The sequence below is a fragment of the Chondromyces apiculatus DSM 436 genome, from assembly GCF_000601485.1.
Classification (GTDB): Bacteria; Myxococcota_A; Polyangia; order Polyangiales; family Polyangiaceae; genus Chondromyces; species Chondromyces apiculatus.
In genome coordinates this window covers 1-57,671 of sequence record NZ_ASRX01000041.1, presented here as the reverse complement: position 1 = coordinate 57,671, position 57,671 = coordinate 1, and the positions used below count along the sequence as shown (strand labels likewise).

Here is a 57,671-nt window from a genome sequence, read left to right as displayed (position 1 = left end):
GGACCCACTTGGTGGCGCCGCCGCGGATGCGCAGCGAGGGGTGGATGCGCGCGGCGTGGCGCACGAGGCGCGGGTCGGCGAGGGGCACCCGCGACTCCAGGCCATGCGCCATGCTCATCCGGTCGTCCTGGTGGAACAGGCCCGGCAGGTAGGTGCGCACGTCCCAGTGCAGCACCTTGTCGAGCGGGTCACGGGCGGGGGAGCGGTCCACCTCCTCGAAGAACAGGGCGCGGCAGGCCTCGCGCGAGACGATCTCCCTGGCGCCCACGATGCCGCGCCAGACGCGCTCGGGGACCTTGGCGAAGGCCTCGAAGTAGAGGGAGCGCCAGTCGCCCGCGTGCACGGCGACCCTGGCCAGCCGCTGCAGGGTGCGGGCCTCGATGAGCTGCCGGAACAGGTTGCCACCCACGCGCGGTGAGGGCTCGTGCTCCGCCGACGGCTCGTGTCCGGCGTGTTCGCCGTGTCCGCCGTGTCCGCTGCGCCCCTCACCCCAGCCGAGCTTGCCTTCGGCCCAGAGGCGCATCACCCGCAGCGGGTCTGCCAGGGCATAGCGCGCGTAGCCACCGAACACCTCGTCGCCCGCCTGGCCGCCCAGGCACACCTTCACGTGGCGCGCGGCCAGGGCGTTGATGTGGAACATGGGGATCATCGCCGGGCCGATCACCGGCTGGTCCTGGTGGTAGAGGCAGCGCAGCAGGTCCTCGGGGAAGGTGTCGCCCGTCAGCGTGAGCAGGTGGAGGTCCACGCCGAGGGCGCGCGCGGCGGCCTCCTGGAAGGGGCGCTCGTCGATGACGCCCTGGCCCGAGAAGTGGACGCCGAAGCAGGGGGGGCGCACGCCGGCCTGGAGCGCGAAGGCGGTCACCGCGCTGGAGTCGATGCCGCCGCTGAAGAAGGCGCCCACCGGGACGTCGGCCATGAGCTGGTCCTTGACCACCTCGGCGAGCTTGTCGCGGAGGGTGGCCACCACCTCCTCGGCGGGGGTGCTGTCGTGCTCGAAGCGGTCGAGCCGGAAGCAGGTGCGCCGCGAGATGCCGCGCGCGCTGATCTCCAGGACCTCGCCGGGGCGGAGCTGCTGGATGCCCCGGAACATGGTGCGCTCGAAGAGGGGCGTGTGGAAGTGGAGGAACTGGTTCAGCCCCTCCTCGTCGAGGGCGCGGGGGACGTCGGCGCAGGCGAGCAGCGCCTTGATCTCGCTGGCGAAGACGATGCGGGTGCCGTCGTCGTGGTAGTAGACCTGCTTCACCCCGATGGCGTCGCGCGCGAGCGTGAGCACCCGGCGGCGCGCATCCCAGATGGCGAGCCCGAAGATGGCGGCGATGTCGCCGAAGCAGCCGGCGCCGCGCTCCTCGAAGAGGCGCAGCAGGGTCTCCGTGTCGCTCGATCCGCGGAAGGGGCGCCGGGCGGCGAGCGCCGCCCGGAAGCGGGCGTGGTCGTAGAACTCGCCGTTGTAGGTGATCCAGAGCGAGCCGTCGTCGCTCGCCATCGGCTGGGCGCCGGTGGGGGAGAGGTCGACGATGGCCAGGCGGCGGTGCCCCAGGCCGACCGGCCCGTCGAGGTGGATCCCCTCCCCGTCCGGGCCGCGGTGGGCGATCCGCCGCGTCATCCGTTCGAGGAGGAGACGATCGGCTGGACGGTCCTGCGCGCCGTAATGAAAGATGCCCGCGATCCCGCACATGCTGTCCTCACGGAGGCGCGACCGCGGGGATCTCCCCGGGCGCGCTACAGACCTCGGGGAACCCCTCGCGCAGGCTGCGCACCGCGAGCAAGGAGGCTTCCGTCACACCCAGCACATGCTCCCACGGGATGGGCGGCACGCCACCGCGGCAGGCGCGGAAGAAGGCCTCCAGCTCGTCTTTCTGTCCCTTGTCCTTGCCCGCGCGCTCGCGCTGGACCTCGCCGTTCGCCCAGATCTCGAGCGTGTCCCAGCCGTCGAGGATGGCCACCTTGCCGCCTCCGAAGATCTCGATCCGCTCCGGCGGGAGCGCCCGATCGCCGCCGCTCTGGTACGACACCGAGGACACGCTGCCGTCGTGGTGGCGGAGGGTGATGAAGACCCGGTCGTCGGTGGTGTCGAGTCCGCCCACCTTGCCCACGGACTCGGCGTAGACCCGGAGGGGCGGGCTGCCGGTGAGCGCGACGCAGGTGTCGATGGCGTGCGTGGCTTCTCCGACGATGCGGCCGCCCCCGACCTCTTCGTCCTGGACCCAGTGGTCCGGGGGGATGGGAGGGACGGAGAAGCGGTAGCTGATGCTGAGGGGCTTCACCGCCGCGAAGAGCTCGCGGAGGCGCGTGGTCGCGGGGGCGAAGCGGCGGTTGTAGCCGACCATGAGCACCGGGCAGCGCTCGCCCAGCGCGTCGACGCAGCGGGCGATGGCTTCGAGCTCCTCCATGCGAATGCACAGGGGCTTCTCGACGAACACGTGCTTGCCGGCCCGGAGCGCGGCGATGACCAGCTCGGCGTGCAGGTCGTGCCGGGTGGCGATGAGGACCGCGTGGGTGTCAGGGTCGTCCCAGATCTGCTGCACCTCGGTGGTCGCGTAGGCGTAACCCTTCACGCGTCCGCTGTGCTCGGCGCTCATCCCTTTGGCGGTGCACAGGCCGCGGAAGCGCACGCCGCGCTGCTGTTCGAGCATGGGCATGAGGATGAGGCGCGCGTAGTTGCCGGCGCCGATCAGGCTCAGGCCGACGTCTCCGTGGGCGAGCGGCGGCGCGCGTCGCAGCTCCACCCGCCGCGAGGGCCGGGGCGGCGCGGGCGGGTGCTCCAGGATGACGCCGAGGAAGGGCGCCTTGGTGGCGCCGGTGATGAGGTCGTAGGCCTCGGGGGCGCGGTCGATGGCGAAGCGGTGGCTGGTGAGCCGCTCGACGGGGAGCTTGCCCTGGGCGATGGTGTCGAGGACCGCCTCCATGTTGCGCTGCATGGTCCAGCGCACGTGGCCGACGGGGTAGTCGATGCCCTTGTCCGCGTAGGCCTGGTCGAAGCGGCCCGGGCCGAGCGAGGAGGAGACGGTGAAGGTCAGCTCCTTCTCGAAGAAGGGCTGGCGCGGGATCTCCAGGCCCACGACGCCGACGAGGACGATCTTGCCGCGCACCCGGGCGGCGGCCGCTGCCAGTTCGATGGGCGCGTTGCTCGCGGTGGCGGCGGTGATGATCACCGCGTCGACGCCGTGCCCACCCGCGAAGGCGCGCACGCGGTCCGGCGAGGGGTTGCCCGCCACGACCTCGTCGGCGCCGAGCGCCCTGGCCAGCTCCAGCTTGTCCGGGTCGAGGTCGGTGCCGAGGACCCGGCAGCCCTGGGCCTTGAGCAGGCAGACGGTGATCTGCCCGATGAGCCCGAGGCCGATCACCAGCACCCGCTCGCCGAGCCCGAGGCCCGCGAGGCGCACGCCCTCCAGCGCGATGGCGCCGACCGAGGTGTAGGCGGCCTGCTCGAAGGAGACCTCGTCGGGGATGCGGGCGCAGAGGTTGGTCCCCACGGCGACCACGCCCGCGTGGGGGCCGGCCACCGCCACCCGGTCGCCAGGCTTGAGGTGCGAGACGCCGCGGCCCAGCTCCAGCACCACGCCCGCGGCCGAGTAGCCGAGCGGCATGGGCTCGTCGAGCTTGGCCACGACCTGGTGGAAGGTGGTCACGAGCCCCTCTTGCCGGACCTTCTCCAGCACCCGGCGCACCTGGTCGGGGCGCTGGCGGGCCTTGCCGAGGAGGCTCTTGCGCGCAAGCTCCACCACGTACCGCTCGGTGCCTGCGCTGAGGAGGGAGGCCATGGTGCCGACGACGACCTGGCCCGGACCGGCGATGGGCGCCGGGATCTCGCGGACGGTGGTCCGACCGCTGCGGACCTCCTGAACGACCTGCTTCATGGGGCTCCTGCGCGGCGGGGCGACGTCGTCCGGCCGTGCGGAGACCGTTCTACTCCACCATGGCCCGCAGCGTGAGCCCTCCTGCAGGCGCGGGCCCAGGCGAGGCCCCCGCGAGCCGCGCGAGCGCCGCGGCATCGAGGGGCTTCACCACCCTCCCCTTCCTGCCCGTCACCGCCGTCGCCGCGCCGAGAGCGCGGCCGAGGGCCACCCGAGCACCCGAGGCGGCAGCGTCCAGCAGCGCACCCAGGCCCGCCTCGCCGAGGTGCTTGCCCGGGTAGAGCGACCGGAACGGCTTCTCCATGGAGCCCTCGATGGCCGAGGCCGTGGAGAACGCCAGGGCGCGCCGCGACTCCACCCCGGAGGGTGGCGCGGTGCCGTCGAGCCCACGCAGCGCGGCTTCGGCGAGCATGCAGAGCTGCGCCGGGAAGAGAGGGGCGTCGGTGGCCACCACCAGGACGCTCCCGGGCGCGGGCGAGCGCACCTCGGCGGCGTTCGCTCCCGGCGCGGCGGCGCTGGTTGCTCCCGGCGCGGCGCCGCCGTGTGCTCCCGGTGCCACGCCGCCGTTCGCCGCGCAGAGCACGCCCAGCTTGTACGCGGCGCCGCCCACCTGGAGCACGCGCGCGCCGTCCCCTACCCCGCCCTTGCCGCCCAGCGCGCACAGCCCCCGCCCGATGCCGACGCTCCCGCAGGCCACCGGGCCGGCCTGCGCCTGCTCCACGGTGCGCAGCACGTCGTCGTGGCCGATGGGGCGACGCCGCTGGTCGTTGAGGTAGCCGTCATCCAGGCCGAACACGAGGGGAGGCCAGGCGTCGTCCACGGGCAGCTCGGGGTCGCGGCGATGCCCGCGGGTGATCAGGGCGTCGTAGGCGATGCCCACGGTGGTGGCATTGCACAGCAGAATGGGCGAGGAGAGCGTGCCGAAATCCTCGGCGACCTGCACGCCGGTCTGACCGAGGCCTCCCCCGGCCGAGGCCATGCCGACGAAGAGCTTGCGGTGCCGCACCGACGAGGGATACGGCAGGATGGCCGTCAGCCCGGTCTGGACCTCGCCGTCGTCCACGGTCAGGTGACCGACGAGCACCCCGGTCACGTCGGTGATCGATCCCTCGCCCGCAGGTTCCGCCATGCCCTTTTCCTAGCGCGTCCGTGCGCGTCCGTGCGCGTCCATCCGCGGAAAGCTACCGCGACCGCTCCGGGGAGAGCGGGCGTCCGTGCTTGCGGAAGATCTCCGGGAGCCGTTCGAGGGGCAGCGCGTGGGCGGTGTTTCCGTCGATGCCCGTCATCGTCTCGGCCATGCACAGCGCATTGAGCACGGCCTCCTCCGTGGCCTCCACGGCAGCCTGGATGGGGAGGTCCATCTGCTCCTCGTTCCAGATCCGCGCGTCGACCACGGGCTGGCCACGCCTGGCGCGGGTGCCGCTGGAGAAGAAGAGCAGGAGGTCGCCGGAGCCATGCATGGACACCGCACCCGTGCGCGCCAGGCCGAGGGCCATGCGCTTGCAGAGCTGTCCGAGCTGGTGGGGCAGCATCGGCGCATCCGTGGCGCCCACGATGAGGATCGACTTCGTCTTGCGCCCCTCGTACGGCATGAGGTCCTTGATCTCGCTCCCCACGGGCACGCCGTCGATGCGGAGCTGCAGGCGTCGACCGTGGTTGGCCTGCACCAGGACGCCGAGGGTGTAGCCGCCGTGGCTCCCGGGGAGGCGCCGGGACGAGGTGCCGATGCCTCCCTTGAACCCGTAGGCGAGCATCGCGGTGCCGCCGCCCACCCCGCCCTCGACCACGGCGCCGCTCCTGGCTCCCCGGAGCGCCGCGAGGACGTGCGCGTCGTCGAGGTGCCGGCCCTCGGCGTCGTGCAGGAAGCCGGCCCAGGTCTCGCCCACGACCGGCATCGGGACGGGCGCGGTGTCGCCGATCTCGGGGTAGGCGTCGAGCAGCCAGGTGGTGGCACCGTTCATCACCCGGCCGATGTTCGAGGTGTCGGTGAGCAGGAGGGGGACGTCGAGCAGGCCGCTCCGGTCGACGTTGCCGAGTCCCGTCAGCTCGCCGTTGCCGTTGAGCGTGAAGCGCGCCGCAGCCACGGGCGCGCGGTAGACGTCGTCTGCGGGCACGATGGCGGTGACGCCGGTGCGGATCGGTCCCTTGCCGGGGACGAGCCGCCCTTCCCCCTCGATGCGCGTCGTGTGCCCGACCCGGACGCCAGGCACGTCGGTGATGGCGTTCCAGGGGCCTGGAGGCAGGGTGCCGATCACGATGCCGAGATCGCGCAGGCGTCGCCGCCCGGCAGGTCGCGCCGGAGCGAGCGCCGGAGCGAGCGCAGGGGGCGGAGCGCCGCAGCCTCCCGCGAGGGGCGCCACGAGGGCTGCCGACACGGCGCCCGCGAGCAGCTCGCGGCGCGAGAGCGCGCCCACGTCACCCGGGTCGAAGGAGCGTCCCTGGCTCATGAGGGCTCGTCACTCGTCCTGCTTCTGGTTCTGCCACTCCTGCCGGCGGGTATCCTGGGCGCGCTTGCGGGCGCGTGCATCCTCGATCTGGCGCGGGATCTCGTCGAGCCTCGTCCGGTGCAGCTTCTGGCTCAGCTCGTACATTCCGATGTCACGCTCGGGCAATTTGGCGCGGTACTCCGCGAGCGTCACGGTCGCGAATTCGAGGTAATCCTCCGAGAGCTGCTTGCGGTGATCATAATACTGCTGAATCTCTTCGTCGGAGGCGGTCCCCGATTGCACTTTCCCGAACATCTCGTTCCAGTGCTGCGTGTCTTCCGCGCGCTGCTGCAGGATGATGGGGTCCTGGGTGGGCGCGCCGAGCTGCCAGTAGAGGTTGTCGGGGATGCGCTTGCGAAGGGCCATCAGGTCGACCGGGTAGTCGCCATCCGGCACCCGCTCCGGAGGTGGGCCTCCCCCAGGTGCTGCCTCCACCTCCGGCGTGGCGGCGGGATCTGCGGGGGACGGGTCGCGTTCCGTGGCGGGCGTCGCGCGCTTCGTGGACGCTGGCTCCGCGGGCCGCGCAGCAGCTTCCTTGCCCTGGGGCGCGCCCTCCGGAGGTGCACCGGGCCGCAGGAACAGCGCGAGCGACACGACGACCGCCGCGGCGGCCACGAGCACCACGGCCCACTTCCAGCCGCCACGTTGCGCTTCCGGAGGCATCGTGCGCACCATACCGACCCCCCACGGGAATGACAACCAGCGCACCGGCGCGACAACGCGGCGCATCAAGCATGCGCGTCGTCCTGCGCAACGACCACGCGCGCCACCATTTTTCACTCCGCCGGCAGGCATCTCCCGACCCGCCGTTCGTGGACAGTTGCGCTCGCAACGCCATCAATGCCCAAGTTGGTCCATTCAACGCAGGTCGAGCGCAAAAAGGCGCCCATTACGGAGCGAAACGGTGCGACGCACCGCATTCGCGGCTGTACATGGGCCGCACGCGCGGGCTAGCATCCGCCCTCCTATAACAACGGCGGAGGATGGCTGATGCAGCGTAATCTCCTGATGGGTCTTGGTTTCGTGGCGGCGACGGCGCTGTCGAGCACGGCGAGCGCGTCGGCGCTCATCGAGGGTGCCCTCGACCTGCTGGTGGACGGCGGCAACAACTTCACCTGGCAGAAGGTGGAGCTGCCCGGGACGACGTGCGGCAACGGCTCCCAGTACAAGTTCTTCGTCAGGAACACCGGCTCGCAGAACGTCCTGTTCTTCATGGAGGGCGGCGGCGCCTGCTGGGACTACGACTCGTGCAGCGGTCGCCTCGGCATGCTGGGCGCTGCCAACCCGAACGGCCTCGGGGACGACTACATGACGACCTTCACGGCGAAGTACGTGTCGCCGCTCGTCAACGGCGCCGATCCCGGCCTCCCCGGGCGCAGCCGCACCGATCTGCCCACCAAGGACTGGAACATCGTCTACCTGCCCTACTGCACCGGCGACGTGCACGTCGGCGACAAGACCGTCACCTATACCGATCCCACCGGCGTGGAGCCGCCGCTGGTGTGGCACCACAATGGGTACGACAACACCATCGCCGCCGCCAACTACGCCAAGTCGCTGTTCCCCAACACCCAGAAGCTGCTCGTCACCGGATTCAGCGCAGGCGGGACGGCCACCGCGGCGGGGTACTACTTCATCCGGAAGATCATCGCCCCCAAGAACAAGGGCTATTACCTGAACGACTCGGGGCCCATCTACCTCGCCCCGAACGCGAACTCCAACTCCCGCCCGCTCCACAACAAGATCCGCCAGTCCTGGGCGCTCGACGGCGTGTTCGCCACCCTCCCGAGCACGTTCAATCCGAACAACATGGGGAGCATCAACGACATGGTGGCGAAGGCGTACCCGAACGATCAGCTCGCCTACACCGCCTACACGCGCGACTACAACTACTCCCGCTACTCCTACGAGCGGTTCTACACCCCGAACGACCAGGAGGCGGTGCTGGTGCGCTGGAAGCAGGACCAGGATGCCCTGGTCAACCAGCTCAAGACGAACACGAACTTCAGCTACTTCATCCCGCACCACCGCGAGATCAACGACAGCCACTGCAGCACGATCATCACCTTCATCGGCAGCCACGCCTGCAAGGACATGAAGAAGAAGACCGGGCTCGAGATCTTCGAGATGCCCTGGAACCAGGGCTACAAGTGTCCGAGCGAGATGGTCTCGATGACGACCTTCCTCCAGCGCTTCATCAACGAGAACAAGGTCGTCCGCATCTACGAGCCGGAGAACTGGTACAACAACGACGACGCCGGCATGTCCATCGTCGGGCCGCTCATCAACGGCGCCCTGGGCGGCTGAGCGGTTGAGCGGTTGAGCGGTTGAGCGGTTGAGCGGCTGAGCGGCTGAGCGACCCTCCACACCCCCTGCGGCGCGCGCCGTTCATCAATCGTGGTGACCGGCGACGCCGCGCTTCCAGTACCCCGACGTCCGCATCCAGTCCTTGCTCAGGCCCCGCTCCTCCCGGAGGTAATCGCGGATCCTGCGCACCGTCCCGCTCTCACCAGCCACCCACGCAAAGCCGTCGCCTCCAGGAAAGGAGGCGCCACGGACGGCGGCTTCGAGCAGATCGGTCGCGCCGGCCTCCGCGCCATTGCGGTGCAGGTACGTGAGCTGCACCTCGGCCTTCGTCTCGAACCGCTGCTCCTCGGCCGCGTCGGCGACCTCCACGAAGACCTGCGCCCGCGCCCCCGCGGGCAGCTCCTCCAGACGGCGGCCGATCGCCGGCAGCGCGCTCTCGTCGCCGACCAGCAGGTACCAATCGAAGTCCGCCGCCACGATCAGTGATCCGCGCGGCCCTCCGACGCCCAGCCGATGGCCGGGCTTCGCCGACGCCGCCCAGCGCGTCGCGGGGCCGTCGCCGTGAATCACGAAGTCGATGTCCAGCTCCCCGGCCGCCGGGTCGTGCCGGCGCGGCGTGTAATCGCGAAGCACGGGCCTGGGCTTGCCCTCGGGGAAGGTCAGGCCTCCCGGGCCCAGCGTGGGGACGGGGACCTCCACCTCGCCCTCCGCGGGGATGGCCACCTTCACGTGGTCGTCGGGGGCGTCGCTGTGGAAGCCCTCCAGGTCCGCGCCGCCGAGCGTCACCCGGGCCATGTGCGGGGTGATCTGCGTGACGCGGCGGACCTCCAGGATGCGGAATTTGACCGGAAAGGGGCCACGCCGAAACACACGTTCGGACTGCGACATGGACAGTGCTCCTCGCGATGAGGTGACATCGCAGCAGCGCGCCACCCCAACCCAGGGGCAATCGCAGCGCCGTGCGCCAGCTCTGTTGAAAACTATATTCAACAAGATGCCCCTGTCAAGGCACGCGGCAGCCCACCGCCACCCGCGGGCCCGCCCGGCCACCCCTCGGTCGCGGCATGGCGGCACACCGCCGTGCACGGGTCTGAACAGCCCTCCGCAGCGCGCCCCGGGGCTGCCTGGGCTACACGTTCCTCCGGGGCATGGACGTGGCGGCGCCCCGCTCGGCGCACGCGACGGTGCACGTGAACGGGGAGCTGTTCGGGCGCTATGCGACCGTCGAGTCGACCGACAACGACACGTTCCTGAATGCCTGGTTCGGGAGCGATGAGGGAAACCTGTACGAGGGCGCGTACGGCAGCGACATCTACGTGGGGTTGGAGGACACCTTCGAGCTGGACAAAGGAGACGACGTGAACTTCGCCGACATCACCGAGTTCGCGGAGGCACTCGACCAGATGACGGACCCGGACACCTTCCTCACCGACGTGGCGGAGGTCATCGACATCGAGGCCTACCTGCGCTTCGCGGCCACCGGGATCTACATGGGATACTGGGACAGCTACGTGTCGGAGTGGCAGAACAACTACTACATCTACCGGCGCCCCTCCGACAGCCGCTGGGTGTTCATCCCCTGGGGCATCGACCAGACGTTCTCCAGCACCATGAACCCGTTCTTGAGAGAAGGCAGGGTGCAGAAGATGTGCATGGACTCCCCGCCCTGCAAGCAGCGCCTGGCACAGACCTACGAGGAGGTGAGCGCGCGCGCGAGCTCGATCTGGTGGGACTGGCGACGGGGCTCGGGCCGTTCCTCTGGGACGCGGTGCTCGACGACCCCCGCAAAGAGGTGGACCCGGGCAAGGTCTCGTCGCGCATGGCCTCCAGCATCGATTACCTCACGAATCGTCCTGCGATACTGACGGATCAGATCGCGTGCGTGAACCTGTACGGGGAGGACCAGGATGGCGATGGCGTTCCGCGCTGCGACTGCGATTGCTCCTACTACGGCTGCAACTGCGATTGCAATGACCAGGGCGCGTCCGTGTACCCGGACGCGCCGGAGCAATGCAATCTGGCCGACGACAACTGCGATGAGGTCTGGGATGAAGACCCGTCGTGCCCTCAGTGCGTGATGGAGCCCGCGCCGGGCGGCGGCACACTGGCGTTCTGCTTCTCACCCTTCCTCTGGAGCAACGCCGAGGCGGACTGCGTGGCGCAGGGAGGGCACCTCGTCTCCATCCACGATCAGGCGACCCAGGACGCCATCGTCTCCACGGCGCAGTCGATCGCCAGCGGGTACTGGTGGATCGGCTTCAACGACCAGGACGAGGAGGGCGTGTTCACCTGGACCGACGGCTCCCCGGTCGACTACGCGTCCTGGGGCGTCGGCGAGCCGAACAACTCCTACGACCTGGAGCACTGCGTGTACCTGAGCGTGGGCGTGGGCGGCGGCGCCTGGGACGATCTCCCCTGCGACTACGAGACGCGCTACGTCTGTCTTCTGCCCTGATGCCGGCCGCGACCGGAGCTTCCGGGCCTCTCCGATCCAGAGGCGTCCGGAAGCTCCCGCCCTCACCGCGCCAGGACGCGAGGGGCGCGGAGGTCGCTCACGGCGACGTGAACAGCTCCATCCGATCGTCGTCGGAACTGCGACGCGGACAATGCCCTCGCGACGAGGTGACATTGCAGACCTCCGCGCCTCGAAAGCCGCGTACCCTACAGGTCACCCTATGCTGCTTCACCGCTTCGCCAACCTTGCCCTGCTCCTCTCCGCCACCCTCCTGACTGCCGCGTGCGGCAGCGACGACCCCGACGGGAGCGGCGGAAGCCCTCCCGGCACGGGCGGCGAAGGCGGCGACGTCACCTCCGGGGGAGGAGGCCCAGGCGGGGCCGGCGGCGCGGGTGGCGCGGGTGGTGAGGGAGGGTCCTCCACCAACGCCGTGGACCCGGCCGAAGCGCTCTTCGCGGGCACGAGCATCCCCCGCTTCGAGATCACCCTCACCCAGAACGCGATCGCTGCGCTCGACGCCGAGCCCTACGAATACGTGAAGGGCGACCTGCGCGTCGAGCTGAACGGCGAAGCCATCGACCTCGTGGACGTCGGCGTGCGCATCAAGGGGAAGGCCGGGTCGTTCCGCACGATCTACGAGAAGTGCGCCTTCCTGCTTAACTTCGACAAGTTCACCGACGACCAGACCCTGCTCGGCCTCGACAAGCTGGCCGTCAACAACATGGTCCAGGACCCGAGCATGATCCACGAGCGCGTGGGCTACACCCTCTTCCGCGGCATGGACGTCGCCGCGCCGCGCGCGGCGCACGCCACAGTGTACGTGAACGGGGAGATGTACGGGCTCTACACCGCCGTGGAGTCCACGGACAACGACACGTTCCTCAACACCTGGTTCGGCAGCGACGAAGGGAACCTGTACGAGGGCGCGTACGGCAGCGACATCTACGTGGGGTCGGAGGGCTCCTTCGAGCTGGACAAAGGAGACGACGTGAACTTCGCCGACATCACCGAACTCGCGGAGGCGCTCGACCAGATGACGGACCCGGACACCTTCCTCACCGACGTGGCGGAGGTCATCGACATCGAGGCCTACCTGCGCTTCGCGGCCACCGAGATCTACGTGGGGCACTGGGACGGCTACGCGTACTGGCAGAACAACTATTACATCTACCGGCGCCCCTCCGACAGCCGCTGGGTGTTCATCCCCTGGGGCATCGACCAGACGTTCTCCGATTACATGGACCCGTTCTCGACCTACGCCAGGGTGCAGAACATGTGCACGGCCTCCCTGCCCTGCCGGCAGCGCCTGGCGCAGACCTACGAGGAGGTGATCGCGCGCGCGAGCGACCTCGATCTGGTGGGACTGGCGACGGGGCTAGAGCCGTTCCTCTGGGACGCGGTGCTCGACGACCCGCGCAAGGAGCTGGACGCGGGCTCGGTCTCGTCGAGCATGGCCTCGACCATCGATTTTCTCACGAATCGCCCCGCTGACGTGATGGGGCGGCTCGGGTGCGTGGACCCGGAAGGGGTGGACCTGGATGGCGATGGAGCCTCGGGCTGCGGCTACGATTGCAACGACCAGGACGCGTCCGTGTACCCGGGCGCGCCGGAGCAATGCAACCTGGCGGACGATGATTGCGATGGAGTCTGGGACAACGACCCGTCGTGCCCGCAGTACCTGATGGAGCCCGCGCCGGGCGGCGGCACGCTGGCGTTCTCCTTCTCGCCGCGCACCTGGAGCGACGCCGAGGCGGACTGCGTGGGGCAGGGAGGGCACCTGGTCTCCATCCACGACCAGGCGACCCAGGATGCCGTCGTCTCCACGGCGCTGTCGATCGCCAACGGGGACTGGTGGATCGGCTTCAACGACCAGGACGAGGAGGGCGTGTTCACCTGGACCGACGGCTCCCCGGTCGACTACACGTCCTGGGGCGGCGGCGAGCCGAACAACTACAACGACGAGGAGCACTGCGGGCACCTGACCGGGGGCGGCGGCGCCTGGAACGACCTCACCTGCTACTACGGCGCGCGCTACGTCTGCCGCCTGCCCTGATGCGGGCCGCGACCGGAGCTTCCGGGCCTCTCCGATCCAGAGGCGTCCGGAGGCTCCCGCCCTCACCGCGCCGGGCCGCGAGGGGCGAGGAGGTCGCTCACAGCGTCTTGATCAGCGCCATCAGCTCGTCGTCGGAGGCGTAGACCTCGGCGATGTCGCGGCGGTCCATGAGCCAGCCCATCAGGCGGCGGGAGGAGACGCGCGCGGAGGCGAGCTGCTCGGCGGCCTCCTCGATCTCGAAGGTCGGCTCGACCTCGATCATCTCCTTGTCGAGGAGGAGCTGCAGGAAGCGCCGGGAGGTGACCACGGGGTCCTGCACCTGCGGCGCCGGCTCGGTGGCCGCCTCACTCGGATTCATGGTGAGGACCCGCTCCAGGTAGTCGGTGAAGGACACCTCGGGCTCCGGCGGTGCGCCCCGCTTGGCTCCGGAGGCGGCAGGGGTCGGCCCGCCCACCCAGGTGATGCGCCCCTCGCGGGTGAAGGCCGCGTAGCGCCCGGGCCGCTCCAGCGCGAACGCCACGAGGCCGCCAGGGACGCGCGGATGGTCGCGGCGCATCGCGCCCGTCAGCGAGGCGATGCCGGTCGCGTCCACGATCTTCACCGGCTTGGCGATCGATCCCACCGTGGTGGAGAACCACAGGTAGTCCGCCGGCAGCTCGACGCCGAGCTGCTCGCCGACGTGCTGGGCCTCCTCCAGCGAGGGTGCCTCGGTCCCCGAGGCATACGGGGCGAGCTGCTCGGCCAGCTTCTCGCGGCGCGCCTCCACCTCGGCCCAGAGCGCCTCGTCGACCTGCTCGTCGAGCCACTCGGAGAAGGGGGTCGGGAAGGGCGCGTCCTCCTCGATCTCGGGCTCCTCGTGGTCCCAGAAGGCGATCCCCATCTCCTGCGCCTTCTCGCCCCAGGGCTCGGGCTCGGTGCGGAGGTCGAAGCAGTGGTAGTTGCCGCCGCCGTCGTGGGCGAAGGGCACGTAGAACTCGGGCAGGGGGGAGTCGGCCTCGCGCGGCTGCGCGATGAAGATCTCCAGGGGCCAGGCCACGCGCCCGACCTCCTCCACGAAGGCGCGGTACGAGGGAGGGAGCGGGCGACCGAGTTGCTTCTCCATCGCCGCGATCTGCGCTGCAGTCGCGGGCTCGGGGGAGAAATCTCCGAGCATGGCCTGGTTCTTCTCGACGAGCAGAAGGTGGACGCGGCGCATCGGCCGGCACTCTAAAGTGCCATCACGAGAAAAACCAGTTTCGACGCGCGATTACGGCCCATCGCGCCTCACGTCCGCGCTGCCGGCGGAGTTCGCGGCGCCGGCGGCGTTTGCAGCGTCACCGGCATCACCGTGCCCAGCAGCGGCAGCGGCGTCCCCGGGCAGAGGTGGGTCCCCTGCCCGGCCGGCTTCGGTCGGCGCTTCAGGCCGGGACCGCCTCTGCGCCTGGCCGGTCCCAGTGCCGGTGCTGCGCGAGGGCCTGGATGAAGGCGCCCGCGAAGGCCACCAGATCCGGGGCTCCCTGGGAGGTCACCACGCCCTGGTCGACCACGGCCCCCTGCCCTCCCTTGGCGTCGGCGAGGGTCACCGCCGGGAACGGGACGGCGCGCAGCATGTCCACGCCTTCTCCCGTGGCCCCGACGGTCTTGTGGTGCTTGAAGGCTTCAAGGACGAAGTGGATGGCGGACCCGTCCTTGAGGAGCGCCTCCACGCTGGCCTTCCCGCCAGGGATGAAGACGGCGTCGAACATCACCGAGGCCGTGGTGGGCAGCGCCATGGTCACCGGCACGGCCCCGCCCTCGGCGCTCTTCAGCTTGCCGAGCCGCGGGCCGATCACCTCGACCGTGGCGCCCGCCGACTCCAGCGCGGTCTTCACGTCCTTCAGCTCCCCTTCGCTCACGCCGTCGGCGACGAGCGCGGCGACCTTGCGGGTCTTCACCGAGGTCTTGAGGGTGTTCTCCATGCTGAGCGAGGGAGAGGTGGAGCTGCCGGCGACCGCAGGCTTCCCCGGCCGCCGCCCCACGGTCTTCAGGGCGGTCTGCACGTCGACCCCGATGCCGTCGGCGACGAGCTTCGCGAGCTGGGCGTCGACCTCGGTCAGGTTCACGATCATGCGCTGCCGGATCTCCTCGCGCTCCACCTTGCCGAGCTCGAAGCGGAAGGCCTTGACGATGTGCTCCTTCTCGGGCGCCGACATGCTCACCCAGAAGAGCCGCGCCTGGCTGAAGTGGTCGGCGAACGTCTCGGCGCGCTTGCGGATCTTCTCTCCCTCGACGCGCTCGGGGTAGTGGACGTAGCCGCCGTTCGCGAGGTTGGCGAGGTGCGGGCAGCCGCCGCCGATGGAGTTCGGCGTGTAGTTCGCCTTGCGGGTGGGGATGCGGTGCTGGTGGAAGCCGTCCTGCTGGTGGTTGTCGACGGGCGCCACCGGCTTGTTGATGGGGATCTGGGCGAAGTTCGGGCCGCCGAGGCGGGTGATCTGGGTGTCGAGGTACGAGAACAGGCGCGCCTGCATCAGCGGGTCGTCGGTGACGTCGATGCCCGGCACCAGGTTGGAGACGCAGAAGGCCACCTGCTCCGTCTCGGCGAAGAAGTTGTCGGGGTTCCTGTTGAGCGTGAGCTTGCCGACCCGACGCACCGGCACCAGCTCCTCGGGGATGAGCTTCGTCGCGTCGAGCAGGTCGAAGTTGAGCTTCTCGGCGTCTTCTTCCTCCACGATCTGCAGTCCCAGCTCCCACTCGGGGAAGTTGCCCTTCTCGATCGCCTCCCAGAGGTCGCGGCGGTGGAAGTCCGAGTCCTTGCCGGCGAGCTTCTGGGCTTCGTCCCAGACCAGCGAGTGCACACCGAGCAGGGGCTTCCAGTGGAACTTCACGAACCGGGACCGCCCGTGCGCGTTCACCAGCCGGAAGGTGTGGACCCCGAAGCCCTCCATCATGCGGTAGCTCCGCGGGATGGCGCGATCGGACATGGCCCACATCAGCATGTGGGTCGTCTCCGTCTGCAGGGAGGCGAAGTCCCAGAACGAGTCGTGCGCCGTGCCTGCCTGGGGCATCTCGTGGTCAGGCTCGGGCTTGGCGGCGTGGATCACGTCGGGGAACTTGATCCCATCCTGGATGAAGAACACCGGGATGTTGTTCCCCACGAGGTCGAAGTTGCCCTCGTCCGTGTAGAACTTGACGGCGAACCCGCGCACGTCGCGGACCGTGTCCGCGGAGCCGCGGGAGCCGGCGACGGTGGAGAACCGCAAGAACACCGGGGTCTTGCGCGAAGGGTCCTGGAGGAACTTCGCCCGGGTGAGGTCGGCCAGGGACTCGTAGACCTGGAAGTAGCCATGCGCCGCCGAGCCTCTGGCGTGGACCACGCGCTCGGGAATGCGCTCGTGGTCGAAGCGGGTGATCTTCTCGCGGAAATGGAAGTCCTCGAGGAGCGTCGGCCCCCGCTCGCCCAGCTTGAGCGAGTTGTCCGTGTTGCTGACCCGGATGCCCTGATCCGTCGTCAGGTACGCTTCCCCTGCGTTCTCGCGGTGATGCGCGAGCTGCGCGTCCTTCTTATCCGTCTCCGCGCCCGTGGGCGCGCTGCCGTCCTGACTCATGCGATCTCTCCTCCGCCTCAGAGCCCACCCCGGGCATCCAGTCGGCACGGTTGGCTCTGATGATCGAGGTCGCGATCCTGCTCCGTGCATGGCGGCCTTCGCGAGTGTGAAAATTCTGGGGTACGTGGTGCGGATCCGCCTGACGGCGCTCCGCCGTACGCCGAAAGGAGAGAGTCTGTAACCTTCGTCGCGGCCCCTTCCCGGTGGGCTAACGATTTACGTCCCGAAAGACCGCGCTGTGCTCCGCTGCGCCACATGTTGCCGTCGCATCCCGCAGGCCCCCTGTCCCCACGACGGCTGGACACCCCCGCCGGGAGACGCGCCACCACCGCTGCCGCTGGTCGCCGAACCGCCTCCCGCTGCCCCCGGCTTCACCGTGGGCGAACCCGTGGGCGCCGGGGGCTTCTCTGTCGTCTTTGCTGCCACACGCGAGGCTGACGGGGCGCCGACGCTCCTCAAGGTGGGCCGGGTGGCTGCTCCGGTGCTCCTTGCGCGGTTCCAGCGGGAGGCCAGCGCCATGGAGCGGGTGGGCCCGCCCCATGTCCCCACGCTTCACGCGCAGGGTCGCACCGAGGATGGGCGCCCCTACCTGGTGATGGAGCGGTTCTTCGGCCAGACCCTGGCCGAGTGGCTCGCAACGCAGCCGTCTCCCCCGCCGCTCCCCTGGACGGTCCGGTTCATGGACGCCCTCCTCGCGGCCGTGGATGCGGCGCACGCGCGCGGTGTCGTCCACCGCGACCTCAAGCCCGAGAACATCTTCCTCGCCGGAGCCGAACAGCGCGTGGTGTTGCTCGATCTCGGCCTGGCGCGGCGCCCCGACCAGGATGAGCCGGAGCTCACCAGGACGGGCGTGACCCTGGGCACGCCTCACTACATGGCCCCGGAGCAGATCCACGCCTCGCGCACGGCGGGCGCGCCCGCGGACCTCTACGCACTCGGGGTCATCCTCTACGAGCTGCTCACGTCGCGCCTCCCGTTCGGGGGTGACCTCGGCGCCGTGGAGCACGGGCACCTGGCGCTCCGGCCTCCCCGTCCCCGCGAGCACGCTCCCGTCCCGGCGGCCATCGAGGAGCTCGTCCTCGCCTGCCTCGCCAAGGAGCCCTCGCGCCGTCCCCCGAGCGCCGCCGCCCTCCGGGAAGCGCTCGCCGCGGCGGCGGCGACGGCCTCAGCCTGGTCTCCGGCCATGCCCGTCGCGCGCCACCTCCTCGCCGAAGGCCGCCACCCGGTCGTGCTCGCGGTGATCGAGGGGAACCTCGACGCCCGCTTCCTCGCCGGCGTCACCGCGCGTCACGGCGGCATCCTCGCCAGGCAGCAGGCCCGCCGCGCCGTCGCGGTCTTCTCGGGCCAGGACGTCGAGCACCCTGCCGGCGCCGCGCTCGCCATGGTGCGCACCCTCGCGGAGGTGCCCGGTACCCGCGCCGCGCTGCACCTCGATCGCGTCCTCCTGCGTCGCCGCAAGGGAGCTGCCCTCACGGCCTACGGCGCTGCCGTGGAGCGCCCCGACACCTGGCTCCCCGTCGAGCCCTGGTCCGGCGTGCGCTTCACCCCTGCCTTCGCGGCCATCGCGCCCGACTCCGCAGCAGCCACGATCCCCGCCGACACGCTCGAGGTTGCGCCCGGCACGACGGGCAGCCGGTCCACCGTCGCCCCGCCCGGAGCTCCGCTGCTCGGCCGCGACGAGGTCCTCACCGCCCTGGAGGGGAGCGCGCGCGTCCCCTTCGTCGAGGCACGCCCGGCGCTCTTCACGCTGCTCGGCGAGCGCGGTCTGGGCAAGAGCCGCCTCGCTGCCGAGGCCGCGGCGATCGCGCGGAGGCTCCGGCCCGAGGCGACGGTGGTCCCTCTCTATCCCCCGGTGGGCACGGTCCACGGCCTGGGCGAGGAGCTGCTCCGCAACCTCGCCGCCCTCGCGCCCGGGACCAGCCCCGAAGGTCGCCCCGAGGGCCTCGCCGAGACCATCCAGCGTGCCGCGCGCGAAGCTCCCGTCGCCATCGTCCTCGATGACGCCCAGCTCGCCGACCCCGAGCTGCTCGATGCCCTGGAGCTCTCGACCCTCGACGGGAGCGACCTGCGCCTGTGGGTCGTGGTGGCGGCGCAGCCAGGCTTCGAGCGAACCCGCCCCGGGTGGGGCTCTCGAACCCGCTTCCACACCCGGCGCATGCTCTCTCCCCTCACCGATGGCGACGCCGTGGCCCTCGCGGCGGAGCTTCTCCGGCCCGCCGAGTACCCGCCCGCCGCGGCGCTCGAGCACCTCGCCCGCTGGGGCGACAACAACCCCGCGAGCCTCACCGAGATCGCCCGCGCCCTCAAGCGTGCCGGGGTGGTGCGCCGCCGATCTGGAACGACGAGCTGGTACGTGGCCACGGCCGATCTCCAGGCGGGCACCCCCTCGCCGGCCTGGGCGTGGATCGCCTCCCGCCGCCTCGCCATGCTCCCACCGGAACTCGCCGCCCTCGCGCGCCTGTGCGCCGTGCTCGGCGCCTCCTTCACCCGTGAGGAGCTGGAGCGCGTGCAGGACGCGCTCGACCGCGCCGGCCGTGCCGCGACCCCCGTCGACGTGGGCTACGGCCTGCGCGCCCTCGTCGACGTCGCGCTGCTGGAGTGCGGGCCGGAGCAAGGCTTCTTCTTCGCCAGCGCCATGCTGAGGGACGCGCTCCACGAAACCCTGGAGCCCGCGCACCGCACCGCGGCGCACGAGCACGCCCTCGCGTACTGGAAGGAGCGCGCCGCGCGCGACGGCGAGGGCACCGCCGCCCTGGAAGCCGTGTCCCGCCACGCCGCCGCGTGCGGCCGCCCTGACGAGGCGGGCGCGGCGCACCTCGCGCTCGGGGACCTCGGGTTCGCGCGTCACCGCCACGTCGACGCCGACCAGCGCTACACCGCGGCCCTCACCCTCCTGCCGGAGCACGACCTCTCCCGCCGCGCCGCCGCGCTGGCGGGCAGGGGCAGGTCCCGCTACCGCATCGGCAGGGCCCGGGAAGCCCAGGAAGATCTCGTCGCCGGCCGGGACCTCGCGGCGCGCACGGGCGACCGCGCGCTCGTCGCCCTGCTCCTCCTCGAAGAGGCCACCGCGCTCGACTGGATGCGGGAGTTCAGCGCGTCTGCCGCCCGCGTGGACGAGGCGCGCCCGCTCGTGCACGACCTCGCGTCACCCCGCCTCGCCGTACGCTTGCGCATCGCCGAGGGGCGCACCTGCCACAGGCGAAACCAGACCCTGGAATCGATCGCCCTGCTCCGGCAGGCGGTTGAAGAGGCCACCGCGCTGGAAGACGACGAGAGCCGCTCCATCGCGCTGCTGCTCCTCGCTCCCCAGCTCGCCCTCACCGGAGAGCTGGTCGAGGCCCAGGCAACGTTCGGCGTGCTGATCGACCTGCTCACCGCGACGGGCGACCTCCCCCACCTCGCCAGCGCGCACACCAACCGCACCTTCCTCTGGGAAGCCTTGCGCGAGCCGGACCGGGCCCTCGCGGACCTGGCGCAGGCGATGGCGCTCACCCGCCAGCTCGGCGACCCCATGCTCGAACGCCTGGCGGCCTGCAACGTCTCGGATGTCCTCTACTGCGCAGGCCGCAGCCTGGAAGCGCTGGAGGTCGCGCAGCGCGCCTGCTTCCTCGAAGAGCGCTTCTTCCCTCACCCCGTCGCCTGGGGCAGGCTCAACGCGGCGCGGGCCCTGGTGATGCTGGAGCGCCATGACGAGGCGCGCTCCCTCGTCGAGGCCCTCGTCGTCAGCTCCCCCGTGGACCTCACCCAGGCCTCACGCATCGCCGCTGGCCTTCGTGCCTTGCTGGAGATGCTCCAGCTCGTGCTCTCGGACCTCGGGGCGCTCACCCCCGAGCTCACCCCGGCCCGCACCTGGGACGCGCTGCTGCAGGCCTGTGAGGAGACCCTCCCCGCCGACTGGGTCCTCGAGCTGGTCTACTGGAGGGCCAGGATGGCGCTCCGCAGCAGTCGAAGCGCCGAGGCCGAGGCGGCGCGCCAGCGCGCGGTCGCGCTGGATCCCACGAGCGGCTGGACGTCTCGCATTCACGCACTCTTCACCCCCTCCCCGTCGTGACCCCCAGGCCGCGGGCGTGACAGGCAGCCCCCCTGTCACGTGACACCGCGGACCCACGCGCTCCGATGTCACGTGACAGCAGCCCGCCGGCGCTCGCCCGCGCACCCGAGGATGCAGGACAACCGCATGTCTCTCGGGTGAAGCGCCCTGGCATGCCTGCTGCAGTGACCGGGAGACACGAAGACGTCGAGGACGTCTGGAGGAGAGCGTCATGACCTCGTTGTCGAAGAAGCTTGCTTTGCTGGGCCTGATCCTCGGAGCGCTGGCCACTGGCTGCCTCTCCACCGAGGAGGATGGCGAGGGGCTGGAGGTCGACGGTGTCTCCTACGAATCGATGGAGGGGCCCATCGATACGAACAACGGTCTTCACCCGGATCGCGTCTACGAGGCTCTCGGCTCGTTCAACGCGACCCTCGACAATCGGCTCCTCGCGCCCGACGGCACCACGATCGACCAGGCGCAGAGCACCCTGGGTTTCCCCGACGACCATTCCGATCTGTTCAGCTACCTCGTGCGCGCCGCGCTCCCGCAGGAAACCTCGGTCCAGGACAGCAATGGCACGTCCTATCCAGGCGAGGGGCTCCTGAACCTACAGGGCGCCTGGGAGACCGGGACGCTGACCTCACGAGACCAGTCCTCGATCCGGGAGACCGTCTGGGCATTTACCAAACCCTATGGCCACCTCCAGATCTGGCTGAGCGGCATGACCGTGAAGACCCCCCCCCACAGCCCCGGGCCCCTGGGGCACTACTACAGAGAAGCCGTCTGGTCCTCGTACAGAACGACGTCGCCGAACACGTTCGGCGGGGGCGAGGACAGCGAGAATGCCAGGGGCAGTTCGGAGGACCCTCCGGAAGCCCCTGGCCAGGGCCAGTGGCGCGACGTCGTTTACATCTTCTCCGGGCACCCTGCCCTCGCGTTCTCCTCGACCAACGGGCTGGCGCCGCCGAGCAGCTACGACGTGTACCGCTACTGCGGGAACTACGCGGGGCAAGGTTGCAGCATCGAGCGGGTGGTCGTGCAGACCATGGACAACCACATCAACCCGGCCGGCTATGCGCGATTCATGAACGACTGCGTGATGGTGCCGCGCGACAATCAACCCATCTGCAACGGAGTCCCCGCCGTCACGTCCTACGTCACCATCCACGGGGGCATCGCGATGTGATCTCTGCGCAGGCCTGCGAACGAGGTCGATCTCGACCTGGTCCTGCGCCGCGGACGCCGCGCCTGCCCGCGCCCTGTATACTCCGCGGTCGATGCCCTCTGGCCCTCGCTCCGCGCCCGCCCCCGACGAGGCGACCCGCACCATGCAGATGCACGCCGGCCCGGCGCCCACCTCCTCCGAGCGGGGACGACCGGGCCTGGTCCTGCTCTACGCGCCGAACTTCGAGAAGCTCCGCGCGGCCTACCCGTTGACCACGCGCGAGCTGGTCATCGGCCGCGACCCGCGCGCCGACATCTCCCTGCCCGAGGGCGCCGCCTCGCGCCTCCACGCCCGCATCCGCGAGGAGCCGTACGGCTGGGTGATCAGCGACCTCGGCGGGCGCAACGGCACCCTGGTGAACGGCGCCTTCGTCGCCGAGGCCCCCCTCGCCCACCTCGACCAGGTGCGCATCGGCGACGCCATCTTCCAGTTCGTTTCCGGCGACGCCGAGCGGTACGCCCACCACCGCATCGACGGCGCGTACCTCACCGACGCCACCCCCGGCGCCTCCGAGCCACGACTCCCCTTCAGCCGCATCGTCGGCGGCTACCAGATCCAGCGCCTCGCCATGGACATGCGCGAGATCGCCCGGAGCTCGCTCGGGGTCCTCATCCTCGGCGAGACGGGCACCGGCAAGGAGGTCTTCGCCCAGCAGCTCCACGACTGGAGCGGCCGGCGCGGGCCTTTCCAGGCGATCAACTGCGCCGCCATCCCCGCCTCCCTCATCGAGGGCGAGCTGTTCGGTCACCGGCGCGGCGCCTTCTCGGGCGCCGATCGCGACCGCACGGGGCTCATCCGCGCCGCCCACGGCGGCACCCTGTTCCTCGACGAGATCGGGGACATGCCCGTCGAGGCGCAGGCCAAGCTGCTCCGCGTGCTCCAATCGAAGGAGGTCACACCCCTCGGCGCGAGCCAGCCCGAGCGCGTGGACGTGCGCATCGTCTCCGCCACCCACCGCGACGTCGTCCGCCTGCAGCAGAGCGGCGCCTTCCGCGCCGACCTCTACGCGCGCCTGAACGAGTACAGCCTCACCTTGCCCCCGCTGCGCCACCGCAAGGAAGATGTCTACGCCCTGTGCCTCGCCCTCGCCGCGCGCCACGGCAAGCCCGAGCCGAAGATCACCTTGCCGGCCATGGCCGCGCTCCTGCACCACGACTTCCCCTTCAATGTCCGGGAGCTGGAGGCCATCCTCAAGCGCTGGGCCGCCGCCGCCAAGGGCTCCGAGCTGGGCGTCGAGCACCTGAGCGACGAGATCCAGAAGCGCATGAGGACCTACGGCCAGCGGCCCCCCGCCCCGTCCCCCGCGCCCCCCGACCCCCGCGACGCGCTCGACCCCCGCGACGCACCCGGCACCTCGGGCTTCTTCCGCGACGCACCCGGCACGTCCGACGCCTCCCCCGACCCCCGTGACGCCTCCGGCTACACGGCGCCCACCGTGCGCTCGGAGAACAGGTTCGCGTCCTCCTCGCCCCGCCCGACGCCTCCTCCGCCGGAGCCAGCGGAGGCCGCGCGCCGCGACGCGCCCAGCGAGCAGCAGCTCCGCGATCTGCTCGCCGCACACCAGGGCAACGTCGCCGCAGTAGCGCGCATCCTCGACAAGGACCGCACCCAGATCCACCGCTGGCTACGGCGCTACGGCATCAAGGTCGACGACTACCGCTGACCCGGCGCCAGCAGCAGCCAGCGAACCCCCTGCACTGCTCCCACCTCCCCCACCTCCTCCACCTCCCCCACGGCCCCCGCGGCTCCCGCGGCCCCCGCGCGCAGCCCCTCCACCGCGGCGTCCGAGGCCAGCACCCCCTCGGTGCCCGGCTCGGGCACCCACGAGGACAGCTTCATCAGGTCTCCGCCGGTCATCTCCCCCTCGGCCGAGATCTCGGCCACGCCCGCGTGCAGGCAGATGCGCACGTGCACCCGTGCGTCGCGCCCCGGCCGCGCGGCGAGGCGCCCCCAGAGCGCGGCCAGCGCCTCGACCACGCCCGCCCGAAGCTGCACGTCCAGCGCCGCGTCGTCGGGCCGCGCGGCCGAGAGCAGCACGCTCGTGCCCGTCTCCAGCGACGGCCGCAGCCCCACCCGCCCGAGTGCCCCTGCCGACGCCGGCAGCACCGCCTCCAGATCGTCGAGCAGGCCGTCGTCCGGCTCGTCGAGTGCCCCCTCGTCGGCGTGCACCTCGACCAGCACCGCCAGCGCCCGACGCTGCGCGCCCACCCGGGACACCCCCGCCGCAACCAGCTCCGCGAAGAAGGCCCCCGCGCTCGGCTGCCGCGCCGCCGCCTCCTTCGCGAGCGCCCGCAGGATGGGCGTGTTCAGCGCCGGGTCCAGGGGCGCGACCAGGCTGGGCGAGCGCGGCGCCGTGTAGAGGTGCATCTGCTGCAGCGCGAGCGCCGTCCTGCCGCTGAACGGCATCTCCCCGACCAGCATCTGGTAGACGAGCACGCCGAGCGCATAGACGTCAGTGCGCGCGTCCACCGCCTTGCCGAGGATCTGCTCCGGGGCCATGCACGAGAGCGAGCCGATCACGTGGCGCGAGCTGGTGAGGCCGGCGCCTTCCAGATCGAGCAGCTTGGCCACGCCGAAGTCGAGCAGCACCACCCGGTGCGCTGCCGCATCGGCCTCTGCCGCGGGGCCGCCCGCCCGGACCAGGAACACGTTGGAAGGCTTGACGTCGCGGTGCACGATCGAGAGCGCGTGCGCGGCCGAGAGCGCGCCGCACAGCGGCCCCAGGATCTCCAGCACCTCCCGCAGCGGCAACCGCCCCCGGCGCTCCAGGTGCTCCTTCAGGCTCACGCCTTCGAGCCTCTCCATGGTGAACCACGGCCGCCCATCCGCCAGCCGCCCCTGCTCGTACACCTCCACGACGCCCGGGTGGCGCACCCGGCGCGTCGCCGCGACCTCGCGCTCGAAGCGCGCCACGGCCTCCGGGCTCGCCGACAGCTCGGGGTGCATCAGCTTCAGCGCGACAGCACCACCCCCGTCCAGGCGCTCTGCCGCGTACACAGCGCCGAATCCACCCGCGGCAATGCGCCTGCCGACCCTGTACGCCCCCACCTCGTGCGGAGCGGCGTCGAACCCTTCCTCCTCGGTAACCCTGTTCTCCTCAGCCCTGTGCTCCTCGGGAGACCTCATGACTTCGCGCGCCATCGTATACGCCCCACCTGCTCCCGCCGTGATGCATGAACCAACCTTGTAAGGCCCCCTCACACAGGCGAAGCGGCGTCGCGCTGCACAGCCTCACAGGGTGGTTGAACGACCCAGCAGCGACAGGAACGCGCGCGCAGGGCGCGCTGAGGTCGTCACCGCGATGCGCATTTCGCGCATCCTTTGCGCGCAGCCACATCGCTCGGAAACCCTGCATTTGCTGGGGCTTCGGTTGAACTCCTCCGGAGGATGTTGATACGCTCACGAGCGTGGGGACACAGGAGAAACCTCCTCGTGAATCGCTGTCTTCAGCTCCGGAAGGGGCGGTTTCGGGTGAGCCTTCGGCGGTGGACATGACGAACGATCCTGCCGGCGATCCACGGGCTCTGGAGGGGATGCAGACCACGCTCAATCCGGCGCCCCAGGACGCGGCGTACGAGCGCACCTATCCCATCGACTCCGGGTTCCCGTCGCAGGAAGAGGTGTCCACCGGGCGGTTCCGAACGACAGTACGCCGCGCGCCGCCTCCCTCGTCCTCCCCCTCTCCTTCCGGAAGCACCGATCCGTCCACTCCCCGGGTGGATCCCCTCTCTCCGGACCTTGCCATCCCTGCCAAGGGGACGTTGCTCGGCGGTGTGTACCGCGTGGAGCGCTACCTCGGCAGCGGGGCGATGGGGGTGATCCTGCTGGCCCACGACCAGCAGCTCCAGCGCCGGGTCGCGGTCAAGCTCCTCCGGCACGAGACAGGTGCGGACGCGTTCCAGGAACGGCTGCTCGACGAGGCGCGGGCGATGGCGCGCGTGCATCACCCGAACGTCATGCAGATCCATGCCTTCGGCGAGTACCGGGCGTACTCCAGGGCAGGTGCCCCCCAGACCATGCCCTTCTTCGTCATGGAGTACGTCGAGGGGACGACGCTCGGGGATCATGTGATGAGCCGGGGCGGGCCGCCGCTCGACATCGAGGAGACGCTCGAGATCATCGATCAGGTGTGCCGCGGGGTGTCGGCGCTCCACGCTGCCGGCATCGCCCACCGCGACATCAAGCCGAGCAACATCCTCATCACGCCCTCGCACCGGGTGGTCGTCGCGGACCTCGGCCTCGCACGGGAGGTGAAGCCAGACGCCAGGGCCATGCTCAGCTACTCGGGGACGCCGGCGTTCATGGCGCCCGAAATCGCGCAGCAACGCAACATCGACCGCACCCTGCTGCCCCGGTGCGACGTGTACGCCGTCGGGCTCCTCGCCTGCTGGCTCCTCACCGGGCAGCTCCCCTTCACCGGCACCACCGTCACCGAGTTCCTCCACCAGCACGCCTACGAGCCGCCGCGTCCCCCGAGCGAGCTGCACCCGGGCCTGCCCCCCTCGTTCGATGCGCCGCTGCTCGCGGCGATGACCAAGGAGCCCCAGGACCGCACCGCCAGCGCCGAGGTGCTGCGCCTCTCGCTCCGCAAGGCACTGCACGACGCGCCGCTCTCCTGGAACCCCACGCGCCTGCTGGTGGTCGACGACAGCGAGGTGATCCGGCTCCTGGTGAGCACCATCCTCGAGAATGCGCTGCCCAGGGCGCAGATCGTCTCGGTGGGGGATGGGCTCACCGCGATCGCCGCCATCCAGGAGCACCCTCCCGCGCTTGCCATCATCGATCTCAACCTCCCCGACATGAACGGCATCGAGCTGACGACCGCGATCCGCAGCCTGCCGTCGGGAGGAGGCTTCCCGATCATCGTGATCACCGGGACGGGGAGCGCCGCAGACTGGCAGCGCCTCGCAGCGCTCGGCGCCTCCGCGTTCCTGGTCAAGCCTTTCGACGCCGAGCAGCTCGTCGCGCTGGCGCGCCGCCTGCTGGAGGACAAGAGAGACCACCGTGCACGCACCTGAACCGGAGGAGGGCGCCCGCGAGCGTGCCTCCCGCCCCCGCCGTTACGAGCGGCGCCTCCTCCTCGGAGCCGCCATTGGCGTCCTCGCCCTCTTCGCGGCGGCGTTCGCCAGCGAGGCCTACGCGAAGCGGGCGTGTCGCATCGAGCTGGAGTCGTCGCTGCGCACAGTGCTCGACATGGCCACCCACGGCGTGGAGACCTGGGCGCTGAGCCAGCAGGAGAACGCGCGCTACTGGGCGAGCCGGCCCGAGGTGGTGCAGGGGGTGCGCGCGCTGCTCCCCCTCGTCAACGACCGCGAAGCCCTGCGCGCCGCGCCGGTGCAGGCGGTGCTGCACGAGGAGCTGGCCCCCCTCTACGGGCACCCGCGCCGGGTCGGGTACGTGATCATCAACCGCGACGGGGTGGCCCTTGCCTCGTCGCAGCCGGACAGCGTGGGGCAGCACGACGTCCTCGACCTGCAGCCCTGGCTGCGAGATCGGCTCGCCCGCGGCGAGATCGCCGTCAGCCACCCGAGCACCTCCAGCATCCCCCTGCCTGACGAGCACGGCACGCTCGTCCCCGGGCAGCCGACCATGTTCTCGGCGGCGCCGATCCGCGACGAGGCTGGCCACATCCTCGGCTACCTCGCCATCCGCCTGCGCCTCGGCGTCGGCTTCCTCCGCCTCCTCCGCGAGCAGCAGCCCCAGGAGATCGGGCGCACCTACGCCTTCGACGAGACGGGGCGGCTCCTCAGCAACGTCCGCGACGAGCCCGGGCTCCGCAGCGCGGGCGTCGTCGCCCCCGGCGTGCCCCTGAACCTGAACCTCGTCCTGCGCGACCCTGGCCGCGACCTCACCGCGGGCGCGCCTCTCCCGGGGCCCCTCGCGGAGCGCCCGCTCTCGCGCTCCATCAGCCAGGCCATCGTCCGCTATGACGGCCTCGATCTCGACGGCTACCGCGACTTCCGGGGTGTGGAGGTGGTGGGCGCCTGGAAGTGGATCGATCCGCTCCACCTGGGCATCGTCACCGAGATCGACGCCACGGACGCGTACCGCGCGTTCAACCGGCAGCGCAACACCGTCACGGTCCTCGTCGCCTTCGCCTCGCTCCTCGTCCTCGGCCTGGCCGTGCTCGTCATCCGTGGCCGCCGCAGCGACCTGCGCACCTTCGAAGCGCACACGGCGAACGAGGCGAAGAGCGAGTTCCTGGCCCGGATGAGCCACGAGCTGCGCACGCCCATGAACGCCATCCTGGGCATGACCTACCTGGTCCTGCAGTCGGACCTCGCGGACGCGCAGCGCTCGCAGCTCAGCCGGGTACACGAGTCGGCGAAGAACCTGCTCGGCCTGCTCAACGACATCCTCGACCTCTCGAAGATCGAGGCCGGACGCCTCGACCTGGAGCGCATCCCCTTCAACCTCGACCAGCTCCTCCGCGAGCTGTGCAGCCTGGTCCCCTCGAACCGCCGCGACGTGGAGCTGCTCCTCCAGATCGCCCCCGACATCCCCCAGCGCGTCGAGGGCGACCCCCTGCGCCTCCGCCAGATCCTCGTCAACCTCGTGGGCAACGCCCTCAAGTTCACCGAGCGCGGCGAGGTGGTGATCTCCGTCAAGCGCGCCTCTCCGGAGGGCACCCCGGCGCTCCCGCCGGGCCGCGTGCGGCTCCAGTTCCGGGTGAAGGACACCGGCATCGGCATCGATCCCCGCGACGCGAGCCGACTCTTCGACCCCTTCACCCAGGCCGACAGCTCGACCACCCGCCGCTTCGGGGGCACCGGCATCGGGCTCGGCATCAGCAAGCGCCTCGTGGAGCTGATGGGGGGCACCATCGAGGCCACCGGCCAGCCCGGCGTCGGCAGCACCTTCTCCTTCACCGCCGACCTCGGGGTGATCGCCGAGGAGGAGCAGCCCGCCCGCGCCGACGGCCTCCGGGGCCTGCGCGCGCTGGTCGTGGACGACAACGAGAGCGCCCGCCTCATGCTGCACGACGCGCTCTCCGGGCTCGGGCTCAGCGTCCACCTGGCCTCCTCCGGCAACGAGGCGCTCGCCCTCCTGTCCACCCAGGGCAACCCTGCCGCGCCCCCCTTCGACGTCGCCTTCGTGGACTGGATGATGCCCGGCATGGACGGCCTCGAAACGGCCGCCGCCATCCAGCGCCTCGTCGCGCCCGCGTCCCCTCCGCGCCCGGTGATCATCATGGTCTCCGCGTTCGCCGGCCCCGAGCTGGAGGCGCGCCTCCCCGGCACCAACGTGGACGCCGTGCTCCGCAAGCCCGTGACCCGCTCCGACCTCGCCGACGCCGTGATGCAGGTGCTGCACCGCGACCCGGCCGGCAAGCCCCCCCCCGGGCCGCCCCCCGTGCCGGCCCAGAAGCTCGCCGGGGTGCGGGTGCTGCTCGTCGACGACAACGAGATCAACCAGGAGGTCGCCCTGGGCATGCTCCAGCGCGTGGGCGCCGTGGTGACCGTCGCCGGCAGCGGCGCCCAGGCCCTCGACCGCCTCCGCCAGGGCGCCTTCGACATCGTGCTCATGGACGTGCAGATGCCCGAGATGGACGGCTACGAGACCACCCGGCGCCTCCGCACCGACGCCCGCCTCGAAAGCCTCCCCATCATCGCCACCACCGCCGAGGTCCTCCCCCAGCAGCAGGCCCAGTGCCTCGCCGCGGGCATGAACGACCACATCCCCAAGCCTCTCGACATGGACAACCTGGTCGAGACCATCCGGCGCTGGGCGCCCCCGCGCGCCACCGAGCCCGCCCAGGAGCCGCCGCCCGCGTCGACCCGCGCCGCCACCTCCGAGGAGCCTCCCGGCTTCGACACGGAGGGCGCCCTCGTCCGCATCGGCGGGAGCGAAGAGCTGCTGTGGCGCCTGCGGGGGCAGTTCCTCCGCAACCACCGCAGCGACGCCCAGACCCTGCGCGCGGCCCTGGCTGCCGGGGATCTCGCCCGGGTGCGCCTCGTCTCGCACACGCTCCGCGGGGTCGCCGCCACCGTCGGGATCCCGGTCGTCGCCGACGCCGCGGCCCCCATCGAGGCCGCCGCGCGCGACGGCCTGCCGGAGCCCATCCCCGCGCTCATCGACGCCCTGGAGCCCCACCTCGACGCCGCCGCGGCGTACATGGACAGAGCCGAGCCCCCCCCGCCATCGTCGCAGCGCCCGTAGCCGCCGCGGCCCGCGAGGCTGTCACGGCGCTCCTGCGCCCGGAGCGGCAGACGCGGCAGACGCGGCAGACGCGAACTGGAGGGGGTAAGTCACCGTGACCACCCCTCCACCCTCCGGCTTCGGAAAGCTCAGGCTCTTGAAGGCCGCCAGCATGCAGGACACCGCCTCCTGATCCTTCAGGTCGGAGCCAGCATTGACGACCTCGGTGACGTTCCCCTGTGCCCCGATGACGAACCTCACCGCCACGCGCCCCTGCAGCGCCGGGTCCTTCAGCAGGCCCTTCTCGTAGCAGAAGCGAATGCGCGAAAGGTTCCTGCGCACGATGCGCTGGATGATCTCCGGAGGCAGCCTTCCGTTGATCTGCGTCGCGCCCGTGCGCACCTTGGACGCGTCCCCCCGCGTCCCTCCAGGCCCCTCGGAGCCCTGGCCGACCCTCGTCCCGTCCCCATGCCCGAGCGTGCCCGTCCCGAGCCCGACGCCTCCGGAGACGCCGAATTCTCTCAGGGCCGACAAGGCACCGGCGCGCCCCCCGTTGTCGTTGCCCTCCACGGGTCTCGGCACCGCCCCGGCGTTGTCGCCCTCCTCGTCCGGGTCGGTGGAATCTCGCTGGGGCGCGTCGGCCGCGCTCGTGGGCGCCTGGGGCGCTGCCTTGGCAGGGGTGGGGGCGCCCTGCGCAACGGCGCCGAGATCCACCACGGGCGAGGCAGGCGGCGGCTCCGCCTGGCAGCCGAGGGCAGGGAGCAGCGGGAGCAGGGAGGCGAGCAGCACACGCGACATCATGCCGCCACGCTGGGCGGGGGCTCACGGCACGTCAAGGCGCCCCTGCCCCGAGACCTGGCCGGAGAGCAGCCCGCGTCTCAGGGCTTCGCGGCGGGAGCCCCTGGCTTCACCGGCGCGGGCTGGGACGAAGGGGGCGCAGCGCTCGGCGCAGGGGTCGCCGGCTGCGCCGCGGGAGGCGCATCGGCCGTCGCGAACTTGACGGGATACGTGACAGTGACCACCCCACCTTGCTCTGGCTTCGGGAAGCTCAGGCCCTTGAAGACGCCGACCACGCACGCCACCACCTCCTGGTCCGGCAGATCGGAGCCCGCGTTCTCGGCCTTCACCACACTCCCGTCCGCGCCGATGGTGAACCGCGTGGTCACCTGCCCCCCGAGCCCCGGGTTCTTTGCCAGCCCCTTCTCGTAGCAAGCGCGCACGCTGCCGAAGCGCTGCCGCACGATGCGCTGAACGATCTCCGGCGGCAGCCTGCCCGTGACGGTGGTCGCGCCCTGGCGCACCTTCGGCCTGCTGTCCGCCTGTGCACCGCCGAGGCGCCCCCGCCCTCCCCCGAAGCCCTGGCCGGTGCCCGTCCCTGCGCCTTGCCCGATCCGACCGATCGTACCGAGGCCGATACCTTCCCCCCGCCCTCCGCCCCCCGCGACGCCGATGCCGCTGAGGCCGAGACCCCCGAAGCCATAGCCGTCGCCGGTGGAATCGTCGCCCCAGACATTGCCCTCCAGGGGGCTCAGCACCCCGGCGAGGCCCTCGTTCTGGCGCTGCGCCGCCTGCTGATTCTCGGCGATCCGCGCGAGCGCCTCGTCGGCGCTCTCCTCGTCGAGGTGCTCTTCCAGAGCCTCCCTGAGTTTTTGCTCGGCCGCCTCGGCAGTGCTCGTCGAGGCCTGGGGAGCGCCCTTGGAAGCCGCGGCCTCGCCCTGCGCGCCTGCGTCGAGGTTCACCACCGCGACGTCGACGGGCGTGGCTGGAGGCGGCGCCGCGCTGCAGCCGAGGGCCACGAAGACCGGGAGCACGGAGGCGAGAGCTGCACGCAGCGTCATCGCGCCACGCTGCGGGTGCGCCCCCGGCACGTCAAGAGAAGCGCATGACCACCCACGACACAGCCGCCCGTACCGTGTCACGAGATCTGCCGCACCCCCTCCACGCTGCATGCTCACTGAATGGCGCTCGGATCCCTCTTCGAGGCCCCCCGAGCGCCTCCCTGCGGCACCTGGAGAGGACCCGTGCCCGTCACCTGCGTCGGATCCTGGGGAGCTGCTGGAGAAGGCACGACGGCACCGCCTGCCGCTCCTGGCTCGGAAGGCCCCCCGGCTCCGGCTGAACGCGCCGCTTGTCCCGACGGCGCAGATGCCTCGGGCGCGACGAGCTTCCCGGCTTCCCCGGACGCCGCAGAGCACACCGCAGAGGGGTGACCGGCTGCCCCCCGCACGCTCGGACGCACATCCATGCCCGTCGCCCACTGCCCCCCTGAACGCTCCGCCGGTGCTGCCGCTCCTCCTGCAGGTACGCCTCCGGGTACAGCCTTGTCCCCGGCGCAACCTTCTGCCGGCGCTCTCCTTCCCCCCGCGGCCATCTCCGCCGCCCCTGCGCCTGCGCTCACCGCCCCGGTGCTCGCCTGGGCCTCCTCCACCCCCCGCTCGCCCCACACCCCGTACGCCAGCGCCACCACCCCCGCCAGCGCCACCACCCCCGCCAGCACCGCGCCCACCGCCTTGCCCTTCCCCTTCCCCTTCCCCTTGCCCTCCCCGTTCCCCGCGCTCCTCCCGCGGCCTCGCGGAGCCGGCGACGGCATGCTCGGCGTCACCAGCGCCTCCCGGAACGCGCCCGCCATCGCCTCCGCCGACCCGAACCGCTCCTCCCGCTTCTTCGCCAGCGCCCTCGCGAACCACCCATCCAGCCCCGCGGGCAGCTCCGGCCTCACCTGCGAAGGCGGCACCACCTTCTGCGTCGCGATCGCGACCACCAGCTTCACGTCGCCACCCCGCTCGAACGGCAGCTTCCCTGTCAGCGCCTCGTACGCGATCACCGCGAGCGACCACAGATCGCTCCGCCCATCGAGCGTCTCCATCCCCTGGATCTGCTCCGGGCTCATGTACGGCAGCGACCCCAGCACCACCCCGAGCTGCGTCTGCTGCGGGCTGTCGAGCCCCATGTCGTCGTAGAGCGCCTTCGCCAGCCCGAAGTCCGCCACCCGCACGAACGGCTCGTCCACCTCCCCGGAGACCAGCACATTCGCCGGCTTCAGATCCCGGTGGATGACCCCCAGACTGTGCGCCGCCTCCAGCCCGTGCGCGACCTGGTCCATCAGCTCCGCCACCCGCGACGGCGCCAGCGGCTCACCCAGCGCGAGCTCCTCCGACAGGAGCCTGCCGGGCATGTGCTCCATCACGTAGTACGGCACCTCCCCGTGCGTCCCCGCGTCATGGACCGCCACGATGTGCCGCGTCTTGCTGCACAGCCGCGCCGACACCTGCGCCTCGAACCGGAACCGCGCCCGCGCCGCCTCGCGCCGCTCCAGCGTCGGCAGCAACTCCTCGTGGATGAACTTCACCACGAAATCCAGCCGCAGCCGCTCGTGCACCGCCAGCCAGACCTCGCTCACCCCTTCGCGCCGCAGCGGCTTGATCAGGCGGTACTTCCCGTCGACCATCATCCCGGCCCGCTGCTGCCAGGCGACCTCGCTGGGGCTCTCTGCGGGGCGCCGGACCGTGGTCCGGAAGGCGCTCGGCGAGGACCGCCGATCGAGATCCCGCCTCAAGGCCATGGCGTTCATGTCCCCCCCATCCGATGAGCAGTCGCGGCGCGGCATACGTACTCGCGCGGGTAGCGCGACACACCCTGGGTCGCCTCCCGCAGCAGCCCGTCGGAGCAAACCCGAGGCCACCCGCTCCCCCGCAGTTTCCAGGGGGATCTCTGCTGGAGCCCGCCCGCAGCAGGTGAGGCTTCGAGGCATCAGCCGATGCGCGCAGGACTCAGCAGCGTGCGCACGACCCGGGATCAGGAGGCCCGGCACGGACGGACGTCGCCCCTGCCACGGGGAGACGGCCGAAGGCCTGCAGCCCACGCCGACGCATCAGCCCACGCCGACGCATCTGCGGATCGCCTCGTCAGACCTACGGGAGGCCATGGGACTCACGTATCATGCGGGTCATGCGGTTACCCTTAGCGACACTGCTCCTGAGTGGGTGTGGCCTCATCACGGGCCTCGATGACTTCACTGTCACGGACAGCGCGTCGTCCACCACCACCACAGCCGGAGGAGGCGGCGGCGCCTCAGGGACAGGGGGACAAGGTCCCGCTGCCTGCCCAGAAGGACATGCCGACTGTTCCGGCACCTGCGCGGATCTGGCCACGGACCCGCACCATTGCGGCACCTGCAACCACGATTGCCTCGGCGGCGAGTGCCAGGGCGGTCAATGCCAAGCTTTCACGCTCGTCGAGGGACTGGCAGCTCCCGCGAACATCCTCGTCGAAGACGATCGTCTGGTCTGGAGCGACGGCGATCGGATCACCGTCGCGTCCCTCGATGGCACGGGCCAGAAGACGCTGGTCGCAGGACCCGGCGTCATCCAGCGCATCGCCATGGATGCTCTGCACGTCTACTGGACGAATGCGGGCACTGGCGAGGTGACGAGGGCTCCCCGCGACGGGCTAGGCCCTTCCGAATCCATCGTCTCGGGCCAGCTCAGCCCTCACGCCATCGCCCTGCATGCGGACCGCGTCTACTGGACCGATCCCAGTGACGGCAGCGTGAGAAGCGCCATGAAAGACGGCAGCGCAACGCTCACCCATGCCTCCGGCTACGGTCAGCTCCGTACCCTGGCCGTCGACGGCACCAGCGCCTACTCGGCCGACCCTGCAACGGGGGAGGTGATGAAGCTCCCGCTCGGCGGGGGCACCACTGTGATCCTGGCGACGGGACAAGCGGACGTCTGCGAGCTTGCCCTGGACGACACCCATCTCTACTGGACGAGCGGCTCGGGCGTGCACAAGGTGCCCCTCCAGGGCGGCACCACGGTCACCCTCGCCGAAAGCGACGCCTATCCCTGTGGCATTGCCCTCGACGTCACCGCCATCCACTGGACGGAGCCGGCCGCCGGCACGGTGATGAGAGTTCCTCTCGAAGCAGGTGCCGCGGAAGTCGTTGCATCCAGTCAGCTCGAACCCTTCGGTATCGCGGTGAACCAGACGGCCATCTACTGGACGGACCTCACGGCCGGCACCGTCCAGCGCATGCGGAAGTAGCCACGTCGTAGCCGCACAGCGCAGGCCTGGCGTGCCGCGACGCCCACGTCAGCGCTACAAGTGAGCGGTCATCTCGTCCGCTGCCTCGACCGAAAGCCCTTCCTCATAGAGCCCTTTAAGAAGGGCAGGCCTGAGCAAGCGCCGCAGCTCACGGTGCTCGATGCGGGAGAACGCCTCCATGGCCGCCTCTCGGTCGACCTGCACCAGGGCGACCAGCATGTCGTACCGTTCACCCACGAGAGCCTTCTTGGCGACCTCCGGGAGCGCGCCGTCGATGGGCGCGACGAGCAGCGCCACCAAGGCATCAGTGGCGCCCTGCTCGTGCTCCGCCAGCCCCGCGAGCAGATCGATCATGGCCATCCGTTCGAGCACGACCTCCGGACGATCTCCCATGAAGCGCGTCGAGGCGGGCAATGCCGCCAGCTCCGAGGCCCGTTCCAGCTCCTCCTGGAGGGTGGAGAGATACCTGGCGTCGACCTCGGGCATTGCCGCCAGGAACGCTGCCTCGTCGAAGAAGATGTTCTGCCGGCCGACGCGGTATTGCCGCGCTGCCTCGCGCACCGTCGAAATGGCTGCCCTCCGCGGGTCGCCCTGCCGGGCGCCTGCCTGCGCTTCCTCGACGCGGCTGCCGTACGGGCGTGGCGTCATGGCCCATGAAGGGAGCGCCCCCGGAGCGGTGACCATCTCCTGGCGATCACCCACTGCCGCAGCTTCCACTGCTCCTTCCGGCGTTCCCGAGGGCCGCCATTCCACCCCCAGGACCAGCGCGCCCACGGCCAGGGTCACGCCCGCCACACATGCGAGAAGCGTCGTCCTTTTCGTGGGCATGGTGATTCTCTCCAGGAAGAGGTCGTCCCCGCAGGAGCGCCGAGACTGCGCCCCTAGAAGAGGAAAACGGGGCCACGATCCTGCGACTGCAGACTTGCCTCGTCGGGCGGAAAAGGGAGATTCACCAGCCGGCGGCGAGGGTCGATCTTGATCGCAGCGACATTCCCCTCGACGTGTAGAGGGATCTCGATACTCCCCTCCGGCGCGTCGAGCGCGAACACCCCGCCGACCATCTCGGTCCCCTCATCGGTCTCCACGGCTGCCTCGACCCTGCACGGGTAGCGCTTCCCCGACCGTGTCACCTGCTCGATCCGCAACGCCCGTCCCACAGCGCCCTCGATGATCTCGGCGCGCATGTACGGCCAGTCCGGCGAGCCGACCCCGTGGACCCAGGCCTCGAAGTAGCGGTCGAGATGGGTGCCCGAGGTCGACTCCAGGGAGGCCTTCAGGTCGGCGACGCCACGCGCTCCGGGCTCCTCCAGGAAGCGCTGGACGGCGTCCACGACCACCTCACGGCCGAGCAAGTCTTCGAGCTGTAGCAGCAGGGTCATCGACCCGGTTCCGTACGCCGCAGCCGCGGCCAGCTCCAGGGACACAGGGGGCTCATCCTGCGGGACCGGGTACAGGGGTGTGGAGGTCGCCAGGCGGTCCCAGTACCGCAAGGTCGCGCCGGCGACGCCCGGCGGCATGTGCGCGTCCTCGTAGACGTACACCAGGTAATCGGCGATCGCTTCCTTCCACGCGAAGTCTCGCGCATCCCGCAGCGTCGTCCGGTTCCCGGCCCACTGATGCACGATCTCGTGCATCAGCGTGTGCATCGTCATGTCTGCATACTCGGGGGGGAAGTCGCGGAGCCGCTCGTTGAGCATGATGTTGGCGGGGTGCTCGTAGCCCAGCCAGCCCATGGGCGCCGTGGCGACCCGCAGCTCCTCGCCATAAGGCAAGGCGCCGAGCAAGCCGGTGATCCAGGACATGAAGCCGTCCAGCCGCACGAGGTCGATCGAGGAGAGGACGCCGGTGCCGGGCACCTCGTAGAAGTGCACCTCACTCCCCGACGTCAGCGCGTGAGAGGTCCGCTGCCAGGCAGGATTGGCCGCCACGAACAGGCCGGAGTACATCGGCGCGCGCACGTCGTCGACGACGCAGAACGTCGATGAGCCATCCGTCGTGCGCGCCCCCGAACAGAGCACGACATCCTCGGGATCGTGCGTCACATGGAGCTGCAGCTCCACAAGCTGCGAGGGATGCCGATTGCATGGCCCCAGAAGATGGCACTGCTCGACCCAGCCGCGCAGGTAGGTGAACCAGTTGCCCTGCTTGTCCTTGTTCCTCGTGAACCCTACGTTCGAGCCTTCCGGGTGCTCTGGCACGGTGAACGAGGAGCACACCCTGGCCGGCTCCCGATACTGCACCGCATTGCCGCCCACGCTCAAGACGTCGCCCTCGATGCATGCCTCCACCGGCTCGCCGTTCCAGGTGAGCCCGTGGACGGGCAGCGCGCTGTCGAAGCTCACCCCTTCGCCGTCCTCGGGCGCGGCATCCACCCAGAGGCACGACGTCGCCGCCCCGTCCGCGACATCGAACACGAGCTCATACCGCTGGACGGATGTCGTCGCCGCTTCCTGGCAGATGACACCAGCCCCCGTACCGCTCGTGGAGGTGCCCCCATCGTCCTCTTCGGCAATGCCTCCATCCTCGTCTGTTCCGGTGCCGGGTACACAGGGTGACCCCTCCGCCCCACAGGCGCCCCCACGGGAGGACGCCGAGTCCCAGAACGAGGTGCAGCCTGCTAACCCCAGCCCCACGCAGAGAAGCATCGCCGCGCACCGCCCCACCATGCCTCACGCATAAACGAATTCGATTGCGTAGTCCATCGACACGCGCGCACCGCTGTCGATTCCACCTGGACGCGACGACAGCGACATGAACGAGAAAGGGCCGCGCAGCCGGCCTTTCCTGCATCCCGCCTGCTCTTGTTCAGTGCTTCATCGACGACCGGGACACGGCAACTACGACGATTGAAAATGGCGCGCGCAATGTTGATTCAAAAATGGTGGTGGTCGCATGAACGTAAATGTACCTGGACCGAAGCAGCTCGACCTACCGTCTCCGTCACTGCGAGCCTCGGCGAGTGCATCCCAGGCGTTCTTATCGCCTGATGCCACCGCCAGGACGCTCCTGGCGTCCTCGTCACGAGGGGGAACGGATGTGCCGTCGCTCTTCCGCTCAGAGGCCGCCGACGTCCAGCGTGTCTCGGGTGGCCAGGCGGTGAGATTCTTCCGCCCACTCATTCTGGAAGCGGACGGAGCCAGAGAGGAAGCCACTCGCATTCAAGATGTTCTCCATCTTGTTCTTGCTGAGAGGCTTCACATTCCAGACCAGGCCCTGGTACTGGAACTGGCTGACCGACGTCAGCTCGATGAGGTTGCCGTCATCCCCGAGCAGCAGGTCACCGGCCATCAAGGTGTGCGCTTTGACGACGTCACCGAGCCAGTTGACCATCGGGTGCTCCGCGGTGACCTCGAGGTGGCGCCCATCCAGCGCCTCCAGCAGCAAGATGCTCTCCCTCGTCTCGCCTGCCACGAACGAGCGGATCGGCTGCTCCTGGAAGAACAGCGCTTCCTTCGTGGAGTCCTGCGTCAGCGCAGACACCGTGCTCGCCCCTTGCGAATACGCCGCCTCAATGCCGACCAGGCTGCCCTCGAACGCAACCTCCTGGGTGGGGGTATAACAACCCGCCATGCACGTCCCGAGGATGACCAGGTTCTGCACGCACGCTGCGGACTCCTGCACGGGAGCTTTCTGCGTGCACGTGGACCCTGGTGGCACGTTCGGATACGTGTTGCAGGCGTTCTGGAAGACCCGGTACTCCCCTTCCGAGTTGTAGAACGTCTCTGCAGCCTGCGAGAGATACCCACACTTCCTCGCCCAGGCATTGCGGCCGATGGCATTGGGTGTGTTCAAGGCATCGTCCAGGGTGCACCGCGCTTCGAGCTGGGCGTAGCTCGACGTCGCCATCGTGGAGATCGCTCCAGCGACCGTTAAAAAGACTACTGCACGTCTCGTCTTCACCATCGTTCCCTCCTCGGCCATGGCCGTTCAGCTCGCTCAGCGACTGTCGTTGCAAGAGGCCCTGCATGCCCTCGGAGGCACACACGGCCTCGTGTTCTCCTCTGCGCGTGTGCGCAGGAACCCTCGACGTGCGGCACCCCCTGCACGTCAAAGATGTTGGTCAGGATACGTGGGCGTCCAGACCCCTCGCAAGTTTCATCGACAGCCCCGCCAGCCATCGCTCTACCGCCCCAGGCCTCACACCGTGGCATCCAACAGCGCAGCCTTAGCGCAGCCTTCAGGCCATCCGTGTCCAGGTCCAGGACATCCATGTCCAGGTCACACCGACCGTCGCTTACATCTCGGGACCTTCTCCACCCGGTCCCTCACCGGCGGTGAATGCGAGAGAGGTCTCTTCACCTCGTCTGGATTTTTTGCGAGGGCTGACCCCACTCACTGGAAGGCTACACTCAATCAGACCAATGCCCTCTGCGAAGGTCTCTCTAGGGCTCCTGGTCGTCCGCACCGCCGACATCACTCGGGCCCTTTCGTTCTACCGCGCCCTGGGCCTCACCTTCGTCGAGGAGCAGCACGGCCGCGGCCCGGTGCACTTCTCCTGCGACCTCGGCGGCCTACTCTTCGAGATCTACCCAGGCACGCCTGGCACGCCTGGCACGCCTGGTACGCCTGCCGCGGCGCCAGAGCGCACCCAGGCAGGAGCCACCATGCTCGGGTTCCGCGTCACCTCGATCGCGCACACCCTGTCACTGCTCGCGCAGTGGGCGACGCCCGTCCTCTCCGGTCCCACCCAGGACAACTGGGGCCACCGCGTCGTGGTCGCGGACCCGGACGGGCGCGCCATCGAACTGCGCGAGATCCCTCTGACCGCCCGCGGTGACGCTCCCGCTCTGTGAGGCTGACAGCGCGTTCGAGCAGGTCGCTGCCCTCTCCTGTCAGACCGCAGTCCCGCCGACCTCCCCGCCGAGCCCTCCCCTCTCCCTGCCCCTCTCCGCGCGTGCCGCCCACCCTCCCTCCCCTCGCCCCCTGGTCGCCGTGGCCCGCCCTTCCCCCGGCCACCCACACGCACGACGCGCCCTCCCTGGCTCCGCCCTGCGGGATGTCCGGGAGCCCCCAGCGGCCCCGGCGACGATGGTTCGAGTGCGGCACGTCTTGCTGCGCTCCGAGATCAATACGTAAATGGTTGAGCCATGGTCGGACTGCTCCCTGAGAAAGGCACGATCAGCGTTCGAATGAAAGCGGACTCGATGCACGCTTTCCGCTTTGCGTCGTGCCTCGCGTTCGGCATCTGAAGCTCGATCGAATGAACCCTTCCACTCGTGTGGAAAGCAACGTGAGCCACCCCGGAACCTGAACGACGACTCCCTTTACGGCACTGCGCAGCCTGGGCAGCCGACGATTGGAGGGCGATTTGGGCGGCTTCGCGATTAAAGGGAGAAGAACCCTCGGCCTCAGATGAGCCAGATGAGTGCGGAAGTAGATCAAGGCCAGCATCGAAGATGCTGGTACTCTTCTCGGCCGCCGTGCCCTTCTTGTCCTTCGCAGTGGAAGGAGGTGCCTTCACAGAAGGTGATTTCGCCTGCTTGGCATTCCTGCGTGAATCCGCTGCCCGGTTTCTCGGCGAAACTACAGCCTCAGGTGCTGCTGGCGACGCTGGCGAGGGTTCCTCTCCCTGAGGGCTTGGAGCCGGCACAAGCCCGGGATTCCTGAACGCTGACGGAGCGCTTGGAGCCTCCTGGGTCGATACAGCCGCTGCAGGTTCCCGGATCGACCCGGGCCCCTGCTCATTCATCTTCACAGCAGCATAGAGCAGTCCCAAGCAGAGGACCGGGAAGCTCGATGCAGCCAGGATCTGCAGCATGTGCCGCGCGCTCGAACGAGCTACCTTTGGCGTGACGACGCCTCGTTTCATCGGACCCTGGGTGACGCGTGAGTACCTCTCCGCATCCCCGGACCATTGCGACACATCGACGTCGACGGACTCCTGCTTGTCGATTTCGCCCTCGATCCGGGCCATCCAGTCAGCGGGGGGATAAATCTGCTCTGCACACGTAGCGAGACGATTCACGATCTGCAGGTGCTTCTCGTGAGCCGCTCTGCAGGACACGCAGGACCTGCAGTGTTCGAGGAGAGGCTGGTCGGCCTCCAGCAGCAGGATGCCTTCCCTGTCGAAGCGGTCGCAGCGCTCCTCTTCGCTGCTCATCGCAGCACCCCTTTGCCTTCGAGGCACTTCCTCAGCACAGGCATGGAACGGGCGACCCGCATCTTCAGCGTCTCCGGGCGCTCCCTGCAGATCCGGCCCATCTCCTCGTACGAGAAACCTTCCTGAAAGCGGAGTACCACGGCCACGCGGACGTGGTACTTCAGCTCGCCGAGGCACTCCGTGAGGCTCGTGGAGGCGAACGCGGCGTGGATGCGTTCCTCGGTGGAAGGACTCTCGTCGGCCTTGTCGGGGAGCTGGCCCGGCATCGAGAACCGTTTCTCGTAACGACGAGCCACCTTGAGCGCATCCATGCAGCGGTTGTGCGCGATGGCGTAAAGCCAGGGCCGAAACGAGTCACCGGAGAAGGACCCGAGACCCTCATAAACCTGCAACAGCACCGACTGATGCACGTCGTCCGTCATGGTCCGACTGCCCAGGATGCTGTAGCAGTAACGATACAGCGAGACGCCGTAGCCCTCCATGAGCGTGCGCAGCGCGCTTCTTCGCTCCCCTCGCATCAATGCGCCCAGCGCCTCTGCATCGATGGCGTGGGGAGCCACGCTTGACGTGCCTTCTCTGCGGTCCTCCTGGGCTAACGTCCGCTGCGAAGCTTCCATCCGCTCTCCAGGAGCGACGCTACCGCCCCGAGGTAACAAGAAATCTGAACACGCCTCCTGAAGCCATCCTAATTCCTGAGGATTTATGTCCACACCAGGGTGAGGACCGCCGTGCTCAGACAGACGGCGCAGGGCTCGCACGTACCCGGTAGCCCCGCCCGTCGCCCGCCCTCCCGCTGGCTCACCCACACCCACGCCTCGCCCTCTCTGGCTCCGCCCTGCGGGATATCCGAGGGCCTGGTTTCTTTCCGGAGTGTCGCAGCACCTGACGGCGCGGCTCCCAGAGAACCGAAACGCACGGCATCGCGTATAGGGTCAGGCGACCAGAGCAACCCCGGCGGTCACGCTCGACACAATGCATGTCTACTGGTCCATGTCGCGCTCCGGCAGGGAGTGCCACAAGGATTTCTATGCATTCAGTAGATACGCAACACCTTCGCTTTCGCGTAAATCTCCATCCGAGAGGCCTTGAACAGGCCGCCGTTTGCTGTGACCGTTGCGTAGATCTGGTTGCCTGAGCCGTTGAAATGGAAGGAGTATCCGCTGAGCCGCTGGTACTCCAGTTCGAGCTTCGCTGTTGCGGTGGTGTCGCCGTCGCTGATCGCGAGGGACAAGGCACCATTGAACTTTGAACCAAACTGGGACTCGTAGACGGTGACGGGACCGTTCATCGAGCTGACCGAAGCGCTGCCGCGGCCGTTCTTGTTCTCGATCACTTCATACGCTGTCCCGATGATGATCCAACCTGGATTGGGATTGTTCCAGAAGCATGATTTCGTGACACCGCTGTTGAACGTGCCAGCGCCCTGATGTGCGCTGACCTGGCATGCAGTGACCCACATCGTGGCGCCTACCGTCGATGCATTAGGCACGCCTGCCTCGGTCAAGTACGCTCTGGCTGCCGCGTTGAGATGCGATGCCGTGGTATCCGTAGGAGGAGGAGGAGGCGGCGGCGGCGGCGGCGGCGGCGTAGACGGAAGTGGAGCACATAGCTGCTGTGCTACGTCACCAGCAGCGACCTCATAGGTGTGATCTTCTTCTCCGGGGCAGGGGTGGATACCCTGCTGGTCTTCAGCGATTGCCTCTTCATCCTCCGTCGGGTCACCATCGGCGTCCGGGTCATCGGGAGCCATCTCCATCATGCAGGCTGACGTGCCAAGAAGGAGGACCGTGATGAAAACCAACCCGGTACTCTGCGCAAGCGTTCGGATCATGATGAGCACTCCCGTGTGGATGGTCTGACGAGCCAGGCAGAGAACGACGCTCTCGCGAGCTTTCAACTCAGCGGATATGGGTTCCCTTGCGATAGCGCCACTTGAAGCGCTCGCTGCCATGGAACGTAACAGGGGGGTCGTCACCCTGATGAAATGGTCAACGATTCCTGCTCGTTGCGTCGCTGCCCCAGAATCTTTGTTACGTCAGGGCCCCAGCGTCGCTCATGGACGGCAGTGCCCTTGCGAGCCTGAGGAACCGAGGAGACGGATCACTGGCCAAGCAGCGCCTGCTCCACCCTCAGCGCCTCCTCGAACGCCTTCTTCAGCGCCTCGAAGTCGTCTTGCTTCAGCGTGTGGCTGCTCTGGATGAACCCTTTGAACCAGTTCTTCTTCGCCCCGGGCCGTAGCGGCTCCAGCACGGCCCGCGTATTCACGCCCTTGTTCAGCGTTCCGAGCAGTTCGAACCTGGTTCGTCAAGGGAACACCCCGCCGTTCTCGGCGGCTGGCCAGAGGAGGGCGTCGTCGCGGTATGGCTCGTCGACGAACATGCCCATGGCGGCGAGACCGTGGCCCTCGGTCACATGGAAGAAGAACACATCGCCGATGTGGTAGGCGTCGACCTGGCGCTCGTGTTGCCGTCCCCAGACCATGTTCTTCAGACAGATCTGGTAGTTGTGCGGGTCGGTCACCAGGATCAGCGGACGCTTTGCCTCGCCGTCGCGGGGGGCGCGGAGCGCAAGGTTCTCGGCGGTGTGCAACGGCTTGAGGGGGCTCTTCCGGGTCGCCTGCGCCAGGGCCTCGCGGCGGGTGGCCTGCGTCTCGCGGTAGTGCGCTTCGAACTCGGGCGTCAGGGAGTCAGTGGATGCATTCTTGAACAGCCGCTCGAAGAGATGTGCGGCTTTCTTGATCTCCGAGTTTGAGGAGGGCCCCTCCAGACGCACGCTGACCTCGATGTTGGTGGTCAGGCCGCCGCGGGTGAAGTTCGACGAGCTCACGTAGACGACGCACCGGTCGGCTTTGTCGAGAATGTAGAGCTTGGGATGGAACGTCCTCGTGTCTGGCGAGACGAACACCTTGCATTCAGCGCCGGGCAGCTCCTCCAGGCGTCGTAGCAGGGAGAGGTCCGTGAGGGTGAAGTTGACGCCGGCGAGAAACCGCAGCTTGCCCCCTTGGCGGGCCCAGTCTTCCAGGTCCACCACCTGGAGGGCGCTCTCCTTGGCGAAGGCCACGGCCATGGAGAGCTTGTGGGCGTCCGCGAGGTCGGCCTGGAGGCGGGCCCCCATCCCCTCACCGTGACCAAAGACCTCGACTGCGAGTGCTGACATCAGCTCGGAACCCCTGCTGCCAGAGCTGGTAGCTTGTCTCACGCCTCATCCGGACCTTCAACGCAACCATCACCGCAACCTGCGGTGCCGCTCTCGGCCTCTCCTCGCGCTGGCGCTGGCACTCTCCCCCCTGCCGCGCGTCGTCGCTCAGCGCGTGGCTGCGGCTCTCCTGTGGGCGAGCTTGGTGCCGACGTTCAAGATGGCCTGGATCACGGGCACCAGCTCGCGGCCAAGCTCGGTGAGCGCGTACTCGACGGAGGGGGGCGACGTCGAGATCACGCTTCGCGTCACCACGCCTGTCTCTTCGAGGGCGCGTAGCCGGGCGCTGAGGACCTTGGCGGAGATGCGCGGGATGTCGTCGCGCAGCTCGCTGAACCGACGTGGGTCACCGCTCAGGCGCCACACGATGTTGGGCGTCCAGGCACCGCCGAGCAGCTTCATACACTCGGCCATCGGGCAGATCGGGGTGAGGGGCGGGACTTTGTTCTTTCGTCGGGGGAGCGGCATCAGGTTACCAAACGGTAAGTGCAATCGAAGGTTACCATCAGTAACCAGGTGGTGCTCGGTAACGTGCCGGTGGTAGGGGATCCGCATGATCATCAACCTGCTGCGGTTCCGGTTCCGGGATGAGGTCAGTGAGGCGGAGCGCGCCGATGCGCTGGCCGCCATCTCGCGCACCGCGTCGCTCGACGCCGTGGCGTTTTCCGTGATCGGTCGGGATCTCGGCGATCCTGCGGCCGGCTTCACGCACGCCTACCTCGTGGCCATCCCGGGCCTGGAGGCACTCGAACGCTATTTCGATGCGCCCGTCCATCGGGCAGGCGACTTTCAGTTCATCCCGCTCGTCGCCAAGCTCTCCCGCTCCGGCTTCACCAGCGACGACGATCCAGACCTCGGCGAGAAGATCATGGCCCTGTGGAGGCGCAAGATGTCCGCCGATCCCGGGTGGCTGGCGCTGTTCGACCTGGTCCCGGAGCTTTCGCTGACAGGCTGAAACCTGCCCATTGACAGGCTCATGAATCCAGGAGCTGGCCTTGGGCGCCCCTGGCCGTGGGGTGCTCGAAGCGCTGGGCGGGCTTCTCGATGTCCGGGGTGGAGGTAGGGGCCTCCAGGCGCATGGCTGACGCGGGCGCCGGGGGCGAACGCCGCCATGGAGTGGCTGACGCAGTGCTGCAAGCCGTTGGCTCGGAGCGTCACCCGGAGGTCCTTCGGCTTTGGTCTCGACTTTGGCCTCGCGATTGTCGACAACGTGGTACCGAGCCGCAACACTGCCACACTCCAACCCAGAGGAGAGAGCACCGATCATGACGGAACCTGACATCTATCTGCTGGGGCGCAGTGCGCGGGAGGAGGAGCGCCTCCGCAAGCAGGTCGACGAGCTGGCGGGGGAGGCCCGGTGGTTGCTCGACCAGTGCCAGATCCAGCCGGGTGCGCGGGCGCTCGAAGTTGGTTGCGGGCCGCAGGGGGTGCTTGAGCTGCTCTCCGAGCGCGTGGGGACGTCAGGGAGCGTGGTCGGGCTGGACAGCAACGAGAGCTTCGTCGCTTCGGCGCGGGCGCATGTGGCAGAGCGACGGCTCACCAATGTCGCGGTCGAGCATGGGGATGCCAGGGCCACCCATCTGCCCAGAGCGTCGTTCGACGTGGTGTTCTGTCGGCTGGTGCTCGTGAATGTCCCCAGGCCCGAACAGATCGTCGCGGAGCTGGTCTCGTTGCTGCGGCCAGGGGGGGTCCTTGCCAGCCATGAGGCGGACTACCTCTCGCACGGGTGCGACCCGCCTTCACCGGCCTGGGATCGTCTCTTCGCGATCTTCCAGGCGTACAACCGCGCGAAGCGCATCGACATGTTCGTCGGGAGGAGGACCCAGCGGATGCTGCGGGATGCCGGGCTCGTGGACCTGCACGTGAATCCGGTGATCCATGTCTACCCGCATGGCCACCACCGCCGGAGCATCTTCCTCGATTTCATCGAGAATATCCGCGGCGCGCTCGTCGCGGAGGGCCTTGCCAAGGAAGAAGAGCTGAACGAGCTCACGCAGGACCTGAGGCGCCACCTCGACGACCCCGATACCCTGGTGGTCTCGCACCTCTTCTTTCAGGTCTGGGGCCGCAAACCGGCGTAGCAGGACGCGAGCATGGGTAGACGTGGTTCGCGACCGGGAGACGCCGGCAGGCGCGCGCGTTCACGGCGGGGAGCGGAGCGGCTGGGGGATCGGTGGGGCTACTTGTCGAGCCGGCCGAGCAACCAGTGGCCGGGGGATTCGGGCGTCTCGTCGAAGTAGTACCCGCGGATGGTCTCGACCAGGTCGCTGGCGGTGATGAGGCCGTCGCCGTCCTTGTCGATGCGGTGGAACCCATCGCGCGCGTCTTGCTCGGGCACGTTCATCAACGTCCCCATCCAGCGGGTCTCGTCGGAGACGGTGAGCTTCCCGTCGCCATCCACGTCGGCGATGTCGATGACCGCGTTGATATAGGGCACATACGACGCGCTGAACGATTCGGGGGTTTCGAGCATGCCTGCCGCGAACGCCGCCTTGTACTCGGCGAGGGAGATGCGATCGTCCGCGTCGCTGTCGGCGACCTTCTTCAGGTGCTCCCACAGGCCCAGGCTGATCGCGACGAGCCTTTGCCGGGCGGGGGATTCGGGCCCGTGGCCGAACTCCTCGCACATGCGGATGGCTGACAGCTCGAAGTCACGCCGCTGCAGGAAGCCATTGCCATCGTGGTCGTGAGCGCGAAAGCGCCGGGCGAGTTTGCGTTCGAGGAAATCGTTCATGGGTTTCACATTGTGGGCAGTAACACGTCGACGCGCGAAGTGTCAATTGCATGGAGGAATCATGCGACGGTCGGTCATGTCGAGAATGTAGAGCCTGGGATGGGCCTCTCGTCGCGCTGGCCCCCCCCGTGGCTGCACGTCGTCGCTCAGCGCGCGGCTGCGGCGCTCCTGTCCGCGAGCTTCTTGCCGACGTGCAGGATCCCGGAGCTTTCGCTGACAGGTTGAAGCCTGCCAATCGCCAGGCTCATGGGTCCAGGAGATGGCCGTCGGCGCCCCTGGCCGTGAGGCGCTCGAAGAGCAGGGCGGGCGTCTGGGTGTCCGGACTCCACGTGGGGCCTCCATACGCCATCGTGCCTGATGGGTATTGTTCCAGCAGGTCGGTGGGGTGAGGTCCCATCTCTCCTACATGGGGCGACCTGTGAGGCTTCTGCATCCACATGGCGCCCTCAGCAGCCCTGCAACCTTGCTCCCCTCCTCATCTTCCCGGCGGCGAGGGCCCGTCGCTCGACCACCGACGCCCCCTCGCCCTCATCGACACCACCCCGCCCCTATCCCGCAACACCCCCGCCCCTATTTCAAGACACCCCGCCCCTATCCCGCAACACCCCCGCCCCTATCCCGCAACACCCCCGCCCCTATCTCAAGACACCCTCGCCCCTATCCCGCGACACCCTTTCCCCTCATCGCCGCCTCTCTCCATTCCACCCAAAGGCGATTCCACCCCGACGCAATCGCCGTTCCAGCAATCTCGCCCACAAGCGTCTAATTTTAGACACTCCTCACCTGAGCAGGGTTTCGACGTGGTCATGTCTCGGCAGCGCGTAGATCCAGGACAGCGCAATCGCCGTTCCAGGTTTTGAGCCCCCAAAGCGTCTAATTTTCGACAGCACACATCCAATCACATGGCTGGCTTCTCTTCCTTCTCATCTCCCCTGCAGCGCGCGCTCTCCGCGTGCGCGGCTACCGGCTCACGAAACCAACGCATGCGCCGTGCCTAGATTATTTTTGCTTTCTGCATTCTCCCCTATTTACAGAACGTCAATGGCAGAGCAGATTGCGCGGCGGTTGGATGACCCGGACATGGTCGTCCGAGGGCAACCAATCCCCTTTTGATAGGAGGAATGAACGTGGCAGGACCTACTCAACCCGATCCGGGTGAGAAGCACATCGATGCGAGCGGCGTGGACATGAAGTACGTGGACGACGCCGACTTGCAGAAGATGATCAAGCTTCGCGCTCATCATGACAGGGCCATGAACAACATCATGGTCCTCACGGCGGCCCAGATCGCTCAGGCTGGGCTCAACGAGGGCGACGTCGCCCACCTCAGGACGCAGATCACCGAGTACCGTGAGGTGATGATGTTCCTCGTCGCGTCGCGGCAGTTGACCGAGAATCTGCAGCAGACGGTCCACGTCCTCGGTCACGAGATCGCGGCGCACATCGGGGAGATCACCGCGCAGGCGCGGCGGCGCGCGAAGGTGTCGCCGGACCGCGGGGAGATCCTCAATGCGCTGAATCAGGTGATCGACTATCAGCTCGCGCCGTCGAAGAAGGCGAACCTGACCAAGCTCCGCGCGAAGCGGGAGGCGGAGAGCGGCTCCGGAGCGCCGGCGCCTGCGCAGGACAAGCCGGGGACGTCGAAGATGGCTGCTGCGAAGACGTCAGGGCCGAACGGCATGACCAGGGCAGCCGTCGCCGAGGAGGAAGCTCCCCTCTCCGCAGCAGGATGACCGGCGACGCTCGCTGAGGCCCGCCACCGCGACGGGTCCTCGCAATCGCGCGGGCCATTGCATCCGCGCGGGATACGACATTCGCGGCCGAGAGCCGTCTGACGACGGAATGAGCCGTCCCCGAGAGGGATGGATGGACCACCGGCGGCGCCCACGAGGCGTGCGCCGGTGCTGTCATTTCAGCGCGCCCGCGTTAGCGCGTCAGCGTCAGCGCGTCAGCGTCAGCGTCAGCGCGTCAGCGTCAGCGTCTCACGCCGCTTCACGCGTCACGAGCGGCATGGCGCCGATCTCCAGGAGCGCCTCGCGCACGAGGCGATCTGCCTCGGCTGCGGGGCCGTCGTGCAGGATCGTCCGATCGGGGCGCACCACGACGCACCAGGCGGGCCGCAACCTTCCAGGCATCAGCCGCTCGTCGAGCGCCTGAGCAGCGATTGCGCGATCGCCCAGGTGCGCACCGGCGGAGAGGGCGACGATCGATCCGCCCGCCGCGGCCCATGCCCGCGCCGTCACTGCGTCGAGAGATGCGCTCGGATCGGCGCCGAGGCCCACGAGCGCGAAGCCCGGACCAAGCACGTCGTCGCTTCGCTCCACCGCGCCCTCCGCGCCCTCCGCGCCCTCCGCGCGGCGTACGGGCCCCTGGGGGAACCAGGCTCCCCGCGTGAATGCTCCTTTGCCCTCGACGAAGAGTCCCTCTGGGTAGACGTTTTGCGGCTTGATGCGGAGGTCCTCGGTGAGCGCGCGGAGCCCGGGGATGAGGCGGAGCAGCTTCATCGCGCCGTGGAGGAGCACGGCCCGCGCCCGCGTCGGCGGCATCACGAGCTGGCCCATCCAGCGTGCGAGCGCGATCATCTTCGCCGCGTGGGGGCGGCGCTCCTCGTCGTAGCTGTCGAGGATGGCCTGGGAGGCGCGCTCCTTCAGCACCCAGGCGAGCTTCCAGGAGAGGTTGACCGCGTCGCGCAGGCCCGCCACGAGCCCTTGGCCGACGAAGGGGGGGGTGACGTGGGCGGCGTCGCCCGCGAGGAACACGCGCCCGACGCGGTAGCGATCGCAGGAGCGAGCCGCGAACCGGTAGATGGCCTTGCGCTCGATGGTGACGTCGGCCGAGGAGGTCCACGGCGCGATCAGGGCGCGCACGGTCTCGTCGGACTCCATCGACTCCTTCGACTCGCCGGGCTTCAGCATGAACTCCCAGCGCGTGCGGCCGCCGGGCGCGGGCATGTGCGGCGTCGGCCGTTGCGGGTCGCAGAGGAACTCGATGTGGTCGATCGACTTCGCCACGCCGATCGCGTCCACGATGAGCCATTCCTCGACGTAGCTCGTGCCCTCTGGGTTCTGCCCGATCAGGGCGCGCACCTTCGAGCGCGCGCCATCGGCTCCGACCAGGTAGCGGGCGCGGATGGTCGCGCACCGTTCGGAGCCGACCGCGCGTACCGTCGCGCGCACCGACCCGCTGTCATCCGCGAGGTCGACGAACTCGACTGACGTGTGGACGGTCACGTCCGGGCTCCTGGCGACCGCGGCGCGCAGCGCCCGCTCGAGATCGGGCTGGTAGAAGGTGACGAGCCTGGGGTGACCGTCGAGGTCTCCCGAGGTGTCGAGGGTCGCGAATTCGCCGACGTGGGGGCAGTGCATCCGTACGCAGGGGATGGTCAGCTTCTCGAAGGCGTCGTCGGGGAGGCCGACCATCTGCAGGATGCGGAGCGCCTCGTTGTCGAGCGCGATGGCGCGGGGCGCCATGAAGATCTCCTCCTCGCGTTCGACGACGACCGTCCGGACACCGTAGCGACCGAGGAGCGTCGCGATGGCGGCGCCGACCGGGCCGAAGCCGACGATCAGCACGTCACAGGTCTGGTCCACCAGCTCCGTTGCGTCCGACATCTCAGCGCTCCGCCACGATGCGGTTGCGCTGCACCCCGAGGTCGAGCCGGCCATCGCGCGAGCGGATGCTCGCCTCGACGACGTCGCCGGGGCGGAGGTACTGGGTGCGCTTTGCCTGCGCGGCGAGGAAGATCTCCCACTTCTTCCTTTCGGGCAGGAGCGCAGCGAGGCGCTGCTTGATCGGAGACGGTACCGAGAGCGCGCAGCCTGCCGGCGTGCCGGTGGAGAGCAGATCGCCCGCCTCGAAATCATGCACACGCGAGAGCTCGCGGAGCGTCTCGGCCGGACCGTACACGAGGTTCGCGGTCGAGTCGCTCTGCCGCACCTCCCCGTTCACCGTGAGCCGCAGGTCGAGCCGACGAAGCAGGCCCGCGCTCTCGGCGTCGAGCAACGCGAGACGCGGGCCCACGGGGCCGAAGGTCCGGAACGACTTGCCCTTGTAGAACTGCATCTCGGGGATCTGCACGTCGCGCGCGGAGTAGTCGTTCACGATCACGGCGCCGGCGATGACCTCGTGCAGGTTCGCGTCGGTGACGTCGCAGGCTCCGCGGATGTCGCGCCGCAGCACGAGCCCGAGCTCGATCTCGTAGTCGAGGAAGCGCACGCGCTGCGGACGAACGACGTCCGCGTCCGCGGGGACGATGCAGCTCGATGCCTTCGTGAAGATCATGTTGTAGGTCTTCACGTCGGGGTCGACGCCGGACTCGATCATGTGCTGGCGGTAGTTCGCGCCCTGGCACACGAACTGCTGGTTGCGCGTGATCGGGGAGAGCAGGGAGACGGCGGAGAGGTCGACCGTCGCGCCGCGGAGGGCGTCGAGCGCGGCGAGCGAGGTGCCGCGGATCAGGTCTCCGGTGCTGGCGAAGTCGCCGGGGATGGGGGTGATGGCGGGCTCGCGCAGGACGCCCCAGTGGGTCCCGCCTTCGTGCTGGTAACGGACGATGTAGACGATCATGGGCGTTTCCTCTCCTGTGGTTCGACAGGCTCAGCCGAAGAGCCGAGCGAGGGTCGCGAGCTTGCCGAGACTGAGGTCGTCGCTCCGCGACACGTTTCGCGCGATCGCGAGGAGCGAGGACGGTGAGAGCCGGGGCTTGGTGAACGAGCGCGGCATCGGCGGGCCCCACTGCGCCATCCCCTCACGACTGACCGCGTGCACACCCAGCGGCTGGTCGGCGGTGAAGAGATCACCGTCGCAGTAATGCTCGTGGCGCGCGCCCCAGGGGTCCTCCCAGTAGTCGAAGATCTGGCTGCCGAGGAGGTGCCGGCCGATCCCCCACGCGTGCGCCCAGGCCTTCTCGCGGAGGACGCGGTGGCCCATGCCTACCGCGTCGGCGTCGAGGACCTCGAACGCAGCGTGACCGAAGGCGGGCATCACGCCCTGGGCCATCGCGAGCGTGTGGTGATCGGTCGGCGTCGCGCCTCGATCGAGCCGCAGGAACGTCACCGCGGGCGAGCCGTCCTCGAAGACCTGCACGTCGCTCGGCACGAGGCCGAGGTGCCGCGTGTACCAGGCGCACGTCGCCTGGTACTCGGAGACCTCGATGACGTGGTGCCCGAGGCGCAGGAGCGCAGCGGGCTCGATCGGGAGGCGCTGCGTGGCGTTGACCCGCCGCCGCGCGTTGCCGACGTTGCCGAGGTCCATGGGCGCGCGCTGTGACAACCGCGCCGGCTCGTCCTGCTCGGCGACCACCTCGACGATGAAGCCCGAAGGATCACGCAGACGGACCATCGCTCCGCGCCCTGGATGCTCGCTCGACGTCACCGGCCCCGCCCCGTCGATCTGCGCGAGGCGCTCCAGGTCGGAGCGAGCGTCCACGAGGTAACCCGCGCCCACGAACCGGGCCCGCGGGCCGCGCTCGACACGGTACGCGTAGTGCGACGGCGCCGCCCCCCGTAGATACAGCGTGTGCTCGGTCCGATGCGCGACCACGAGCCCGAAATCGAGGAGGAACGCCGCGGCCCGGTCGAGGTCGGGCCGCTCGAAGACGAGGTGAGCGAGCGCCGATGCCCGCACCGTCGGCTCCGGGTGACGCGCGGGTTGGGGCGTGCGCAGCGCTATAGTCATGATGGTCCAATATTGAACACTAATGTTCAATTCGTCAAGGAGGGCTCGACCATGCCCCGGATGCACGGCACCCTCGCGGCCATGTCGAGCGCCGAGAAGCGCATCCAGGACGCCGCGATGCGTCTCTTTGCCGAGCGCGGTGTCACCCAGGTGACGGTGAGTGAGCTTGCCGAGGCCGCTGGGGTGGCGCGTGGGACCATTTACAACCGGAAGAGCGACGTCGGGACCCTGTTCGAGCAGCTCGCGACGCGGCTCACCGAAGAGATGACGACGCGGATCGATGCGACGATGGCCGGTATCGACGACCCTGCACGTCGCATCGCGACCGGCATCCGCCTCTTCGTCCGGCGCGCCCACGAGGAGCCGCCGTGGGGGCGTTTCGTCGCACGGTTCGGGGCGACGGCGCCGACCATGCGTGCGTTGCTCGCGGCAGGCCCCTCGCGGGACCTCGAGCAGGGTGTGCGAGGGCGCCGTCTGGTGCTGCGACGCGAGCAGATCGCGGCGGCGCTCGCGATGATGTCCGCGAGCGTGCTCGGGGCGATCGTCTCGGTCGTCGATGGCCATCAGACCTGGCGCGAGGCGGGCTCCACGACGGCGGAGCTTTTCCTCCGGGCGCTTGGGGTGCCCTTGGACGAAGCGCGCGCGCTGAGCAAGGAGGAGCTCCCTCCGCTCGAGGCTGAAACGCAGTGAGTCCAGCAAGCTTCGGTGTGGTTAAGACTCTCTTAAGGATCGCCCGCTACCTATGTCGTCAGGAGGCGACGGTCCATGTGCACGGCTGGCTCGCCGCCTCTGCTTGCTCTGGCGTTCATCTGGCTCGGAGAGGGAGGCACCATGCGACACGGGGACGATCACCATCACGGGCTCGCGGGCGACCTGAAGACCATGGCGAAGCTGGCTGGCCGGCGGAGGATCCTGGGGTTCTTCGCGGGGGCGACGCTGCTGTCGGTGCTGGGGTGTGAGGGCGAGGCGGACGGGACCGGGGGTGAGGGCGGCTCGGGCGCGGGTGGCTCGACGAGCAGCGGCACGAGCAACGGGGAGTGCTCGGGCATTCCGGAGGAGACGGCGGGGCCGTATCCGGGGGATGGGACGAACGGGGCGAATGCGCTGGTGCTGGATGGGATTGTGCGGAGTGATATCCGGTCGAGCATCGGGGGGCTGAGCGGGACGGCCGAGGGCATTCCGCTGACAGTGACGCTGACGGTGGTGGACGACGGCGACGGTTGCGCGTCGCTGGCAGGTTACGCGGTGTACCTGTGGCACTGCGATCGGGACGGGAACTACTCGATGTACACCGTGACGGACCAGAATTACCTGCGCGGCGTGCAGGAGACGGACGAGGAGGGGAAGGTGACGTTCACGACCATCTTCCCGGCCTGCTATGCGGGGCGCATGCCGCACATTCACTTCGAGGTGTACGAGAGCCTGGAGGCAGCGACGAGCGGGCACAATGCCATCGCCACGTCGCAGCTCGCGCTGCCGACGGAGGTGTGCGGCGAGGTCTACGAGACCGACGGGTACGCACAGAGCGTGCAGAACCTCGGGCAGATCAGCTTCGCGTCGGACAACGTCTTCAGCGACGGGGTCGACCTGCAGCTCGCGGAGGTGACCGGCGCGGTGGAGGACGGGTACGTGGCCACGTTGACCGTGGCGGTGTGACGCGAGGAAGGGCGCCGCGCCTCGGCAGGAGGCACCCTCCAGGCGACACGGCCCAGGCGATACGGCCAGGCAATACGGCCAGGCGGTACGGCCAGGCGATACGGCCAGAGAAATCCTCGGAATCATGGCGGATGTGGCGCTTCTGCGCGGCGGCGTGGGGGTTGCTCCGTGACGCAGGGCGGAGCGGCGCAGGGGCGTGGGGCACGCGGTGTGGTGGTATGCTCTTCCAGACCGACGTAGGACGGTGGTGGGGCCAGCGCCGCCGGTGGTCACAGCGGGACGGGAGGCGCTGCCGGCAGCGGAGGCCAGGGAGGCAGCTCATCGCCCGCCACGGTCTGCCTACCTCAAGGCAGCGCCGGCCCTCCAGCGCCCCTCGGTACGCCCTGCCCCGATGCGGATCCATGCAACGGTGACGAGACCTGCAACGGCTCCGGCCAGTGCGTCGGGGCGTCTCCGCCGTCCTTCGACGATGCCGATCCATGCACGTTCGACGCTTGCGAGCCTGGGGTCGGCATCACCCACCGGGCCTGCGCTCCCCTCGATCGCACGACAGCCACGCTCCCGGCGCAAGGTCTGGCCTTCCTGCTCGAAGGCCCGCATCCATCCAGACCGGCGCCGATCCTGCAATCCTGGTCCCGCAGCGCGCAGGGGAATCCATCACCTACCTGAAAGAGCGCGCGCGTAGCCTGCTGGATGACAGCCAGGAGCATGAGGGACATTCGCTGAACCCTGAGCACCTCCCAGCCTTCGAGATACGGCCCAGGGTGAGGGGAGCGGCTCACGCACCGACAAACGCATCGTGATCCTCGACGAGCATGGGAGGACCATGGGACGCACCTATCACGAGGCCTTCCTGCGCGCCCTGACGCTCCGGCGGGACCGCGCTATCGACTGGACGGGATATCCCTTCTCCATCCCCGCGATTCGCTCCCTCGACCGGGAGGAGCCGCTGCCGCTCCATCCGAGGGTCACCTTCTTCATCGGTGAGAATGGGGCCGGCAAGTCGACGGTCATCGAGACCATCGCCATCCTCGCCGGATTCAATGCGGAGGGGGGTAGCCGCAACGTCAACTTCGCGACCCACCGGTCCGAGTCGAACCTGCACCAGCACACGAGGTTGGTCCGGGGCGCGCGGCGGGAACGGACAGGGTATTTCCTGCGCGCCGAGAGCTTCTTCAACGTCGCCACGGAGGTCGAGCGCCTCGGCGTGGGCAGCGCGTACGGGGGCTCATCCCTGCACGAGCAGTCCCATGGAGAGGCCTTCATCGGCCTCCTCCAGCATCGCTTCGGCCCTGACGGGCTCTACGTGCTCGACGAGCCGGAGGCGGCGCTCTCGCCTTCCCGACAGCTCGTCCTTCTCGCCAGGATGCATGACCTCGTTGCGCGCGGGCGCTCCCAGTTCGTCATCGCCACCCACTCACCGCGAGCAGTTCCTGGAGAAGATCTGTGACTGAGCCTCGTGTCGAGCTGGACGTTACGGGGACGCGCAACAGAAGGTGGAGGGTCGAAGGGGCTCGCCTCCGTTGGTGATCTGTCCTCCCTGCGGCGTGCAGGAGCCGGGCAGGTTCACGGTGAAGCTCGCCTCCACACTGCCGATCTGAGAAGACGCAGAAGCTGGTATCCGACAGAGTTCCACACCAAGCGTCACCGTCTGGAGGTTCACAAGCTCCGTGCAAACGGGGTCCTCGTAGGTGCGCACTTCTGCCCGACATGCGCTCCCCTCAGGCGACCGGCAGGAGCATGGCGAGCAGGAGATGGTGTTGCTGAGCCCATCTTGAAACACGAGCCGCTGCGCGTAGCCTCCGGGGCAGGAGACGTCCGCGTCGCGGTGATAGATGCACTGCCGGGCACCCGGCATGGTGTCCCCGGCGGGTGGGGCGCAGAGCATGCCGATGTCCTCGCAGGCCTCCAGCGTCTCGCTGGTGGCGCAGGCCTTGGCCTTGGTCATCCATGCGACGTCGTCCGAAGGGGGCTCCGCCAGGATCGGTTTGCAACCCGTCACCCCGGTTCCCTCGGCGAGGATGGACTGGGGCGAGGAGAGCGGTGAAATGGACCTGCAGGAGCCGTCCCAGCCTGTGGGCAGATTCACCGTCTGCAGCGGCGCCCCGCAGCTCGCGTCGGTCGCGCTGACAGCGAGTTCACCGGGGAGCGTGCACGATGGGAGTTCGCAGGCACAGCGTCCGCAAGGGTTCACCCAGTTTGGATTGGCATATCCTTCGTACACGGTCGCCGGCGCCTGGGCGGGGCATTCCGGCTCCTCGTCTGGCGACCCGAACCAGAGCAGAACCGGGCCTTCCCAGCCGAGGGCGGGTAGAGGAACGCACTCTCCCACAGCACAGGGGCCGCAGGGATCCTCACATTCGTAGCAGGGATTCTTGCAGGTGTAGAAGTCAATGCGCCCGGTCGTGCAGGATGGCAAAAGGACAGCCAAGGCAAGGCAAAACAATGTGAGAAGTAGCAATGCACGACGCAGGCTCTCGCCCGCTGTACGCCGCAAATGACTCATGGTGCCGCTCCTCGCGCAGCCTGTCCCCGTATTGCGCGTAGGTCGCTCCTACCATGCCGAGCCTCAGCTCACAGGTGATTTCGGTGGGTCACTGCATGCTCTTCAGCATTGCGGCGACACCAGCACGATTGCCACTCTTCATGAGGTTTCTGGCAGGACACCGCCAGAAGCATGCGGCCTTCGCGCACACGCCTCCGCCGTCGTGGGTTTGCGTGTGTCGACTGACCTGCTCGAGATCGAGGTCGCGTGTGTCCAGGAGATCAGTTCGAAGTTGCTTGCAGGCTCTGGCAGCAGAATGTGCTGGTAAGCGCGGGCGCTGCCTGGCCGACGAGCGCCCCACCGCCCGCGATGCATGCGCCGGGCTCACCAGAATTGATGTGGGCTCGGATGCTTGAATAGCGCTCCGGGATGCCGCTGCTCGTGCAGCCTGTTCCCTCGAATGGCACTATCGACCCTCCCTGGCCGACCACGCAGAAGCTGTCGCGGTAGAGGCCGATGAAGATGCTGCAACCGCTCTCCTCGGGGAGCGCGCAAGTGCAGGCGGTGCAGGAGAGTTCGTCGTCGACCGCGCCCTGGAAGGCGTGCAGGTCCGGAAAGTCATCGGGACATGCTGAATGTTCTCCGTCGCGCCAGACGCAGTGCTGGA

The 57,671-nt window shown here is 69.2% G+C and carries 42 protein-coding genes and 2 pseudogenes (1 of these 44 running past the window's edge); 17 read left to right on the top strand and 27 right to left on the bottom strand.

Annotated elements, in window-relative coordinates:
- The 5 genes in view from asnB to CAP_RS24570 are tightly spaced (at most 52 nt apart) and all read right to left on the bottom strand, a layout consistent with a single transcriptional unit that may run on beyond the window.
- Positions 1-1,675: the 5' portion of an asparagine synthase (glutamine-hydrolyzing) gene (gene asnB / locus CAP_RS24590; RefSeq protein ID WP_044245203.1), read on the bottom strand. It extends 2,594 nt beyond the left edge of the window; the window shows 1,675 of its 4,269 coding nt (coding positions 1-1,675); its start codon is at positions 1,673-1,675; its stop codon lies beyond the left edge, outside the window.
- 7 nt (positions 1,676-1,682) lie between these two features.
- Positions 1,683-3,857: a bi-domain-containing oxidoreductase gene (locus CAP_RS24585; protein WP_044245201.1), complete on the bottom strand. Its 2,175-nt coding sequence runs from the start codon at positions 3,855-3,857 to the stop codon at positions 1,683-1,685.
- Positions 3,858-3,906: 49 nt separating this feature from the next.
- Positions 3,907-4,983 (bottom strand): P1 family peptidase, encoded by a 1,077-nt coding sequence (locus tag CAP_RS24580; protein WP_052375848.1) that lies wholly within the window; start codon positions 4,981-4,983, stop codon positions 3,907-3,909.
- Positions 4,984-5,035: 52 nt separating this feature from the next.
- Positions 5,036-6,301, bottom strand: a complete 1,266-nt coding sequence (locus tag CAP_RS24575; RefSeq protein ID WP_052375846.1) for a DmpA family aminopeptidase — start codon at positions 6,299-6,301, stop codon at positions 5,036-5,038.
- Between the two features lie 9 nt (positions 6,302-6,310).
- Positions 6,311-7,003 carry a hypothetical protein gene (locus CAP_RS24570; RefSeq protein ID WP_044245259.1) on the bottom strand — a complete coding sequence of 231 codons (693 nt, stop codon included), beginning with the start codon at positions 7,001-7,003 and terminating at the stop codon, positions 6,311-6,313.
- 327 nt (positions 7,004-7,330) lie between these two features.
- Between CAP_RS24570 and CAP_RS24565 the strand changes: the two genes are divergently transcribed.
- A complete protein-coding gene (locus CAP_RS24565; protein ID WP_044245198.1) occupies positions 7,331-8,647 on the top strand; it encodes a pectin acetylesterase-family hydrolase in 1,317 nt (438 codons plus the stop codon).
- Between the two features lie 84 nt (positions 8,648-8,731).
- Here CAP_RS24565 and CAP_RS24560 read toward each other — a convergent pair whose 3' ends face one another.
- Positions 8,732-9,535, bottom strand: coding sequence for a siderophore-interacting protein (locus CAP_RS24560; RefSeq protein ID WP_044245197.1), 804 nt, complete (start codon positions 9,533-9,535; stop codon positions 8,732-8,734).
- A gap of 236 nt (positions 9,536-9,771) precedes the next feature.
- Here CAP_RS24560 and CAP_RS53950 point away from each other — a divergent pair.
- The 3 genes and pseudogenes from CAP_RS53950 to CAP_RS24550 all read left to right on the top strand — a co-directional run.
- A pseudogene (locus tag CAP_RS53950) lies at positions 9,772-10,287 on the top strand (CotH kinase family protein); the annotation flags it as partial.
- Between the two features lie 86 nt (positions 10,288-10,373).
- The gene (locus tag CAP_RS45470) at positions 10,374-11,102 is read left to right on the top strand and encodes a lectin-like protein (protein WP_197041336.1); all 729 of its coding nucleotides are present in this window, start codon (positions 10,374-10,376) and stop codon (positions 11,100-11,102) included.
- A 220-nt stretch (positions 11,103-11,322) separates the two neighbouring features.
- A complete protein-coding gene (locus tag CAP_RS24550; protein ID WP_052375838.1) occupies positions 11,323-13,155 on the top strand; it encodes a CotH kinase family protein in 1,833 nt (610 codons plus the stop codon).
- Between the two features lie 97 nt (positions 13,156-13,252).
- On the opposite strand, the gene CAP_RS24545 is transcribed toward CAP_RS24550, so the two are convergent.
- The gene (locus tag CAP_RS24545) at positions 13,253-14,350 is read right to left on the bottom strand and encodes an SMI1/KNR4 family protein (RefSeq protein ID WP_044245194.1); all 1,098 of its coding nucleotides are present in this window, start codon (positions 14,348-14,350) and stop codon (positions 13,253-13,255) included.
- Positions 14,351-14,552: 202 nt separating this feature from the next.
- A complete protein-coding gene (locus CAP_RS24540; protein ID WP_044245191.1) occupies positions 14,553-16,718 on the bottom strand; it encodes a catalase in 2,166 nt (721 codons plus the stop codon).
- Positions 16,719-17,094: 376 nt separating this feature from the next.
- Here CAP_RS24540 and CAP_RS24535 point away from each other — a divergent pair, with 376 nt between their 5' ends.
- The 3 genes from CAP_RS24535 (at position 17,095) to CAP_RS24525 (ending at position 23,639) form a co-directional block, all read left to right on the top strand.
- On the top strand, positions 17,095-20,769 hold the full coding sequence (locus CAP_RS24535; protein ID WP_052375836.1) for a serine/threonine-protein kinase: 3,675 nt from the start codon (positions 17,095-17,097) through the stop codon (positions 20,767-20,769).
- A 211-nt stretch (positions 20,770-20,980) separates the two neighbouring features.
- Positions 20,981-21,937, top strand: coding sequence for a hypothetical protein (locus CAP_RS24530; RefSeq protein WP_044245186.1), 957 nt, complete (start codon positions 20,981-20,983; stop codon positions 21,935-21,937).
- A gap of 91 nt (positions 21,938-22,028) precedes the next feature.
- A complete protein-coding gene (locus CAP_RS24525; RefSeq protein ID WP_081865220.1) occupies positions 22,029-23,639 on the top strand; it encodes a sigma 54-interacting transcriptional regulator in 1,611 nt (536 codons plus the stop codon).
- Here CAP_RS24525 and CAP_RS55105 read toward each other — a convergent pair.
- A complete protein-coding gene (locus tag CAP_RS55105; RefSeq protein WP_197041334.1) occupies positions 23,630-25,102 on the bottom strand; it encodes a serine/threonine-protein kinase in 1,473 nt (490 codons plus the stop codon). The genes CAP_RS24525 and CAP_RS55105 overlap by 10 nt on opposite strands.
- Positions 25,103-25,467: 365 nt before the next feature.
- Between CAP_RS55105 and CAP_RS24515 the strand changes: the two genes are divergently transcribed.
- Together CAP_RS24515 and CAP_RS45465 are read left to right on the top strand one after the other, a co-directional pair.
- Positions 25,468-26,994: a protein kinase domain-containing protein gene (locus CAP_RS24515; RefSeq protein ID WP_044245183.1), complete on the top strand. Its 1,527-nt coding sequence runs from the start codon at positions 25,468-25,470 to the stop codon at positions 26,992-26,994.
- A complete protein-coding gene (locus tag CAP_RS45465) occupies positions 26,981-30,136 on the top strand; it encodes a hybrid sensor histidine kinase/response regulator (RefSeq protein ID WP_052375833.1) in 3,156 nt (1,051 codons plus the stop codon). The genes CAP_RS24515 and CAP_RS45465 overlap by 14 nt, the downstream gene beginning before the upstream one ends.
- A 21-nt stretch (positions 30,137-30,157) precedes the next feature.
- Here the strand turns inward: CAP_RS45465 and CAP_RS24505 are convergent, their stop codons facing one another.
- From CAP_RS24505 to CAP_RS55100, 3 genes are all read right to left on the bottom strand, one after another.
- Positions 30,158-30,916 carry an AgmX/PglI C-terminal domain-containing protein gene (locus CAP_RS24505; RefSeq protein WP_044245180.1) on the bottom strand — a complete coding sequence of 253 codons (759 nt, stop codon included), beginning with the start codon at positions 30,914-30,916 and terminating at the stop codon, positions 30,158-30,160.
- 77 nt (positions 30,917-30,993) lie between these two features.
- A complete protein-coding gene (locus tag CAP_RS45460; RefSeq protein WP_052375832.1) occupies positions 30,994-31,953 on the bottom strand; it encodes an AgmX/PglI C-terminal domain-containing protein in 960 nt (319 codons plus the stop codon).
- Between the two features lie 113 nt (positions 31,954-32,066).
- Positions 32,067-33,686 carry a serine/threonine-protein kinase gene (locus CAP_RS55100; RefSeq protein WP_197041333.1) on the bottom strand — a complete coding sequence of 540 codons (1,620 nt, stop codon included), beginning with the start codon at positions 33,684-33,686 and terminating at the stop codon, positions 32,067-32,069.
- Positions 33,687-34,063: 377 nt separating this feature from the next.
- Between CAP_RS55100 and CAP_RS24490 the strand changes: the two genes are divergently transcribed.
- A complete protein-coding gene (locus CAP_RS24490; protein ID WP_156041110.1) occupies positions 34,064-35,158 on the top strand; it encodes a hypothetical protein in 1,095 nt (364 codons plus the stop codon).
- A 54-nt stretch (positions 35,159-35,212) separates the two neighbouring features.
- On the opposite strand, the gene CAP_RS24485 is transcribed toward CAP_RS24490, so the two are convergent.
- From CAP_RS24485 to CAP_RS24475, 3 genes are all read right to left on the bottom strand, one after another.
- Positions 35,213-35,986 carry a hypothetical protein gene (locus tag CAP_RS24485; protein ID WP_156041109.1) on the bottom strand — a complete coding sequence of 258 codons (774 nt, stop codon included), beginning with the start codon at positions 35,984-35,986 and terminating at the stop codon, positions 35,213-35,215.
- 53 nt (positions 35,987-36,039) lie between these two features.
- Positions 36,040-37,572, bottom strand: a complete 1,533-nt coding sequence (locus tag CAP_RS24480; protein ID WP_044245174.1) for a M1 family aminopeptidase — start codon at positions 37,570-37,572, stop codon at positions 36,040-36,042.
- Between the two features lie 640 nt (positions 37,573-38,212).
- A complete protein-coding gene (locus CAP_RS24475) occupies positions 38,213-39,061 on the bottom strand; it encodes a hypothetical protein (RefSeq protein WP_231511668.1) in 849 nt (282 codons plus the stop codon).
- A 458-nt stretch (positions 39,062-39,519) separates the two neighbouring features.
- Here CAP_RS24475 and CAP_RS24470 point away from each other — a divergent pair, with 458 nt between their 5' ends.
- On the top strand, positions 39,520-39,951 hold the full coding sequence (locus tag CAP_RS24470; protein WP_044245170.1) for a VOC family protein: 432 nt from the start codon (positions 39,520-39,522) through the stop codon (positions 39,949-39,951).
- Positions 39,952-40,223: 272 nt separating this feature from the next.
- On the opposite strand, the gene CAP_RS52535 is transcribed toward CAP_RS24470, so the two are convergent.
- The 6 genes from CAP_RS52535 to CAP_RS24450 all read right to left on the bottom strand — a co-directional run bounded on the left by CAP_RS52535 (position 40,224) and on the right by CAP_RS24450 (position 44,867).
- Complete coding sequence (locus tag CAP_RS52535; RefSeq protein WP_197041332.1) at positions 40,224-41,258, bottom strand: hypothetical protein; 1,035 nt, start codon at positions 41,256-41,258, stop codon at positions 40,224-40,226.
- On the bottom strand, positions 41,255-41,875 hold the full coding sequence (locus CAP_RS45450; protein ID WP_081865218.1) for an RNA polymerase sigma factor: 621 nt from the start codon (positions 41,873-41,875) through the stop codon (positions 41,255-41,257). The genes CAP_RS52535 and CAP_RS45450 overlap by 4 nt, the downstream gene beginning before the upstream one ends.
- A 416-nt stretch (positions 41,876-42,291) precedes the next feature.
- Positions 42,292-43,089 (bottom strand): hypothetical protein, encoded by a 798-nt coding sequence (locus CAP_RS50870; RefSeq protein WP_197041331.1) that lies wholly within the window; start codon positions 43,087-43,089, stop codon positions 42,292-42,294.
- Positions 43,090-43,358: 269 nt separating this feature from the next.
- On the bottom strand, positions 43,359-43,523 hold the full coding sequence (locus CAP_RS50865) for a hypothetical protein (RefSeq protein WP_156041107.1): 165 nt from the start codon (positions 43,521-43,523) through the stop codon (positions 43,359-43,361).
- A 39-nt stretch (positions 43,524-43,562) separates the two neighbouring features.
- Positions 43,563-44,414, bottom strand: a complete 852-nt coding sequence (locus CAP_RS24455; RefSeq protein WP_081865217.1) for a phospholipase D-like domain-containing protein — start codon at positions 44,412-44,414, stop codon at positions 43,563-43,565.
- Positions 44,415-44,561: 147 nt separating this feature from the next.
- Positions 44,562-44,867: a winged helix-turn-helix transcriptional regulator gene (locus CAP_RS24450; RefSeq protein WP_231511667.1), complete on the bottom strand. Its 306-nt coding sequence runs from the start codon at positions 44,865-44,867 to the stop codon at positions 44,562-44,564.
- 139 nt (positions 44,868-45,006) lie between these two features.
- On the opposite strand from CAP_RS24450, the gene CAP_RS24445 reads away from it, so the two are divergent.
- A complete protein-coding gene (locus CAP_RS24445) occupies positions 45,007-45,408 on the top strand; it encodes an antibiotic biosynthesis monooxygenase family protein (RefSeq protein WP_044245160.1) in 402 nt (133 codons plus the stop codon).
- Positions 45,409-45,718: 310 nt separating this feature from the next.
- Complete coding sequence (locus CAP_RS24440) at positions 45,719-46,534, top strand: methyltransferase domain-containing protein (RefSeq protein ID WP_044245158.1); 816 nt, start codon at positions 45,719-45,721, stop codon at positions 46,532-46,534.
- Between the two features lie 98 nt (positions 46,535-46,632).
- Here CAP_RS24440 and CAP_RS24435 read toward each other — a convergent pair whose 3' ends face one another.
- The gene (locus CAP_RS24435; RefSeq protein ID WP_044245157.1) at positions 46,633-47,187 is read right to left on the bottom strand and encodes an EF-hand domain-containing protein; all 555 of its coding nucleotides are present in this window, start codon (positions 47,185-47,187) and stop codon (positions 46,633-46,635) included.
- 1,127 nt (positions 47,188-48,314) lie between these two features.
- Here CAP_RS24435 and CAP_RS24430 point away from each other — a divergent pair.
- Positions 48,315-48,920 carry a hypothetical protein gene (locus CAP_RS24430; protein WP_156041106.1) on the top strand — a complete coding sequence of 202 codons (606 nt, stop codon included), beginning with the start codon at positions 48,315-48,317 and terminating at the stop codon, positions 48,918-48,920.
- A 249-nt stretch (positions 48,921-49,169) separates the two neighbouring features.
- On the opposite strand, the gene CAP_RS24425 is transcribed toward CAP_RS24430, so the two are convergent.
- From CAP_RS24425 to CAP_RS24415, 3 genes are read right to left on the bottom strand one after another with little or no spacing between them, the layout of a single operon-like run.
- Positions 49,170-50,798 (bottom strand): bifunctional 3-(3-hydroxy-phenyl)propionate/3-hydroxycinnamic acid hydroxylase, encoded by a 1,629-nt coding sequence (locus CAP_RS24425; protein WP_044245152.1) that lies wholly within the window; start codon positions 50,796-50,798, stop codon positions 49,170-49,172.
- Between the two features lies 1 nt (position 50,799).
- Positions 50,800-51,753 (bottom strand): fumarylacetoacetate hydrolase family protein, encoded by a 954-nt coding sequence (locus tag CAP_RS24420; RefSeq protein ID WP_044245151.1) that lies wholly within the window; start codon positions 51,751-51,753, stop codon positions 50,800-50,802.
- A 30-nt stretch (positions 51,754-51,783) separates the two neighbouring features.
- Positions 51,784-52,728, bottom strand: a complete 945-nt coding sequence (locus tag CAP_RS24415; RefSeq protein ID WP_197041330.1) for a VOC family protein — start codon at positions 52,726-52,728, stop codon at positions 51,784-51,786.
- On the opposite strand from CAP_RS24415, the gene CAP_RS24410 reads away from it, so the two are divergent.
- The 3 genes from CAP_RS24410 to CAP_RS24400 all read left to right on the top strand — a co-directional run bounded on the left by CAP_RS24410 (position 52,717) and on the right by CAP_RS24400 (position 55,969).
- Positions 52,717-53,553, top strand: coding sequence for a TetR/AcrR family transcriptional regulator (locus CAP_RS24410; RefSeq protein WP_197041329.1), 837 nt, complete (start codon positions 52,717-52,719; stop codon positions 53,551-53,553). The genes CAP_RS24415 and CAP_RS24410 overlap by 12 nt on opposite strands.
- Positions 53,554-53,694: 141 nt before the next feature.
- Positions 53,695-54,519, top strand: a complete 825-nt coding sequence (locus CAP_RS24405; RefSeq protein WP_044245237.1) for an intradiol ring-cleavage dioxygenase — start codon at positions 53,695-53,697, stop codon at positions 54,517-54,519.
- Positions 54,520-55,345: 826 nt separating this feature from the next.
- Entirely contained in the window at positions 55,346-55,969 is a 624-nt protein-coding gene (locus CAP_RS24400) for an AAA family ATPase (RefSeq protein WP_081865226.1), read from the top strand.
- A gap of 24 nt (positions 55,970-55,993) precedes the next feature.
- Here the strand turns inward: CAP_RS24400 and CAP_RS24395 are convergent, their stop codons facing one another.
- Together CAP_RS24395 and CAP_RS52530 are read right to left on the bottom strand one after the other, a co-directional pair.
- Positions 55,994-56,608, bottom strand: coding sequence for a hypothetical protein (locus tag CAP_RS24395; protein WP_197041328.1), 615 nt, complete (start codon positions 56,606-56,608; stop codon positions 55,994-55,996).
- 677 nt (positions 56,609-57,285) lie between these two features.
- Positions 57,286-57,671, bottom strand: a pseudogene (locus tag CAP_RS52530) (hypothetical protein); the annotation flags it as partial.

Coding starts and splice junctions, on each gene's coding strand:
- CAP_RS24440 (WP_044245158.1), top strand. CDS start 45,719: ATGACGGAACCTGACATCTATCTGCTGGGGCGCAGTGCGCGGGAGGAG.
- CAP_RS24580 (WP_052375848.1), bottom strand. CDS start 4,983: ATGGCGGAACCTGCGGGCGAGGGATCGATCACCGACGTGACCGGGGTG.
- CAP_RS24410 (WP_197041329.1), top strand. CDS start 52,717: ATGCGCGACCACGAGCCCGAAATCGAGGAGGAACGCCGCGGCCCGGTC.
- CAP_RS24470 (WP_044245170.1), top strand. CDS start 39,520: ATGCCCTCTGCGAAGGTCTCTCTAGGGCTCCTGGTCGTCCGCACCGCC.
- CAP_RS24570 (WP_044245259.1), bottom strand. CDS start 7,003: ATGCCTCCGGAAGCGCAACGTGGCGGCTGGAAGTGGGCCGTGGTGCTC.
- CAP_RS24490 (WP_156041110.1), top strand. CDS start 34,064: ATGCGGTTACCCTTAGCGACACTGCTCCTGAGTGGGTGTGGCCTCATC.
- CAP_RS24485 (WP_156041109.1), bottom strand. CDS start 35,986: ATGCCCACGAAAAGGACGACGCTTCTCGCATGTGTGGCGGGCGTGACC.
- CAP_RS24400 (WP_081865226.1), top strand. CDS start 55,346: ATGGGACGCACCTATCACGAGGCCTTCCTGCGCGCCCTGACGCTCCGG.
- CAP_RS24550 (WP_052375838.1), top strand. CDS start 11,323: ATGCTGCTTCACCGCTTCGCCAACCTTGCCCTGCTCCTCTCCGCCACC.
- CAP_RS45450 (WP_081865218.1), bottom strand. CDS start 41,875: ATGGAAGCTTCGCAGCGGACGTTAGCCCAGGAGGACCGCAGAGAAGGC.
- CAP_RS24405 (WP_044245237.1), top strand. CDS start 53,695: ATGCGACACGGGGACGATCACCATCACGGGCTCGCGGGCGACCTGAAG.
- CAP_RS24545 (WP_044245194.1), bottom strand. CDS start 14,350: ATGCGCCGCGTCCACCTTCTGCTCGTCGAGAAGAACCAGGCCATGCTC.
- CAP_RS24425 (WP_044245152.1), bottom strand. CDS start 50,798: ATGTCGGACGCAACGGAGCTGGTGGACCAGACCTGTGACGTGCTGATC.
- CAP_RS24445 (WP_044245160.1), top strand. CDS start 45,007: ATGATCATCAACCTGCTGCGGTTCCGGTTCCGGGATGAGGTCAGTGAG.
- CAP_RS24515 (WP_044245183.1), top strand. CDS start 25,468: ATGACGAACGATCCTGCCGGCGATCCACGGGCTCTGGAGGGGATGCAG.
- CAP_RS24585 (WP_044245201.1), bottom strand. CDS start 3,857: ATGAAGCAGGTCGTTCAGGAGGTCCGCAGCGGTCGGACCACCGTCCGC.
- CAP_RS24450 (WP_231511667.1), bottom strand. CDS start 44,867: ATGGCCGAGTGTATGAAGCTGCTCGGCGGTGCCTGGACGCCCAACATC.
- CAP_RS55100 (WP_197041333.1), bottom strand. CDS start 33,686: ATGAACGCCATGGCCTTGAGGCGGGATCTCGATCGGCGGTCCTCGCCG.
- CAP_RS24455 (WP_081865217.1), bottom strand. CDS start 44,414: ATGTCAGCACTCGCAGTCGAGGTCTTTGGTCACGGTGAGGGGATGGGG.
- CAP_RS52535 (WP_197041332.1), bottom strand. CDS start 41,258: ATGAGCAGCGAAGAGGAGCGCTGCGACCGCTTCGACAGGGAAGGCATC.
- CAP_RS55105 (WP_197041334.1), bottom strand. CDS start 25,102: ATGAGGTCTCCCGAGGAGCACAGGGCTGAGGAGAACAGGGTTACCGAG.
- CAP_RS24575 (WP_052375846.1), bottom strand. CDS start 6,301: ATGAGCCAGGGACGCTCCTTCGACCCGGGTGACGTGGGCGCGCTCTCG.
- CAP_RS24435 (WP_044245157.1), bottom strand. CDS start 47,187: ATGAACGATTTCCTCGAACGCAAACTCGCCCGGCGCTTTCGCGCTCAC.
- CAP_RS24475 (WP_231511668.1), bottom strand. CDS start 39,061: ATGGTGAAGACGAGACGTGCAGTAGTCTTTTTAACGGTCGCTGGAGCG.
- CAP_RS50870 (WP_197041331.1), bottom strand. CDS start 43,089: ATGATCCGAACGCTTGCGCAGAGTACCGGGTTGGTTTTCATCACGGTC.
- CAP_RS24565 (WP_044245198.1), top strand. CDS start 7,331: ATGCAGCGTAATCTCCTGATGGGTCTTGGTTTCGTGGCGGCGACGGCG.
- CAP_RS24560 (WP_044245197.1), bottom strand. CDS start 9,535: ATGTCGCAGTCCGAACGTGTGTTTCGGCGTGGCCCCTTTCCGGTCAAA.
- CAP_RS24525 (WP_081865220.1), top strand. CDS start 22,029: ATGCCCTCTGGCCCTCGCTCCGCGCCCGCCCCCGACGAGGCGACCCGC.
- CAP_RS45460 (WP_052375832.1), bottom strand. CDS start 31,953: ATGACGCTGCGTGCAGCTCTCGCCTCCGTGCTCCCGGTCTTCGTGGCC.
- CAP_RS24530 (WP_044245186.1), top strand. CDS start 20,981: ATGACCTCGTTGTCGAAGAAGCTTGCTTTGCTGGGCCTGATCCTCGGA.
- CAP_RS24540 (WP_044245191.1), bottom strand. CDS start 16,718: ATGAGTCAGGACGGCAGCGCGCCCACGGGCGCGGAGACGGATAAGAAG.
- CAP_RS24420 (WP_044245151.1), bottom strand. CDS start 51,753: ATGATCGTCTACATCGTCCGTTACCAGCACGAAGGCGGGACCCACTGG.
- CAP_RS24505 (WP_044245180.1), bottom strand. CDS start 30,916: ATGATGTCGCGTGTGCTGCTCGCCTCCCTGCTCCCGCTGCTCCCTGCC.